At 63.6% G+C, this 56,591-nt stretch carries 53 protein-coding genes, 1 tRNA gene, 1 pseudogene and 1 riboswitch (1 of these 56 running past the window's edge); of the genes and pseudogenes, 23 read left to right on the top strand and 32 right to left on the bottom strand.

The features are described 5' to 3' along the window. Together dnaE and EN818_RS00270 are read right to left on the bottom strand one after the other, a co-directional pair. Positions 1-1,569, bottom strand: partial view of a DNA polymerase III subunit alpha gene (gene dnaE / locus EN818_RS00275; protein ID WP_135904077.1) — the 5' end (the start) only. Its footprint begins 1,914 nt before the window's first position; only the first 1,569 of its 3,483 coding nucleotides appear in the window; the start codon lies at positions 1,567-1,569; its stop codon lies off the left edge, out of view. A 264-nt stretch (positions 1,570-1,833) separates the two neighbouring features. Next, on the bottom strand, positions 1,834-3,846 hold the full coding sequence (locus tag EN818_RS00270) for an acetyl/propionyl/methylcrotonyl-CoA carboxylase subunit alpha (RefSeq protein WP_095807245.1): 2,013 nt from the start codon (positions 3,844-3,846) through the stop codon (positions 1,834-1,836). A gap of 267 nt (positions 3,847-4,113) precedes the next feature. Between EN818_RS00270 and EN818_RS00265 the strand changes: the two genes are divergently transcribed. The 7 genes from EN818_RS00265 (at position 4,114) to EN818_RS00235 (ending at position 9,770) form a co-directional block, all read left to right on the top strand. After that, positions 4,114-5,241: an S-(hydroxymethyl)glutathione dehydrogenase/class III alcohol dehydrogenase gene (locus tag EN818_RS00265; RefSeq protein WP_095807244.1), complete on the top strand. Its 1,128-nt coding sequence runs from the start codon at positions 4,114-4,116 to the stop codon at positions 5,239-5,241. A gap of 61 nt (positions 5,242-5,302) precedes the next feature. Beyond that, on the top strand, positions 5,303-5,872 hold the full coding sequence (gene gfa / locus EN818_RS00260; RefSeq protein WP_095807243.1) for an S-(hydroxymethyl)glutathione synthase: 570 nt from the start codon (positions 5,303-5,305) through the stop codon (positions 5,870-5,872). 63 nt (positions 5,873-5,935) lie between these two features. Further along, positions 5,936-6,403, top strand: a complete 468-nt coding sequence (locus EN818_RS00255; protein ID WP_165350028.1) for a YaiI/YqxD family protein — start codon at positions 5,936-5,938, stop codon at positions 6,401-6,403. A 20-nt stretch (positions 6,404-6,423) separates the two neighbouring features. Continuing rightward, positions 6,424-7,101 (top strand): DUF1345 domain-containing protein, encoded by a 678-nt coding sequence (locus EN818_RS00250; protein ID WP_095807281.1) that lies wholly within the window; start codon positions 6,424-6,426, stop codon positions 7,099-7,101. A 98-nt stretch (positions 7,102-7,199) separates the two neighbouring features. Further along, the gene (locus tag EN818_RS00245; protein WP_095807241.1) at positions 7,200-8,078 is read left to right on the top strand and encodes a cytochrome b/b6 domain-containing protein; all 879 of its coding nucleotides are present in this window, start codon (positions 7,200-7,202) and stop codon (positions 8,076-8,078) included. Between the two features lies 1 nt (position 8,079). Then, positions 8,080-8,889 carry a molybdopterin-binding protein gene (locus EN818_RS00240; RefSeq protein ID WP_135903893.1) on the top strand — a complete coding sequence of 270 codons (810 nt, stop codon included), beginning with the start codon at positions 8,080-8,082 and terminating at the stop codon, positions 8,887-8,889. Positions 8,890-9,143: 254 nt separating this feature from the next. Beyond that, positions 9,144-9,770, top strand: a complete 627-nt coding sequence (locus EN818_RS00235) for a Fic family protein (RefSeq protein ID WP_095807239.1) — start codon at positions 9,144-9,146, stop codon at positions 9,768-9,770. A 36-nt stretch (positions 9,771-9,806) separates the two neighbouring features. On the opposite strand, the gene EN818_RS00230 is transcribed toward EN818_RS00235, so the two are convergent. Continuing rightward, positions 9,807-10,811 carry a hypothetical protein gene (locus EN818_RS00230; RefSeq protein ID WP_095807238.1) on the bottom strand — a complete coding sequence of 335 codons (1,005 nt, stop codon included), beginning with the start codon at positions 10,809-10,811 and terminating at the stop codon, positions 9,807-9,809. 286 nt (positions 10,812-11,097) lie between these two features. Then, positions 11,098-11,184: riboswitch (glycine riboswitch) on the top strand. Between the two features lie 151 nt (positions 11,185-11,335). On the opposite strand from EN818_RS00230, the gene gcvT reads away from it, so the two are divergent. The 3 genes from gcvT to gcvP are packed head-to-tail and all read left to right on the top strand — an operon-like array spanning position 11,336 to position 15,638. Beyond that, the gene (gcvT, locus tag EN818_RS00225; RefSeq protein ID WP_095807237.1) at positions 11,336-12,436 is read left to right on the top strand and encodes a glycine cleavage system aminomethyltransferase GcvT; all 1,101 of its coding nucleotides are present in this window, start codon (positions 11,336-11,338) and stop codon (positions 12,434-12,436) included. A 6-nt stretch (positions 12,437-12,442) separates the two neighbouring features. Next, positions 12,443-12,811, top strand: a complete 369-nt coding sequence (gene gcvH / locus EN818_RS00220; RefSeq protein WP_095807236.1) for a glycine cleavage system protein GcvH — start codon at positions 12,443-12,445, stop codon at positions 12,809-12,811. Positions 12,812-12,827: 16 nt separating this feature from the next. Continuing rightward, a complete protein-coding gene (gene gcvP, locus EN818_RS00215; protein ID WP_095807235.1) occupies positions 12,828-15,638 on the top strand; it encodes an aminomethyl-transferring glycine dehydrogenase in 2,811 nt (936 codons plus the stop codon). 6 nt (positions 15,639-15,644) lie between these two features. On the opposite strand, the gene EN818_RS00210 is transcribed toward gcvP, so the two are convergent. The 9 genes from EN818_RS00210 to cpaB all read right to left on the bottom strand — a co-directional run bounded on the left by EN818_RS00210 (position 15,645) and on the right by cpaB (position 25,006). After that, entirely contained in the window at positions 15,645-16,823 is a 1,179-nt protein-coding gene (locus tag EN818_RS00210; protein WP_095807234.1) for a GGDEF domain-containing protein, read from the bottom strand. Between the two features lie 264 nt (positions 16,824-17,087). Beyond that, entirely contained in the window at positions 17,088-17,561 is a 474-nt protein-coding gene (locus tag EN818_RS00205; RefSeq protein ID WP_095807280.1) for a hypothetical protein, read from the bottom strand. A 171-nt stretch (positions 17,562-17,732) separates the two neighbouring features. Continuing rightward, a complete protein-coding gene (locus tag EN818_RS00200) occupies positions 17,733-18,695 on the bottom strand; it encodes a type II secretion system F family protein (RefSeq protein ID WP_095807279.1) in 963 nt (320 codons plus the stop codon). Between the two features lie 4 nt (positions 18,696-18,699). Then, positions 18,700-19,665, bottom strand: a complete 966-nt coding sequence (locus EN818_RS00195) for a type II secretion system F family protein (RefSeq protein ID WP_095807233.1) — start codon at positions 19,663-19,665, stop codon at positions 18,700-18,702. A 3-nt stretch (positions 19,666-19,668) separates the two neighbouring features. Beyond that, positions 19,669-21,090 (bottom strand): CpaF family protein, encoded by a 1,422-nt coding sequence (locus EN818_RS00190; RefSeq protein WP_095807232.1) that lies wholly within the window; start codon positions 21,088-21,090, stop codon positions 19,669-19,671. Then, positions 21,087-22,301: a response regulator/pilus assembly protein gene (locus EN818_RS00185; protein ID WP_095807231.1), complete on the bottom strand. Its 1,215-nt coding sequence runs from the start codon at positions 22,299-22,301 to the stop codon at positions 21,087-21,089. The genes EN818_RS00190 and EN818_RS00185 overlap by 4 nt, the downstream gene beginning before the upstream one ends. 13 nt (positions 22,302-22,314) lie before the next feature. Continuing rightward, positions 22,315-22,587 carry a hypothetical protein gene (locus EN818_RS00180; protein WP_095807278.1) on the bottom strand — a complete coding sequence of 91 codons (273 nt, stop codon included), beginning with the start codon at positions 22,585-22,587 and terminating at the stop codon, positions 22,315-22,317. A 3-nt stretch (positions 22,588-22,590) separates the two neighbouring features. Beyond that, entirely contained in the window at positions 22,591-23,952 is a 1,362-nt protein-coding gene (locus tag EN818_RS00175) for a type II and III secretion system protein family protein (RefSeq protein ID WP_245454757.1), read from the bottom strand. A gap of 115 nt (positions 23,953-24,067) precedes the next feature. Further along, positions 24,068-25,006 (bottom strand): Flp pilus assembly protein CpaB, encoded by a 939-nt coding sequence (gene cpaB, locus EN818_RS00170; protein ID WP_095807229.1) that lies wholly within the window; start codon positions 25,004-25,006, stop codon positions 24,068-24,070. Positions 25,007-25,261: 255 nt separating this feature from the next. On the opposite strand from cpaB, the gene parE reads away from it, so the two are divergent. Beyond that, the gene (gene parE / locus EN818_RS00165) at positions 25,262-27,316 is read left to right on the top strand and encodes a DNA topoisomerase IV subunit B (RefSeq protein ID WP_095807277.1); all 2,055 of its coding nucleotides are present in this window, start codon (positions 25,262-25,264) and stop codon (positions 27,314-27,316) included. 43 nt (positions 27,317-27,359) lie between these two features. Next, the gene (locus tag EN818_RS00160; protein ID WP_095807228.1) at positions 27,360-29,432 is read left to right on the top strand and encodes an FUSC family protein; all 2,073 of its coding nucleotides are present in this window, start codon (positions 27,360-27,362) and stop codon (positions 29,430-29,432) included. A 78-nt stretch (positions 29,433-29,510) separates the two neighbouring features. On the opposite strand, the gene EN818_RS00155 is transcribed toward EN818_RS00160, so the two are convergent. Continuing rightward, a complete protein-coding gene (locus EN818_RS00155; RefSeq protein WP_095807227.1) occupies positions 29,511-30,632 on the bottom strand; it encodes a DUF2336 domain-containing protein in 1,122 nt (373 codons plus the stop codon). Between the two features lie 150 nt (positions 30,633-30,782). On the opposite strand from EN818_RS00155, the gene EN818_RS00150 reads away from it, so the two are divergent. Both EN818_RS00150 and EN818_RS00145 read left to right on the top strand, forming a co-directional pair. Then, positions 30,783-31,235, top strand: a complete 453-nt coding sequence (locus EN818_RS00150; protein ID WP_095807275.1) for a MaoC family dehydratase — start codon at positions 30,783-30,785, stop codon at positions 31,233-31,235. Then, positions 31,235-32,116 (top strand): CoA ester lyase, encoded by an 882-nt coding sequence (locus EN818_RS00145; protein WP_095807276.1) that lies wholly within the window; start codon positions 31,235-31,237, stop codon positions 32,114-32,116. The genes EN818_RS00150 and EN818_RS00145 overlap by 1 nt, the downstream gene beginning before the upstream one ends. 11 nt (positions 32,117-32,127) lie before the next feature. Here the strand turns inward: EN818_RS00145 and EN818_RS00140 are convergent. The 3 genes and pseudogenes from EN818_RS00140 to EN818_RS00130 all read right to left on the bottom strand — a co-directional run. Next, positions 32,128-32,256 (bottom strand): annotated as a pseudogene (locus EN818_RS00140) (isoprenylcysteine carboxylmethyltransferase family protein); the annotation flags it as partial. Positions 32,257-32,274: 18 nt separating this feature from the next. Further along, a complete protein-coding gene (locus tag EN818_RS00135) occupies positions 32,275-32,883 on the bottom strand; it encodes a flavin reductase family protein (protein ID WP_095807226.1) in 609 nt (202 codons plus the stop codon). After that, positions 32,884-33,468 (bottom strand): nitroreductase, encoded by a 585-nt coding sequence (locus tag EN818_RS00130; RefSeq protein ID WP_095807225.1) that lies wholly within the window; start codon positions 33,466-33,468, stop codon positions 32,884-32,886. A 161-nt stretch (positions 33,469-33,629) separates the two neighbouring features. Between EN818_RS00130 and EN818_RS00125 the strand changes: the two genes are divergently transcribed. Beyond that, the gene (locus EN818_RS00125; RefSeq protein WP_095807224.1) at positions 33,630-34,595 is read left to right on the top strand and encodes a hypothetical protein; all 966 of its coding nucleotides are present in this window, start codon (positions 33,630-33,632) and stop codon (positions 34,593-34,595) included. Between the two features lie 164 nt (positions 34,596-34,759). On the opposite strand, the gene thrS is transcribed toward EN818_RS00125, so the two are convergent. The 4 genes from thrS to EN818_RS00105 form a co-directional block, all read right to left on the bottom strand. Beyond that, positions 34,760-36,733 carry a threonine--tRNA ligase gene (thrS, locus tag EN818_RS00120; protein ID WP_095807223.1) on the bottom strand — a complete coding sequence of 658 codons (1,974 nt, stop codon included), beginning with the start codon at positions 36,731-36,733 and terminating at the stop codon, positions 34,760-34,762. A gap of 144 nt (positions 36,734-36,877) precedes the next feature. Further along, positions 36,878-37,687, bottom strand: coding sequence for a class D beta-lactamase (gene blaOXA / locus EN818_RS00115; RefSeq protein ID WP_135903891.1), 810 nt, complete (start codon positions 37,685-37,687; stop codon positions 36,878-36,880). A gap of 141 nt (positions 37,688-37,828) precedes the next feature. After that, positions 37,829-38,203, bottom strand: coding sequence for a membrane protein insertion efficiency factor YidD (gene yidD / locus EN818_RS00110; protein ID WP_095807221.1), 375 nt, complete (start codon positions 38,201-38,203; stop codon positions 37,829-37,831). A gap of 536 nt (positions 38,204-38,739) precedes the next feature. Further along, complete coding sequence (locus EN818_RS00105) at positions 38,740-39,186, bottom strand: iron-sulfur cluster assembly scaffold protein (protein ID WP_095807220.1); 447 nt, start codon at positions 39,184-39,186, stop codon at positions 38,740-38,742. 240 nt (positions 39,187-39,426) lie between these two features. Here EN818_RS00105 and folE point away from each other — a divergent pair, with 240 nt between their 5' ends. The 3 genes from folE to EN818_RS00090 all read left to right on the top strand — a co-directional run bounded on the left by folE (position 39,427) and on the right by EN818_RS00090 (position 41,733). Beyond that, entirely contained in the window at positions 39,427-40,053 is a 627-nt protein-coding gene (gene folE, locus EN818_RS00100) for a GTP cyclohydrolase I FolE (protein ID WP_095807219.1), read from the top strand. A gap of 168 nt (positions 40,054-40,221) precedes the next feature. Continuing rightward, positions 40,222-40,680: a phosphoribosyl-AMP cyclohydrolase gene (gene hisI, locus EN818_RS00095; protein WP_095807218.1), complete on the top strand. Its 459-nt coding sequence runs from the start codon at positions 40,222-40,224 to the stop codon at positions 40,678-40,680. A gap of 84 nt (positions 40,681-40,764) precedes the next feature. Further along, positions 40,765-41,733 carry a patatin family protein gene (locus EN818_RS00090; protein ID WP_095807274.1) on the top strand — a complete coding sequence of 323 codons (969 nt, stop codon included), beginning with the start codon at positions 40,765-40,767 and terminating at the stop codon, positions 41,731-41,733. A 25-nt stretch (positions 41,734-41,758) separates the two neighbouring features. On the opposite strand, the gene recJ is transcribed toward EN818_RS00090, so the two are convergent. The 5 genes from recJ to EN818_RS00065 form a co-directional block, all read right to left on the bottom strand. Next, entirely contained in the window at positions 41,759-43,543 is a 1,785-nt protein-coding gene (recJ, locus tag EN818_RS00085) for a single-stranded-DNA-specific exonuclease RecJ (protein ID WP_135903889.1), read from the bottom strand. Between the two features lie 143 nt (positions 43,544-43,686). After that, the gene (gene glpX / locus EN818_RS00080; protein ID WP_095807217.1) at positions 43,687-44,670 is read right to left on the bottom strand and encodes a class II fructose-bisphosphatase; all 984 of its coding nucleotides are present in this window, start codon (positions 44,668-44,670) and stop codon (positions 43,687-43,689) included. A 154-nt stretch (positions 44,671-44,824) separates the two neighbouring features. Then, positions 44,825-46,138, bottom strand: a complete 1,314-nt coding sequence (locus tag EN818_RS00075; protein WP_095807216.1) for a homoserine dehydrogenase — start codon at positions 46,136-46,138, stop codon at positions 44,825-44,827. Positions 46,139-46,187: 49 nt separating this feature from the next. Then, positions 46,188-47,405: an LL-diaminopimelate aminotransferase gene (locus EN818_RS00070; protein WP_095807215.1), complete on the bottom strand. Its 1,218-nt coding sequence runs from the start codon at positions 47,403-47,405 to the stop codon at positions 46,188-46,190. A gap of 47 nt (positions 47,406-47,452) precedes the next feature. After that, on the bottom strand, positions 47,453-47,803 hold the full coding sequence (locus EN818_RS00065; RefSeq protein WP_245420405.1) for a hypothetical protein: 351 nt from the start codon (positions 47,801-47,803) through the stop codon (positions 47,453-47,455). 150 nt (positions 47,804-47,953) lie between these two features. Here EN818_RS00065 and phaC point away from each other — a divergent pair, with 150 nt between their 5' ends. The 4 genes from phaC (at position 47,954) to EN818_RS00045 (ending at position 52,173) form a co-directional block, all read left to right on the top strand. Then, positions 47,954-49,789 (top strand): class I poly(R)-hydroxyalkanoic acid synthase, encoded by a 1,836-nt coding sequence (phaC, locus tag EN818_RS00060; RefSeq protein WP_129553928.1) that lies wholly within the window; start codon positions 47,954-47,956, stop codon positions 49,787-49,789. Between the two features lie 222 nt (positions 49,790-50,011). After that, positions 50,012-51,271, top strand: coding sequence for a YcbK family protein (locus EN818_RS00055; protein ID WP_245420404.1), 1,260 nt, complete (start codon positions 50,012-50,014; stop codon positions 51,269-51,271). Between the two features lie 156 nt (positions 51,272-51,427). Then, positions 51,428-51,502, top strand: a tRNA-Glu gene (locus EN818_RS00050). 89 nt (positions 51,503-51,591) lie between these two features. Beyond that, positions 51,592-52,173 (top strand): hypothetical protein, encoded by a 582-nt coding sequence (locus tag EN818_RS00045; RefSeq protein ID WP_129553913.1) that lies wholly within the window; start codon positions 51,592-51,594, stop codon positions 52,171-52,173. A gap of 346 nt (positions 52,174-52,519) precedes the next feature. On the opposite strand, the gene EN818_RS00040 is transcribed toward EN818_RS00045, so the two are convergent. The 7 genes from EN818_RS00040 to EN818_RS00010 all read right to left on the bottom strand — a co-directional run bounded on the left by EN818_RS00040 (position 52,520) and on the right by EN818_RS00010 (position 55,948). Continuing rightward, positions 52,520-52,783, bottom strand: coding sequence for a hypothetical protein (locus tag EN818_RS00040; protein ID WP_129553912.1), 264 nt, complete (start codon positions 52,781-52,783; stop codon positions 52,520-52,522). Next, positions 52,746-53,057 (bottom strand): hypothetical protein, encoded by a 312-nt coding sequence (locus EN818_RS00035; RefSeq protein ID WP_129553911.1) that lies wholly within the window; start codon positions 53,055-53,057, stop codon positions 52,746-52,748. Before EN818_RS00035 ends, EN818_RS00040 begins: the two co-directional genes overlap by 38 nt. Further along, entirely contained in the window at positions 53,054-53,506 is a 453-nt protein-coding gene (locus EN818_RS00030; protein ID WP_135903887.1) for a hypothetical protein, read from the bottom strand. Before EN818_RS00030 ends, EN818_RS00035 begins: the two co-directional genes overlap by 4 nt. Before the next feature lie 363 nt (positions 53,507-53,869). Continuing rightward, the gene (locus tag EN818_RS00025) at positions 53,870-54,661 is read right to left on the bottom strand and encodes an AAA family ATPase (protein WP_135903885.1); all 792 of its coding nucleotides are present in this window, start codon (positions 54,659-54,661) and stop codon (positions 53,870-53,872) included. Then, positions 54,562-54,954: an AAA family ATPase gene (locus tag EN818_RS34255; RefSeq protein WP_135903883.1), complete on the bottom strand. Its 393-nt coding sequence runs from the start codon at positions 54,952-54,954 to the stop codon at positions 54,562-54,564. Before EN818_RS34255 ends, EN818_RS00025 begins: the two co-directional genes overlap by 100 nt. After that, positions 54,954-55,229, bottom strand: coding sequence for a hypothetical protein (locus EN818_RS00015; protein WP_129553908.1), 276 nt, complete (start codon positions 55,227-55,229; stop codon positions 54,954-54,956). The genes EN818_RS34255 and EN818_RS00015 overlap by 1 nt, the downstream gene beginning before the upstream one ends. Positions 55,230-55,756: 527 nt before the next feature. Further along, on the bottom strand, positions 55,757-55,948 hold the full coding sequence (locus EN818_RS00010) for a helix-turn-helix domain-containing protein (protein ID WP_129553907.1): 192 nt from the start codon (positions 55,946-55,948) through the stop codon (positions 55,757-55,759). 285 nt (positions 55,949-56,233) lie between these two features. On the opposite strand from EN818_RS00010, the gene EN818_RS00005 reads away from it, so the two are divergent. Then, positions 56,234-56,591 (top strand): transposase (locus EN818_RS00005; RefSeq protein ID WP_189523758.1); only part of this gene is annotated, 358 nt, incomplete at its 3' end.

Raw genomic sequence — 56,591 nt, 5'->3', positions numbered from 1 at the left:
TTGCGCCGTTTCGAGCAGCGTCTGCACGATCGGCTCTTTCTCGGCCTCCTCGGCGAAGCGAGGCTCGTTGGCGATGGCATCGGCCAGCTTGACGGGATTGGCCGGGTTCTGCGGCACCATTTTGGAAAGCTTGTCGACCTGGCCGTAAGGCATCTGCAGCACGCGGCCGACATCGCGCAGCACGGCGCGAGCCTGCAGCGTACCGAAGGTGATGATCTGGCCGACCTGGTCGCGGCCGTATTTCTGCTGAACGTAGCGGATCACCTCCTCGCGCCGGTCCTGGCAGAAGTCGATGTCGAAGTCGGGCATCGACACGCGGTCGGGGTTGAGGAAGCGCTCGAACAGCAGTGAAAAGCGCAGCGGATCGATATCGGTGATGGTCGTCGAATAGGCGACCAGCGATCCGGCGCCGGAGCCACGGCCCGGCCCGACCGGGATGCCCTGCGATTTCGCCCATTTGATGAAGTCGGCAACGATCAGGAAGTAACCCGGGAACTTCATCTTCTCGATGATGCCGAGCTCGAACTCGAGCCGCTCGCGATATTGCTCCACCGTGTAGCCCGGGGTTGGCCCATGCGCCGCAAGCCGTGCCTCCAGCCCTTCGCGAGCCTGGCGGGCGAGTTCAGCCGCCTCGGCCTTTTCCGCCGCGTCCTTGTCCGCGGCATCGGCGCCGGTGAAGCGCGGCAGGATCGGGCTGCGGTTCTTCGGATAATAGGAGCAGCGCATCGCGATCTCGACCGTGTTGTCGATCGCCTCCGGCAGGTCCGAGAAAAGCCGCGCCATCTCGGCCTGCTCGCGCAGGAAATTGTCCGGCGAAAGCCGCCGGCGGTTGTCGGCGGCGACCACCGAGCCCTCGGCGATGGCGATCAGCGCGTCATGCGCCTCATAGTCCTCGCGCTTGGAGAAGAAGGCTTCGTTGGTCGCGACCAGCGGCAGCTCATGGCTGTAGGCGAGGTCGACCGTCGACTTCTCGACGGCACGGTCGTAGCCCTGAACGCGCTCGAGCTCGACATAGAGCCGGTCGCCGAAAAGCGCCTTGAGGGCAAGGAGCCGCTGCTCGGCGAGATCGCGGCGATCCGCCTTCAGCGCGCTGCCGATCGGGCCGCGCGGACCGCCGGTCAGGCAGATCAAGCCGTCGCACAAGCCTTCCAGCATCGCGCTGGTCAGATGCACCGGCTCGCCGGGGGGCGTCTCCAGATAGACCCGGCTGATCAGCCGGACAAGATTGGCATAGCCGGCTTCGGTCGCGGCGATCAGCACGATCGGCGACATCTCGGGACCGTGACGGCGGCGATCGCGCTGCGCCTCGACAGCCTCGCCGGAAAAGGCGAGATCGATCTGGCAGCCGATGATCGGCTGGATGCCGTCCTTGACCGCCTTCTGCGCGAATTCCAGCGCACCGAACAGATTGTTGGTGTCGGTGACCGCGATCGCCGGCGCTTCGTTCTTGACCGCGTGGCCGACGATGGCGCCGAGCTGCAGCGCGCCTTCCAGCAGCGAATAGGCCGAATGCACCCGCAAATGGATGAAGGTGCGCGCCGGCAGCTCCGGTCGGCTCGCCCTTTCCATGGCTTCCTGCTTCAGCGGATCGCGTGTCGTTCCTGCGTCTGCCAATCGACTTAGGCCCTTGCTTGTCTTCGAGAATCTCGGCTCGGCCCTAATCTAGTCGCCCGGCGGCCCATGTGCCAGCGAAACAGGCCCGTCTTCCCCCGAAACCCGTCGCTACCGCATTGTGAAGCGCTTCATGGTCGCCGCGCAGTGAGTCCGGCATGTTGAGTGAAGGTGGCGCCGGAGCGAGGGTGGGGGCTGGGTGGGGAACCTGCCCTCGCAGCATCAGGCGAACTCCATGATCACGGCGTCCACCGCCAGGCTGTCACCGGGCTTGGCGTTGAGCTTTGAGACGGTGAGATCGCGCTCGGCGCGCAGCACGTTTTCCATTTTCATCGCCTCGACCACGGCCAGCGTCTCGCCCGCCTTGACCTCCTGTCCTTCGGCAACGGCGATCGACACGACGAGGCCGGGCATCGGGCAGAGCAGCATTTTCGAGGTATCGGGCGCCAGCTTCTCGGGCATCAGCTGTTCGAGTTCTGCAATGCGCGGCAGCATGGCGCGCGCCGTCACCGACATGCCCTTCCAGGCGATGCGAAGGCCGTTCGGCACCGGCCGGATCTGCGCCGCGAGTCTGTTGCCGCCGACGCTGCCCTGCCAGATCGCGTCACCTGGGCGCCAGTCCGAGGCGACGGTGATGGGCTTGCCGCCGTCGATCGACAAATCGACCTCCATGGGTATCGAGATCATGCCGTCGACGACGCAGGCCCGAAGATAGTCGGCGCCGAGCTTCACCACCCAGTCGCGCTTGAGGTGGCCGGAATGCGGCGCCAGCCGTCCGCCGAGACGATCGAGCCGGTCGCGCCGCAGCAGCTCGATCGCGGTGGCGATCGCGGCAAACACCCCCCTTTCCTCGCCATCCGGTGCGACCTGGGTGAAACCGTGCGGATACTCCTCGGCGATGAAGCCGGTCGAGAGCCGCCCTTCCCGCCAGCGCCGGTGCTGCATCAGCGCCGCCAGGAAGGGAATATTGTGCTCGATGCCGTCGACGATGAAGCTGTCCAGCGCCTCCGACATGGCGTCGATCGCCTCGAGCCTCGTCGGCGCCCAGGTGCACAGCTTGGCCACCATGGGGTCATAGAACATCGAGATTTCCGAGCCTTCGGTGACGCCGGTGTCGTTGCGGATCACGACATTGCCGAACGTCCCCTCTTGCGGCGGGCGGTAACGCGTCAGCCGGCCGATCGAGGGCAGGAAATTGCGATATGGATCCTCGGCATAGAGACGACTCTCGACGGCCCAGCCGTTGAGCGTGACGTCGTTTTGCTTGATCCCAAGCTTCTCGCCGGCGGCAACGCGGATCATCTGCTCGACCAGGTCGATGCCGGTGACGAGCTCCGTCACCGGATGCTCGACCTGCAATCGCGTATTCATCTCGAGGAAATAGAAGTTCTTGTCCTTGTCGACGATGAACTCGACCGTGCCGGCGCTCTGGTAGTCGACGGCCTTGGCCAGCGCCACGGCCTGCTCGCCCATCGCCTTGCGCGTCCTGGGGTCGAGAAATGACGACGGCGCCTCCTCGACCACCTTCTGGTTGCGCCGCTGGATCGAACATTCGCGCTCGCCGAGATAGAGCGCATTGCCATGCGCGTCTGCCAGCACCTGGATCTCGATGTGGCGCGGGTCGACGACGAACTTCTCCAGGAAGACCCGGTCGTCGCCGAACGAGCTTTTTGCCTCCGACCGCGCCCGCTCGAAGCCGTCGCGCACTTCCGCCTTGCTCCAGGCGATGCGCATGCCCTTGCCGCCGCCGCCGGCCGAGGCCTTGATCATGACGGGATAGCCGATCTCGCCGGCGATCTTCTCGGCATGGTCCGCATTTTCGATGACTCCCAGCCAGCCGGGCACGGTCGACACCTTGGCCTGGCTGGCGAATTTCTTCGATTCGATCTTGTCGCCCATGGCACGAATGGCCTTGGGCTTCGGACCGATGAAGACGATGCCCTGGTCTTCCAGCGCTTCGCAAAAGGAGGCGCGCTCGGAGAGAAATCCGTAGCCGGGATGCACCGCCTGAGCGCCGGTTTCCTTGCAGGCGGCAATGATCTTCTCAGGCAGGAGATAGCTCTGCGCGGCAGGCGATGAGCCAATATGCACGGCCTCGTCGGCCATCTCGACATGAACGGCGTCGCGATCGGCGTCCGAAAAGACCGCGACGGTGGCAATCCCCATCTTGCGCGCCGTCTTGATCACGCGACAAGCGATCTCGCCGCGATTGGCGATCAGGATCTTCTTGAACATTCGGATGTCGTCCTCCGGCGAAGTCTTCCAAGTTCTATGGGCTATTCCGGGGCGTCTCAAGGGTCTGGAGATTTTGCCCTTTGCGGTTGAAGCCGCAGGATTGCAGAAGCGCCGAAAAACGTCGCAAGAAACATTGCCCTTACCCCCGAACCCGCTAATGTGGTAGCGGGCGTATGATTGACGGCAGGCTGTTACTCGCTTCGCCGGGCGGGCTTGGCAGCCTGTCGTAACCTGAAACTTTAAGATTGCCTTGGGAGGAAAAGCCTCATGAAAACGCGTGCTGCAGTAGCTGTCGCCGCCGGAAAGCCGCTGGAGATCATGGAGGTCGACCTCGAAGGTCCGCGCGAGGGCGAGGTGCTGGTAGAGGTCAAGGCGACCGGCATCTGCCACACCGACGAGTTCACGCTGTCGGGTGCCGACCCGGAAGGCCTGTTTCCGGCGATCCTGGGCCATGAAGGCGCCGGCATCGTCGTCGACGTCGGCAAGGGCGTCACCTCGCTCAAGAAGGGCGACCACGTCATTCCGCTCTACACGCCGGAATGCCGGCAGTGCCCGTCCTGCCTGTCGCGCAAGACCAACCTGTGCACGGCGATCCGCGCCACGCAGGGACAGGGCTTGATGCCGGACGGCACCTCGCGCTTCTCGGTCGGCGGCGAAAAACTGTTCCACTACATGGGCTGCTCGACCTTCTCCAACTTCACCGTGCTGCCAGAGATCGCGCTGGCCAAGGTCAATGCGGACGCCCCCTTCGACAAGATCTGCTACATCGGCTGCGGCGTCACCACCGGCATCGGCGCGGTGATCAACACCGCCAAGGTCGAGCAGGGCGCTACCGCGGTGGTGTTCGGGCTTGGCGGCATCGGCCTCAACGTCATCCAGGGCCTCAAGCTTGCCGGCGCCGACATGATCATCGGCGTCGACGTCAACAACGACAAGAAGCCCTGGGGCGAGAAATTCGGCATGACGCATTTCGTCAACCCTAAGGAGATCGACGGCGACATCGTCCCTTACCTGGTCAACATGACCAAGCGCGGCGCCGACCAGATCGGCGGCGCCGACTACACCTTCGACTGCACCGGCAACACCAAGGTGATGCGCCAGGCGCTCGAAGCCTCGCATCGCGGTTGGGGCAAGTCGATCATCATCGGCGTCGCCGGCGCCGGCCAGGAGATTTCGACGCGGCCGTTCCAGTTGGTGACCGGCCGCAGTTGGATGGGCACCGCCTTCGGCGGCGCGCGCGGCCGCACCGACGTGCCGAAGATCGTCGACTGGTACATGGAAGGCAAGATCCAGATCGACCCGATGATCACCCATACGCTGAAGCTCGAAGACATCAACAAGGGCTTCGACCTCATGCATGAGGGCAAGTCGATCCGGAGTGTCGTGGTTTACTGAGGAAAGCCAGCGGCCGCCGGCGACCACGCCCGCGGCCTGGCAAACATGGGAGGAAATACGAATGGCGGAAAAACTGCATCCGAAAATCGACAATGGCCTGCCGAAGGAAAGCGCGAGCTTTGCCGGCGGCACGTTGGTCTGCGCCTGCACCAGCAATCCGGTGAAGGTGAAGGTCAAGGGCCAGATCGCCCACAACCACGCCTGCGGCTGCACCAAATGCTGGAAGCCTGAGGGTGCTGTGTTCTCGGTCGTGGCCGTTGCCGGCACCGGCGACGTCACCGTCACCGAGAATGGCGACAAGCTGAAGGTGGTCGACCCGGCAGCGCTCATCCAGCGCCACGCCTGCACCAATTGCGGCGTTCACATGTACGGACCGGTAGAGCGCGACCATCCGTTCAAGGGGCTGTCCTTCATTCATCCCGAGCGTTTCGAGGAGGATGGCTGGTCGCCACCGGGCTTTGCCGCCTTCGTGTCGTCGATCATCGAATCCGGCGTCGACCCGAGCCGGATGGACAGCATTCGCTCCCAGCTGAAGTCGATCGGGTTGGAACCCTATGACTGCCTCAATCCCGGCCTGATGGATTATATCGCCACCTGGACCGCGAAGAAGTCCGGCGCCCTGGCGGGCTGACAATTCCAGGGTTTCATGCAAGGGGCCGGCTATTGCTGGCCCCTTGTTGCGTTGGAGAGACGATTGCCTGCACCCTCCATCTACGTCGACGCCGATGCCTGTCCGGTCAAGGCCGAGGTCGAGAAGGTGGCGGAGCGCCATGGCGTCCTGGTCACCTACGTTTCCAATGGCGGCCTGCGCCCTTCCCGCGATCCGATGATCCGCAATGTCGTCGTCTCAAAGGGCGCGGATGCCGCGGACGACTGGATTGTGGAAAATACCAAGTCCAACGACATCGTCGTGACGGCCGATATCCCGCTTGCGGCACGCACGGTTGCGCTCGGCGCGCATGTGCTGGGACCCACCGGCCGTCTCTTCACGCCCGAAACCATTGGAATGGCGGTGGCCATGCGCGATCTCAAGCAGCATCTGCGCGAGACCGGCGAGAGCCGCGGCTTCAACGCCGCCTTCACGCCGCAGGACCGCTCGCGCTTTCTTGGCGAGCTTGACCGCATCTTGCGGTGGGCCCTGAAATCCGCCACACCGGGCTGAACGCTTTCGCAAGGCTGGCCATGGTTGACGACACCTCCGTCAAACCACCGCTGTACCGGCACATGCAGTTCGCCGTCGCCGCGATCGTCGGAGCCGTGGCGCTAGCGACTGCGCTGCTGCTGCGTGCGCCGCTCGCCTACTCGATCGGCGCCAACGCCTTCTTCGTCGCCTATATCGGCCTCGTGCTCGCCCTGATGCCGAGGCTTACCGGCCGCTACCTCAGCAAGAACGCGCGCGCCACCGACCTTCCGGTGTTGCTGATTTTTGCGGTCACCCTGTTCGTCGTAGGCATCGCCCTTGGCTCCCTGTTTCAGCTTATCAACCAGAAGGGCAGCGCGCATCCGGTCGAACTGACGTTCGCGCTGCTGTCGATCCCGCTTGGCTGGTTCACCATCCACGCCATGGCGGCGCTGCATTACGCGCATGTTTATTGGATGAACGGCGATGACGTCGACGGGAAAGGCAAGAAGAAGGATCCGGTCGGCGGCCTCGATTTTCCGGGCGGCAAACGGCCGGAAGGGTCCGACTTCCTCTATTTCGCGACTGTCATCGGCATGACCGCGCAAACCGCCGATACGGGTATCACGACTTCGCATATGCGCCGTGTCGTGCTTGTCCACTCGATCCTGTCGTTCTTCTTCAACACGGTGATCGTCGCCGCCGCGGTCAACCTCGCCGTCACTCTCGGCTCACCGTAATAAATCCGTGATGGCGTGAAACATCACCTTGTCCCGCAACGTATTGGGGGAAGACAATGAGTTGATGCCGCGACGGAGCACGCGGCCGGAGGACAATGATGGGATCGGTTGCCAGGAGCCAACCCACCGCGGAAGCGGAAGCCTCGCCGAAACAGGCGACGCTGATCTACCGGCAGTCGCGCTGGACGCGGCTCACCCACTGGCTGTGGGCTTTCTCGCTGTTTTTCATGCTGCTTTCCGGCCTGCAGATCTTCAACGCCCGCCCGCAGCTCTATGTCGGCAAGGAATCGGGCTTCGAGTACAACAACACGATCCTCAAGATCGGCGCCGAGAACACCGACAGCGGACCGCGCGGCTTCACCGAGATCCTCGGCCATCGCTTCGATACGACCGGGGTGCTTGGCTGGTCGGGGCCTCCCGGCCAGGAGACGCCGCGCGCCTTCCCCGCTTGGGCGACGATCCCCTCCTACTACGACCTCGGCACCGCCCGCGTCGTGCATTTCTTCTTCGCCTGGCTGCTCTCCGCCACTTTGCTCGTCTGGCTGGTCGCCGGCCTGGTCAACGGCCATATCCGGCGCGATCTCGCGCCGCGCCTGGAGGATCTGCGCAGGCTGCCGCGCGACATCGTCGACCACGCGAAGCTGAAGTTCCATCACACGCGCGAATACAACACGCTGCAGAAAATGGCTTATGGCGGTGTGCTCTTCGTGCTTTTGCCGCTGATGATCATCACCGGTCTTGCCATGTCGCCGAGCATGAATTCGGTTCTGCCGTGGCTCAATGAAGTTCTGGGCGGCAGACAGACGGCGCGCACCATCCATTTCACCGTCATGGTACTGCTCGTCCTCTTCTTCATCATCCACATGCTGATGATCCTCGCCGCCGGTCCGATCAACGAGCTGCGCTCGATCATCACCGGCTGGTACCGAACCGATCCGCCCGCCGAGCACGGCGAAGCGTCCGAGAGGAGCGCCTGACATGGCGAAATTCCAGATCGACCCCAAGTTCCAGATGAGCCGGAGGAAGTTCCTGACCTCTGCCAGCCTCGGCTTGTCGGGAATCGCGCTATCCGGCTGCGATGCCTTCGACAGCGGACTTGGCGTAGGTGGCGGCCTGCGCAGCTTCCTCGAAAACGCCAACGGCCTGACCTGGCGCGCGCAGCGGCTGCTTGCCGGCCGTGATGCGCTGGCACCGGAATTCACCGAGGCCGACATCCGCCAGCCGCAGCGTCCGAACGGCATTACCGCACCCGACGACGACGCCTACAAGAACCTGCTCACGAAGAATTTCTCCGACTGGCGTCTGGAGGTTACCGGCCTTGTCGAGAAACCGCTGTCGCTCACCCGCGAGCAGTTGCAGAACATGCCGAGCCGCACTCAGATCACGCGCCACGATTGCGTCGAAGGCTGGAGCTGCATCGCCAAATGGACCGGCACGCCGCTGTCGCTCGTGCTCGACCAGGCCATCGTGAAGCCTCAGGCACGCTACGTCATGTTCCACTGCCTGGACACGATTGACCGCAGCCTCTTCGGCGACATCAAATACTACGGCTCCATCGACCTGGTCGACGCCCGCCATCCGCAAACGATTCTGGCCTATGGCCTCAACGGCAAGCCGCTGCCGGTCGAGAACGGCGCGCCGCTGCGCGTGCGGGTCGAGCGCCAGCTCGGCTACAAGATGCCGAAATACCTCTACAAGATCGAATTGATCGACGGCTTTGCCAACATCGGCGGCGGCCGCGGCGGCTATTGGGAAGACAATGGCTACGACTGGTATGGTGGGATTTGAATCGACAGAAAATGCGAACGACGGCCAAACTCGAACCAAAAGTCTTCCCACCAAACAATGGGTTCGCGTTTGATCAGCATGTGGTATCGTAGAGTCGATGAAAAAGCCCTCCCGACCAAATCGCTCCGCAAAAAGCGGACAGTATGTCCTTACGAGTGACCGAGGCGCCAAAATCAGCGCTGTCGAAGGTATGAAACTGAGCTCTCGGATGGGGCATATCCTTGAGCAAAGCGCGCGGCGGGGGCTGAGCGGGGATGAGCGACGCAAGCTTATCAAGGAACAGGCGCACAAGAAGTAAGCGCGTTGTGATTTATGCCGCTGAGGACGACCCTCTATGCTACCCCGGGACAACAGTCCTGCGGAACATCCTCGATATTCACGACCAAGCCAAGCTTGATGAATTCGAGCTCGCGCTTTTCCTAACCCGCGCCGACGAAGCATTTCCATCTGGAGATCTGGATTATTCGCATTATCGGGCTCTGCATCGCCACCTGTTTCAAGATGTCTATGCGTGGGCCGGCGAGCCGCGCACCATTCGCATCGGCAAGGACGGTAACTGGTTTTGCTACCCCGAGTATATCGAGACCGAAATGCGGCGTGTTTTCGCGGAACTCTCGGCGGCCAGCCACTATGTTGGTGCGAAGCCGGAGATTTTTGCTGCCGGCGTGGCGCACGTTCTTGCCGAGATCAACGCAATCCATCCGTTCCGGGAGGGTAACGGTCGTACTCAATTGGCGTTTCTAGCAATACTAACTGACAACGCCGGATATGAGTTCGACGACGATAAGCTGGAGCGTGACCGAGTCATGAAAGCGATGATCGATAGTTTTTCCGGCGACGAAGCCCCTCTGACTCAATTGATCCAAGATATCATCGCTTGAAGGACTCCGATCGACGTCTCATTGGCGGTCAAGACCCTAGGCGACTTTGTCGAGCAGCGGCTTCAAAGCCGGATGGATTTCCGGCGAAGCATGCTTGATCAACGTCAGCAGCGCGCGTTCGTTCTCCCGCAGCGGCCGCTTGTCGCCGCCGACGCGGTCGGCGAGCCATTTGGCCTCGCCGGCGTCGATCGTTTCGGCGCGGCGCGCGAGCGCCTCCGCAGCCCTGTTCTTGGCTTCCCAGTCCGCCTCGACGTCAGCGGGCGAATGGTAGGCCTCCATGATGCCGGCGAGCCCGCCCGACACCATGCGGCTGAAGAAGCTGCCGATCTCCGGTTCCGCGTGCTGGAGAAAGCTCTCGTGGCGCAGAGCCGCCTCGCGCGTCGGCGGCTCGTAGCCGGCCGAACACATCACATAGTTGGCGATCGCCTTGACGAAGAGAGCGTTCCAGGACGGGTCGTTGTTGGCCGCCGCGGTCTTGTCGTTGATTTTGAACAGGATCTCGGCTTCGGCCCTGGTGATGGCGATGTTGCCGTCGCCGCCATAGGCATAAAGGATGCGGCGCAGCAGGTCGACCTCTGCCTTGGCGATCAGCCCCGGAACCAACTGGCCGCCCAACATCAGCGGCCCCTTGCCGTCGATCACGGCATGGGCGACCTGCTCCAGCGCATAGGCCGCCAGCAGGCTGGGCGAGGTTTTGGCTTCCTCCAGCACATGCACCAGAAGTTCGAGTTCGGTGCGGCTGTCGACCATGCCGTCGCGCGAGATGGTGCGAACCAGCCAGTCGGCATTTTCCTGCGAGATATAGCCCTCCGGCTTTTCCTGGCGGACGATGTAGTCGGTCACCGCCTCAACGAAGAAGGGCGCCCATTCCGGACATTTGTCGCGCGCCGTCTGTTCGAGCGCGAACAATGCCTCGGCCTCGCCCCGCGTAACAACGCCGTCGGCGAATACTTCGCGCCGCAGCATCGTCACGTCCTCGGCCGTGATTCGGTTCTTGGAGATCAGCCCCGCCACAGGAGCGCTCATGATCAATTCGCCCATTTGTCGTCCCTGCCCATCGCCGCCGTCGGCAGACCCAAAGCGTTATTGCATCCTGCTCTATCAGAAGTGTCTTGAGAAACCGGCAAACGGCGTGGTTAGCGAAGACTTGTCGGCCAATGCACCTCGCCCGAGAGCACCCTTCGGGGCTCGACCAGCGGTCTGCAGCAGTTTTGCGGGAACGAGATGCGTCAGACGAAGGTCGATGTGCAATGGATGTCGCAGGGAGGTGACAAGGTGTCGTTGACGGGCTATGGATGGCGCGTCGGGGGCTCGGAACTCTGAGTCCCACCTGTTTGCGGGAGAGAACAGCGAAAGCTGTCGCCGAAGGGGAAATCGCCCGAAATCTCTCAGGCAAAAGAACCGTGGACGGGAAAAACACTCTGGAAAGTCGGGGCTCGCGCCCCGCGCCGAAGGTGTAAGCGCTGCCGACAGAGTTACGGGGCGCGAGTCTCTCAGGCTTCAGACAGAGGGGCACGGACTAGGCCGCCATTTGGCGGTCGATTGCGTGTGACTCTGGAGAAGACATGACGGTCGACGACACCAAACACCTGCCGCTTGAGGATTTGCACAGCGCCGCCGGCGCGCGTTTCGGTGCGTTTGCCGGCTGGTCTATGCCGCTCACCTACCCGGCCGGCGTGATGAAGGAACACCTGCACACGCGCGAGCATGCCGGCTTGTTCGACATCTCGCACATGAAGCTGTTCGAGGTCAGCGGTCCGGGCGCCGCGGCGCTCCTCGAGCGCGCCTACCCGCTCGATGCCGGCGCGCTGGACATCTCCCAATCCAAATACACCTTCTTTCTCAACGAGGCCGCCGGCATCATCGACGACCTCATCGTCACCCGGCTCGGCGACGATCGCTTCATGATCGTCGCCAACGCCGGCAACGCGGTCGAGGACGAGAAACACCTGCGCGAGCTCGCCGCGGATTTCGACGCCAGGGTCGAACCGCTCGACCGTGTCTTCCTCGCGATCCAGGGGCCCGATGCGTGGGCAGCCCTTTCGCGGGCCGGCATCGAGACGGGCTCCCTGCTTTTCATGCATGGCGTCGAGCCGCGGCCGAACTGGTTCATGAGCCGCTCCGGCTACACGGGCGAGGACGGTTTCGAGATCGGCCTGCCGGAAGCGGATGCCCGCGACCTCGTCGCCAAATTGCTGCAGGACGAGCGCGTGCAATGGATCGGCCTCGCCGCCCGCGACAGCCTGCGGCTCGAGGCCGGGCTCTGCCTGCATGGGCAGGACCTTACCCCCGAGATCGACCCGGCCAGCGCCGGATTGATGTGGGCGATCCCCAGGGAAGTGCGTGCTGCAGGCTCCTTCATTGGCGCCGACGCGCTACGGTCGATTCTCGAGCGCGGCGCGGCGCAAAAACGCGTCGGCCTCAAGCCGGACGGCCGCCAGCCGGTGCGGGCTGGCGCGGCGCTTGTCGACGCCGACGGCAATCGGGCCGGCCATGTCACCTCGGGCGGCTTTGGCCCCTCGACCGGCCATCCGGTCGCCATGGGCTACGTCGAAACATCACTCGCAAAGCCCGGCACAAAGCTCTTCGCCGACGTCCGCGGGACCAAGATCCCGATCGACGTCACGTCCCTGCCCTTCACGCCACATCGCTACCGCAAAGGATAAGTCCCGATGGCAAAGACCTATTTCACTGAAGATCACGAATGGCTGCGCGTCGAAGCCGGCGTCGCCACCGTCGGCATCACCGATTACGCGCAGGAGCAGCTCGGCGACCTCGTCTTCGTCGAACTGCCGGAAATCGGTCGCAAGCTCGCCAAGGGCGACACCGCGGTCGTCGTCGAATCCGTCAAGGCCGCCTCGGATGTCTATGCCCCGGCCGATGGCGAGATCACCGAGGCCAACACCTCGCTGTCGGCCGATCCTTCGCTGGTCAATTCCGCGGCGACGGGCGACGGCTGGCTCTGGAAGATGAAGCTTTCGAACGAGAGCCAACTTGACGGCCTCATGGACGAAGCCGCCTACAAAGCCCATATCGGCTGATATCAGGACAGTTACGATGACCGCAGCACCAATCCCCTTCTCGGCCCGCCATATCGGCCCCGGCCTCAACGATGTCCGGGCGATGCTCGCCTCCCTCGGCGTTCCCTCCGTCGAGACGCTGATCAGCCAGGCCGTGCCGAGATCGATTCGCCTCGATGAGCCGTTGGATCTGCCCGCCCCCGCCAGCGAGGCGGAAGCGCTGGCCGAATTGTCGGCGATCATGGCGAAGAACACGGTGCTGAAAAGCTTCATCGGCGCCGGCTATCACGGCGTGCACGTGCCGCCCGTCATCCAACGCAACTTGTTCGAGAATCCGGCCTGGTACACGGCCTATACGCCCTACCAGGCCGAGATCAGCCAGGGCCGGCTGGAAATGCTGTTCAATTTCCAGACCTTGGTCGCAGAACTCACCGGCCTGCCGGTGGCGTCCGCCTCGCTGCTCGACGAGGCGACCGCGGTCGCCGAGGCCGTCGGCATCGCGCTGCGCCATCACCGCGACAAGCGCACCAAGGTTGCGCTCGCCGGCACCCCGCATCCGCAGACGCTGGATGTCGTTCGCACCCGCGCCGAGCCGCTCGGCACCGAGGTGGACGGCGAGAGCATCGACGACAACACCGCCGCCCTGCTCGTTTCCTGGCCGGACACGTTCGGTGTCTATGGCGACCACAAGACGGCGATCGAGAAGGCCCGCGCCACCGGCGCGCTGGTCATCTTCATCGCCGATCCGCTTGCGCTCACCCTGACAGACGCGCCGGCGAAGCTCGGTGCCGACATCGCCGTCGGCCCGATGCAGCGCTTCGGCGTGCCGATGGGTTTTGGCGGTCCGCACGCCGCCTATTGCGCCGTCTCCGACAGGTTGACCCGCCTGATGCCCGGCCGCCTCGTTGGCCAGTCGACCGACAGCGAGGGACGTCCAGGGTATCGGCTAGCGCTGCAGACGCGCGAGCAGCACATCCGCCGCGACAAGGCGACCTCCAACATCTGCACGGCACAGGCGCTGCTCGCCAACATGGCCACCGCCTATGCGATCTGGCACGGCCCCGCGGGCCTGCAGGCGATTGCCGAGCGCGTCCACGGGCTCGCCAGCCGCCTCGCGGCCGGCCTGAGGGCTGCGGGCGTTTCGGTGCTTGGCGCAAACCGCTTCGACACGGTGACGGTCGAAGTCAAGGGAAAGGCCGGCTCGATCGCCGCCGCCGCCGAAAAGGGCGGCCGCCTGCTGCGTCTCATCGACACCGACCACGTCGGGATCAGCTTTGACGAGACCTCGACCGAGGCAGACCTCGAGGCGATCGCCGCCCTGTTTGGCGCCAATGCAGCGGACGCTGCCGATGGCACCATGCCCGGAAAGCCGCGCGGCAGCGAGTTCCTGACGCAGCCCGTCTTCCACGAAAACCGCTCCGAAACCGAGATGATGCGTTTCCTGCGCCGGCTCGCCGACAAGGATCTGGCGCTCGACCGCGCCATGATCCCGCTCGGCTCCTGCACGATGAAGCTCAACGCCGCGGCCGAGATGATGCCGGTGAGTTGGCCAAGCGTCGCCAACTTGCATCCCTTCGCGCCGGCCAGCCATTCGGCGGGGTACCGCGCCATGGCCGCCGAACTGGAAGGCTGGCTGTCGGAGATCACCGGTTTCGACGCGGTCAGCCTGCAGCCCAATGCCGGCAGCCAGGGCGAATATGCCGGGCTGCTTGCCATCCGCGCCTATCACCGCTCGCGCGGCCAAGGCCATCGCACAGTCTGCCTGATTCCGTCTTCCGCGCACGGCACCAATCCGGCGAGCGCGGCGATGGCCGGAATGAGCGTCGTCGTCGTGCGCTGCACGGACGACGGCAACATCGACATGGACGACATGAGAGCCAAGGCCAACGAGCATTCGAAGAACCTCGCGGCGCTGATGTTCACTTATCCCTCGACGCACGGCGTCTACGAGGAAGGCGCGCGCCACCTGTGCGCCCTCATCCACGAGCATGGTGGCCAGGTCTATTTCGACGGCGCCAACCTCAATGCCTTGGTCGGCCTCGCGCGTCCTGCCGACATCGGCGCCGACGTCTGCCACATGAACCTGCACAAGACCTTCTGCATCCCGCATGGCGGCGGCGGCCCTGGCGTCGGCCCGATCGGCGTCAGGGCACATCTCAAGCCCTATCTGCCGGGCCATGTCACCGAAGGCTCCGCACACGCAGTTGCGGCGGCACCGTTCGGCAGCGCCTCCATCCTGCCGATCACCTGGATGTACATCCGCATGATGGGCGGTTCCGGCCTGAAGCAGGCGACCGAGACGGCGATCGTGTCGGCCAACTACGTGGCGACGCGGCTGGCGCCGCACTTCCCGCTGCTCTACAAGGGCAGGAGCGATCGCATTGCCCATGAGTGCATCCTCGATACCCGCGTGCTGAAGGACAGCGCCGGCATCAGCGTCGACGATATCGCCAAGCGCCTGATCGACTACGGTTTCCACGCACCCACCATGTCGTTCCCGGTGGCCGGCACGCTGATGGTCGAGCCGACCGAATCGGAGCCCAAGCGCGAGCTCGACCGCTTCTGCGAGGCTATGATTGCGATCGCCGGTGAGGCGGCGAAGGTGGCGAAGGGCGAGTGGCCGCTGGCCGACAATCCGCTGGTCAACGCTCCGCACACCGCCGCCGAGGCGCTCGCCGCCACCTGGACCCATCCCTATTCGCGCCTGGAAGCCGCCTATCCCGCCGGCGACGCCGACCTGGCCGCGAAATACTGGCCTCCGGTGTCGCGCATCGACAATGTCGCCGGCGATCGCAACCTCGTTTGTTCCTGCCCGCCATTGTCGGAATATCTCGGCGCGGCCGAGTAAGCGCGTTCAGGCCGAACGCAGGGCCGGCCCGGTATCGGGCTGGCCCGGCTCAGCCTCGGTGGCGATGACGACGCGGTTGCGCCCGCCGCGCTTGGCGGCATAGAGCGCGGCGTCGGCCTCGGCCAGCACCTCGTCCAGCGGCCGACCAGCCACCGCGCCAAAACCCATGCCGCCGCTGACGCTGCTGCGCAGCGGACCGCGATGTGTGGCGACGACCTCCGTGCCGAAGGCGACGCCGATCCGGCTTGCCATGTCGTGGGCCTTTTCAGGGGTCATGCGCGACATCACCACTGCGAATTCCTCACCGCCCAGACGGAAGGCGTCGACGCCCGTTCTGCCGTATTTCCTGATCACAGCCGCGAAGCGACACAGAACCTGGTCGCCGACTGGATGGCCGTAGACGTCGTTCGTGGTCTTGAAATGATCGAGGTCGAACATGGCGATGGCCATGAAGGGACCGAAGCTCCGCTCGCCGTAGAGCTCGTTCAGCGCGCGCCGGTTCATCAGGCCGGTCAACGGATCGGTCAGCGTCTCGGCCTTGAGCTCGATCTGCGCCTGCAGGTGATGCAACGAAAGCGTCAGCGCTCCGAGGCCGGTCATGCACGCGACCGCGACGACGGAGTTCAATTGCTCCGCCCAGTTGTCGGGCGCGGCGCCAAGGACCCATTGTCCTTGGACGAGCAACACCAGCCCGCAAAGCGCGAAGGAAATGCCGCAGACCCCGCTCAGGAAGGAGACGACCAGCAGGATCCGGCGGTCCTGGTCGCCTCTCGACCAGAACATGATTCCGATCGCCGCGAGCAACGCCGTCACCGCCGCATAGGTGATCTGGAAGCCGACGCCGTCGAAGCCGAAAAACGTGACGATCGCACAGGCGCCCATCGCCACGAGCGCCGGGATGACGGCGCGACGAAAGCCACGATAGCCGAGATACTGCATGGCCGACAGGCAGAGGATCAGGAACCCCAGCGTGAGCAGCGCGAGCACGGCCTGGCAGAGCCATGGGCCGGCATCCCTGGTATAGCGCCAGAACAGGACGACATGGACAACCAGGATGAGCATGCCGCACGCGACTGTCAGAACGAAACGCGCCCGCGGCGTGGTGAACCAGATCGCAAGCATGGTAACGCTGAGGCATGTGCCCGACAGCGCCGCCGCGAGCAGAAGCGAACTGAAATCCAACATCGGTGAAGAACTGCCTTTTGCGGGTCGTCGCCCCCTGTATTGTAAGTCGCCAGCGGCGCGCGCAAACCGTTTTCAGCGAGCGCTTCGGCCCCACCTCGATAAAGGGTTTACAAACGGTCGACGTGGTGGCCGAAATTGCCCGCGCGGCTGAACTGTCCTGGGACAATCTCCAGGAAGGCGCATACCGACCCTGCGTCTGGAAGTGACCGCAAAGCAGATTTCTGAGGCGGTCGGTTGCATCGAACACTGAGCCCGCGCGGGTGATCAGCTCTTGTCGAGCAGCGCCAGATTGGCGTTGACGACGGTCTGGTCGGCCATGCCGGCGCGGGCCTCGAGCAGCAGCGCCCTGGCCTTCTTCTTGTTGCCGCGCAGGAGCTGCGAATAGCCCATGTTGTTGACGATCTGCGGCTTGCGCCCGGCAACCCTCAGCAACTGGGCATAGGCGCGGTCGGCGAAATCGAAACGGCCGAGTTCGTCATAGGAGGCTGCGAGGCCCATCCAGGCTTCCGCATTGTCAGCCCTGAGTTCCACCGCCTTGCGGAAATGCTGTTCGGCAAGGCCGAAATTCGCCTCGCGGAACTGCGCCTTGCCCTCAGCGAGATCGGTGGCGCTAACGTCCTTTGCCTTCGGCTGGATGGCGGTGGTTTTGGTGGTATCGACGTTGTTGTCGGTCGTGCAGCCGGTGACCAGGAGAACCGCAGCCAGCGCGGCCGCTGCCGTGGATAGTCTGTGACGCATGCCCTGCCCCATCGCCCGATTTGCCGGGTCGTTCTTCACCAATGACCATAAAGGACAGCGATTAAACTTCGGTGCCGAAATGCGCCTAAAATTCGGTTGCGGGCAAAGGATGCGTTAACCAGCGCCGCCGGGCGCGCCTTGGCTCGGCTCAGGTCGGCTTTAGCTGAATACTCAATGCGCCGCCGTCAGCTTCACGATGATCGGGATGATGGCGACCATCAGCACCACCGGCAGGATGCAGACCGTTACCGGCACCGACATCTTGGCCGGCAGGGCATGCGCCTTCTCCTCGGCGAGCGACATACGCTTGTGACGCATCTCGTCGGAGAAGACGCGCAGCGCGCCCGACAGGCTGGTGCCGAGTTCCTTGGACTGCTGCAGCAGCGTCGCGAAAGATCGGACCTCATCGAGGCTGAGGCGGTCCGCCAGCGCTTTCAGCGCGTCGTCGAGGCTGCGGCCGGCCCTGAGTTCCAGCGACACCAGCTGCAGGTTCTGGCTGAGCGACGGATAGGTCTTGCCGAGCTCTTTCGAAACGCGCTCGATGCCGGCCTCCATGCTCATGCCGGCATCCGAACAGACGATCATCAGGTCCATGAAGTCGGGGAAGCCGTTGCGGTATTCGCGCATCTTCTCCCGCACCTTCTGCGTCAGCACCAGTCCGGGCAGGAAATAGCCGCCCGCGCCCGACAGGATGACGAGGGTCCAGCGGCTGGTCATGCTGGACTCGGCGCTGGCCGCCCAGTGGTTGACCACGAACGCACCAAGTGCCGCGCCGACCAGGGCGGCAAAACGGATCAGGAAGAACATGCCGACGGCGCGCGGATCCATGTAGCCGGCTTGGATGAGCTTCAGCCGCAGCCGGGCGACGTTCTCCGGATCGCTCTTGGCATAGAACTCCTGCGCCCGCTTCACCGCCTTCTCGCGCACGGCGCTGGAATTCTTCCTGGTCGTCGGCTCGACCTCGACCGGCTGGCTCGCCTCGACCTTCAGCCGTCGCTTGACTTCGCCCCGGTCGCCCTTGGCAACGACGAGCGGCCAGGCCATCGCGCCGCCGCCCAGGACCAGCAAGAGCACCGCCACCGGCATCAGCGATGTCGGCGCGAGCGAAGCCAGGAAGCGGATCGCGTCTTCCATCATCTCAGAACCGGAAATTCGACATCTTGAACATGGCCGCGTTACCCAGCATCAGCCAGAACACCGAACCGCCCAGCATGTACCAGGTCTTCGGCACACCCCAGACATCCCGGTAGAATTGCGGCATCAGCACCATGATGGCGGTGAACAGCAGCGCCGGCACGGCGGTCAGGATGTAGGCCGACATGCGGCCCTCGGTCGAAATGGCGCGCACCTTGCGGCGCAGCTTGCCGCGCTCGCGGATTGTCGACGACAGCCCGTCGAGGATTTCGCGCAGGTTGCCGCCCGAACTGTTCTGGATGGATACGGCGGTGACGAACAGCGGCAGGTCCTCATGGCCGACCCGGTCGAACAGATTGTTGAGCGCCGAAACCAGGTCGGAGCCATAGGTGACCTCGTCGGCGACGACGCCGAACTCGGTGCCGATCGGATCGCCCATTTCGCGCGCCACCATGGCAATCGCCACCGGCACCGGATGGCCGGCTTTCAGGCCGCGCGTGATCAGTTCCAGCGCCTCCGGCAACTGCATGCCGAACCTCTTGTGACGGCGCTTGCGCAGCGTTCGCATCGCCATCACCGGCAACACGGGCACTAGCACCAGGAGCAGGACAAGTCCGAACAGCAGGGGCAAGCCCTTCCAGACGGCGAGGAGCGCGAGCGCGAACGCTATTCCCGAGGTGATCGTAAGGAATTTGGGCAGCGGCATGATCATGCCGGACTGCATGCGCAAGGCGCGAAACCGATCGACGGAAAGCACGAAGCTGCCGCCTTCGACGCCTCGTTCCTTGCGCAACTGGATCAGCACCTGTTCCTGGCTGATCTTGTTTTCCTGCAGCTTCATGCGGCGGTTGATGGCCTTGCGCTTGTCGCTGCGGCCGGCATAGAGCAGGTAGCAGCCTTCGGCGATCATGATGCCGGTAAGGGCCGCCGCGGCGTAGACGACATAGACCGGGCTGAATCCGTCGAACACCGGCTACTCCTGTGGCCGGCCGGGCTCGAAATATCTGCCCGGGAATTCGATGCCCATGTTGCGCAGGTCCTCGAGGAAGCGCGGGCGGATGCCTGTCGCTTCGAAATGGCCGATGATCTTGCCGTCGGCCTCCATGCCGGTGCGCACGAAGCGGAAGATCTCCTGCATCTGGATCACGTCGCCTTCCATGCCCGTCACCTCTGCGACGCTGGTCACCTTGCGCTTGCCGTCGGAGAGGCGCGTCAGCTGGACGATGATGTCGAGGGCGCTGGCGATCTGGCTGCGGATCGACTGCACCGTCATCGGCATGCCGGTCATGCCGAGCATCTGCTCCAGTCGCGAGATCGCATCGCGCGGCGTGTTGGCGTGGATCGTCGCCATCGAGCCTTCATGGCCGGTGTTCATCGCCTGCAGCATGTCGAATGCTTCCTCGCCGCGGCATTCGCCGAGGATGACCCTGTCGGGGCGCATGCGCAGCGCGTTCTTGACCAGGTCGCGCTGCTTCAGCTCGCCGTGGCCTTCGATATTGGCGGGTCGTGTCTCCATGCGCGCGACATGCGGCTGCTGCAATTGCAGCTCGGCGGCGTCCTCGATGGTGATCAGGCGCTCGTCCTCGGGAATGAACGCCGACAGCGCATTGAGCATCGTCGTCTTGCCGGTGCCGGTGCCGCCGGAGATGATGGTCGTCTTGCGGGCATGCACGGCCGCCGCCAGCACCTCGGCCATGTTCTGGGTGATGGCGCCGAATTCGACCAGCTTGTGCAGGCCGAGCTTGTTCTTGGAGAATTTGCGGATCGACACCAAAGGTCCGTCGACGCCCACGGGTCGGATAGCCGCGTTGAAGCGCGAGCCGTCGAGCATGCGCGCGTCGACCATCGGCTGCGATTCATCGACTCGCCGGCCGACCGCCGCAACGATTTTGTTTATGATTCGAAGCAGATGCGCCTCGTCCTTGAACGGGATATTCACCTGCTGCAGCTTGCCGCGCCGCTCGACGAAACAGTTCTGGTGGCCGTTGATCAGGATATCGTTGATCTCGGGGTCCTTGAGCAGCGGCTCCAGCGGACCGAGGCCGACCATTTCGTCGACGATGTCGTCGACCAGTGCTTCGAGCTCGGCGGTGTTGATCGCCATCCGCTCCTGGCGCGTCTTTTCGGAGACGAAATCGTGCACCTGGCGGCGCATCTCCTCTTTCGGCAGCCGCTCCAGCGCGACGAGGTTGATCTCCTCGAGCAGCATGCGGTGGATGCGCACGCGCGCGTCGAGCACCTTGTTGGCGCTTTTTGCCGGGGCTGCTTCCGGTTTTGGCGCCGCAGGCTTGCGGGTCGTCGGAATGACCACGGCGTGATGCGTGACGGGCATCGGTTCCGGCGGCCGCTGCGGGCGCGCGTCACGGTTCTGCAGGGTGGAAAAGCGGCTGCTCATCCTGCCTTCCTCTTCAGCAGGCCCCTGCCGAGATCGAACAGCGATTTCGACCTGGTGGTCGTCGCGACGGCCTCTTCGGGCAGGATGATCTTCTTCAAGTCGTTGACGACATTGGCATTGGGATCGATGTCGTGCAGCGGCACGCCACGGTCGACAGCCTCGCGCACCAGCCGGTAGTTGTTGGAGATGCCGCCGACGAAATGCTCGCCCAGGATCTCCTCGACGTCCGCCTGCTTGATGCCGCTGTCGAACATCTTCTGCTCGAAGCGGTTGACGATGACATTGGGCTTCACTTCCTTGCCGGCGGTCTCGTAGATCGCCTGGATGAGGCGCTGCGTGTGGCGCAGGCACGGCACGGTCATCTCGGCAACGATGTAGAGCTTGTTCGAACCGAGCAGCACCGTCTCCGTCCACGGGAACCAGGTGCGCGGCATGTCGATGACGACATTGTCGAAATACGCCGAGACCAGGTCGAGCATGCGCACCACGACATCGGTCTTGAACGAGCGCATTTCAGAGGGGCGCGTGGGTGCTGCCAGCACGCAAAGCCCGCTCGCGTGCTTGGAGAGCATCACGTCGAGCAGCTGCCGGTCGAGGCGCTCCGGCTGGTTCTCGATTTCGGTGATGTCGAAGCGCGGCTCCAGATCGAGATATTCCGCGCAGGCGCCCTGCTGGAAGTTGAGGTCGACCACGCAGGTCGAGGCGCCGCGCGTTACCGAATGGTGCAGCTGGAACGCCGTCTGCAGGGCCAGCGTCGTGGTGCCGACGCCGCCGGCGGCAGGCATGAAGGTATAGATCTGCGACTCGGTGTTTTCCTCCCGACCCGGCCCCTGCAGCGCCCGGATGACCGAGCGCACCAGATCGGCCGTGGTGATCGGCTTGACGAGGAAATCGGCGACCTTGAGCTGCACCAGGATGCGCACCGCGGCCGCGTTGAACTCCTGGGTGACGACCACCACCGGGACCCGGCCTTCGAGCCGCCGCATGATGCGCTGCAGCGACTCGATCTCCTCGAGCTTGGCCGCATCCATGTCGACGATGACGGCGCCGAAATCGGTCTCCTGGACCTCGCCGCGAAGCTCGTTGACGCTCTTGTCCACCGTGAGAAGCTCGATGACTTCTGAGGCAGCGAAGGCCGTGCGCGTGTCCTGCAGGAACGCCCTGTCGGTCGACGCGAGTAGGATCTTCTTGGTCTTGGTGCCCGATGCCATGGTCGTCAGCCCATCAATTGGATGTCGTCGATGCCGACGCCTGAGCGCTCTGTGCGCCGGCCGCCTGGGCGGCGGAACTCGTCGTGGAACTGCTGCGCTGCGCCGGCACCAGTAGCCTGGTGTTCTGAACGCCGTTCTGCCAGGGATCCACCATCTGCAAGACGGTGTTGGACGCCTGCGCGTTGCCGGCCGCCGGCGTCACCCCCTCGGTTCGCACATAGTCGTCGCTGGTGCAGCCGACGAGAAGGCCGATGGACAGGAGCGCAATGGAAACGAGCGGGCGCATCAATCAATCCTTCGGCAGGTCGAGGAAATGACCGGACGTGGTGGCCGCCACCGGGCGCGCAGCACTGCCGTCGGCGAATGCCATCGGCTTGTTGGCGTCCGAAGCCTTCACCTCTTCGGTGTTGTTGAGGAAATAGTCGGCGTTGCTGGGAGGCTGGGTGCCGTCGGTCGGCTCGACCATCTTCTTCGAGGGGTCGACCGGCTTTACCAGATAAGGCGTGACGATGATCACCAGGTCGGTCTCGCGCCGCTGGTAGGATTTGGAGGAGAACAGCGGACCCAGGACCGGCAGCTTGCCGAGGCCCGGCAGGCGTGAGGTGGTGATGTCGTTTTGCGACTGCAGCAGACCCGCGATCATGAAGCTCTGGCCGTTCTTCAGGTCGATCGAGGTCTTGGCGCGGCGCACGATGAAGGCCGGAATGGAAATGCCGCTGCTGACCTCGATGGAGGCGGAGGGATCGATCGAGGACACTTCCGGTGCGATGTCCAGGCTGACCAGCCCGTCCTTCAGAACGGTCGGCGTGAAGTCCAGGCCGACGCCGTATTTCTTGTAGGTGACGCTGATCTTGCCGTTGTCCTCGGAGACCGGGATCGGGAATTCGCCGCCGGCAAGGAAGCTCGCGGTCTGGCCGGAGCGGGCGATCAGGTTCGGCTCGGCCAGCCGTCGGGCCAGGCCGCGCTCCTCAAGCGCCTTGATGGCGATGTCGATCGACACGCCGTTGGACAGCAGCCGGCCGATGATCTCGCCGGTGCCGGCCGTCGGCACAGTGCCGGGATCGATGACGACATCGCGGCCGCCGAGGCCGACGGCGAAGTTGGCGCCGTATTTGGCGCCCAGATCCTGCCCGGCCTGGCGATTGATCTCGACGAAGCGGACATTGAGCTGCACCTGCTGCGAAGACGAGATGTTGACCGAGTTGATCACCTCTTCATTGCCGGAGAAGCGCGAGGCGATCTTGCTGGCCTTGTCGGCCGCGACCGCATCTTCGGCCTGCCCCGACAGCACCACCCGTCCATTGGCGGACCCGACCTTGATGTTGGCGTCAGGCACGCTGGCGCGGATCGTGTTGGCCAACTGCTCGGTATCCAGCGTCACCTCGATGTCGATGGTGCCGACGAGCTGCTTGTTCTGGTCGAATAGCGCGATGCCAGTGGTGCCGAGATTGTTGCCCAGCACATAGAAGGACTTGTCGGTCAGCGGGTTGACGTTGGCGATCTCCGGATCGCCGATGACGATCTGGTAGAAGGCCGCGCTGGTCATGATCGTCTTCGGCTTGCCCTTGGCCACCTTGATGGAGGCGTTCTTGGTCGCCGAGACGTAGACGACGTCGTTGTTTGCCTCGGCCGGCGCGCCGAATGCAAGCATTCCGGCGGCCGCCAGGAAGGCCCCCGCTGTCATTGCGCGCAGAAGGCGCAGCCCTCTCGTCGTCCGCTTTCCATTCAACACAGGCATTGTCCCGTCCCCGGCCGGTCCCCACCGGCTATTGTTCTTGTTCCTTGGAAGGAACCTCGTATTCCTCGGCTTGCCTGGCAGGAACCTTGTATTCCTCGGCCTTCGTGCCGCGCGTGACGATGATCGTGCGGAACGTCGGCTTCTCCGGCTCCTTCACCACGGCATCGATCACGGAACCGGCCGCAGTCTGCGCCTTGGCCGCCACCGAGCCGCCGAAGGAGGAGATGGTGGTGATCTCGCTGTTGCTGGCGCTCGCGTCGGCGGCGGATCGCAAGGACAGCGACAATGAGCCGACGGTGCGCGCCAGCGCCACCTTTTGCGCCCCTTCATTGGTCACTTCGATGGTCACCGAATTGGCGACCTTCGGCTCGGTCTTGCGCTCGTCAGCGCCCTGCCCGACCGAAAGCACCTTGGCGTCGGAGACGACGATCTCGGAGGTGACCGTGGATCCGGCCGCCCCCTGTGCATTCTTGGCCACTTCCTGGATTTCCCCGGCATCGCGGGTCAGCACGACATCGACCCGGTCGCCAGGCGTGATGAAGCCGCCGACGCCTGCGATTTCGTCCGTGCGGATGGTGACGGCCCGCATCCCTGGCGAGAGCATGTTGGAAAGCGTCGCGCGCCCATTCGGCCCTGACAGTTTGGCGAGCAGCACCGGCTCGTTGACTTCCATCGGCGACAGAACCACGCGGCTGCCATCGGCTAGCAGCTTGTCGATGGTGGGAAAGGCGCCCTGCGGCAGGGAATCCTGCGGCCACGGGATCTCGGTGAGCTGGGATCGGCCGAGTTCCATGCCGTAGCGCAGCGGCGCGCTCGCCACCACGATGGTCTTGAATTCGACCTTGGGTTCCTGTGGCGATGGCACGGAGACCACCCTGACCTCGGACTGGGCTTTTGCCTGGCTTTTGACCCAGAAGTCCGCGGCAAAGATCGAGATCGCGCCGAACACGGCGGCGATACCGATCATGGTTATGGCCCTGCCCCTCACAATGAAACCCCTGACGCCCCGTGGTCTTTTGCTTGTTGCACTTCACGTTAGGCATCATTGTTAAAGAATCAGGAATCCGACGGTGTGCGGAGCGCCCTATTTCCGGCGGCTTGGTTATCGAATGGTTTTAGAATAAGAGAGACTTTGAACCCTGAACGGAACAGGAACTCGTTCGCCCGCCAAAAGCGTGGCAGTATCGAGCAGTGATTCGCAGTACCGGACTTAATGGCCAGCATGGACGACACCAGCGATCTTTTCGGCAATCGTGAGAAGCAGCCGCAGCAGGTGCGGGCGCCGTCGCGCCCGGCCGATCCGCTGGTGCAGGCCGCCAAGCGTTCGAGCGCCGCCCGCGACAGCAGCGACAGCTACAGCGCCGCCGATATCGAGGTGCTGGAGGGCTTGGAGCCCGTCCGCCGGCGGCCCGGCATGTATATCGGCGGCACTGACGACAAGGCGATGCACCACCTGTTCGCCGAAGTCATTGACAATTCGATGGACGAGGCGGTTGCCGGCCACGCCACCTTCATCGACGTCGAGCTGTCGGCCGACGGCTTCCTGACAGTCACCGACAATGGCCGCGGCATCCCGGTCGATCCGCACCCGAAATTCAAGAAGCCGGCGCTCGAAGTCATCATGACGACGCTGCATTCGGGCGGCAAGTTCGACTCCAAGGTCTATGAGACCTCCGGCGGCCTGCACGGCGTCGGCGTCTCCGTGGTCAACGCGCTGTCGGATCACCTCGAGGTTGAGGTCGCGCGCGGCCGTCAGCTCTATCGCCAGCGCTTCTCGCGCGGCATTCCGGTGAGCGGGCTGGAGCAGCTCGGCGAGGTGCACAACCGGCGCGGCACCAGGATCCGCTTCCATCCCGACGAGCAGATCTTCGGCAGGGGCGCCGCCTTCGAGCCGGCGCGCCTTTACCGCATGACGCGCTCGAAAGCCTATCTGTTCGGCGGCGTCGAGATCCGCTGGACCTGCGACCCGTCGCTGATCAAGGAAAAGGATCAGACGCCGGCCAAGGCAGAGTTCCATTTTCCCGGCGGCCTGAAGGACTATCTCAAGGCGACGCTGGGCGACGAGTTCCAGGTCACGCGTGAGGTTTTCGCCGGAAAAAGCGACAAGCAGGGCGGCCACGGCTCGCTGGAATGGGCGGTGACCTGGTTCGGCGGCGACGGCTTCCTCAACTCATACTGCAACACCATCCCGACCGCCGAAGGCGGCACGCACGAGGCCGGCTTCCGCAATGTGCTGACGCGCGGCCTGCGCGCCTATGCCGACCTCATCGGCAACAAGCGCGCCTCGATCATCACGTCGGAAGACGTCATGATCTCGGCGGCCGGCATGCTGTCGGTGTTCATCCGCGAGCCGGAGTTCGTCGGCCAGACCAAGGACAGGCTGGCGACGATCGAAGCGATGCGCATCGTCGAGACCGCGATCCGCGACCCGTTCGACCATTGGCTGGCCGACAATCCGCAGGAAGGCTCCAAGCTTCTGGAGTGGGTGATCGCTCGCGCCGACGAGCGCGTGCGCCGTCGCCAGGAAAAGGAAGTTTCGCGCAAGACCGCTGTGCGCAAGCTGCGCCTGCCGGGCAAGCTCGCCGACTGCACCCAGAATGCCGCCGCCGGTGCCGAACTGTTCATCGTCGAAGGCGACTCGGCCGGCGGTTCCGCCAAGCAGGCACGCGACCGCGCCAGCCAGGCAGTGCTGCCGCTGCGCGGCAAGATCCTCAATGTCGCCAGCGCCGGCAACGACAAGCTTGCCGCCAACCAGCAGATCTCGGATCTGATCCAGGCGCTCGGCTGCGGCACGCGTTCGAAGTATCGCGACGAAGACCTGCGCTACGACCGCGTCATCATCATGACCGACGCCGACGTCGACGGCGCGCACATAGCCTCGCTCCTGATCACCTTCTTCTTTCAGGAAATGCCGAATCTCGTTCGCGGCGGCCATCTCTACATGGCGGTGCCGCCGCTCTATTCGATCCGGCAGGGCGGCAAGGTCGCCTATGCGCGCGACGATGCGCACAAGGACGAACTGCTGCGCAGCGAATTTACCGGGCGCGGCAAGGTGGAGATCGGCCGCTTCAAGGGCCTGGGCGAGATGATGGCCTCGCAGCTCAAGGAAACAACCATGGACCCGAGAAAGCGCACGCTGCTCAGGGTCGATGTGATCGATGCCGAGGACGCGACCAAGGACGCCGTCGACGCGCTGATGGGCACCAAGCCCGAGGCGCGCTTCCGCTTCATCCAGGAACGCGCCGAGTTCGCCGAGACGGACGTGCTGGATATCTGAGCGCCGACCGGTCCATAACAGGCTCCGCGACGGAGACTTGGACGTGACCTGGACGCGGCTGAAAGAGCTTGCCAAGACACCGCTCAACGGACTGACGCAGCCCACGCGCTCGGACTGGATCTTTGCCCTGCGCACGGTTTCGGCAGGGCTGATCGCGCTGCTTGCCGCCTACGCCCTCAAGCTCGACCATCCGCAATGGGCGATGATGACGGTGTTCATCGTCGCGCAGCCCGTAGCCGGCATGGTGCTGGCGAAAGGCTTCTATAGGCTGCTCGGCACGCTGGCCGGCGGCCTTGCCGCCGTCGGCATCACGTTGCTGTTCGGCACCAATCCCTGGCTGCTGGTGACGATGCTGGCGCTTTGGATCGGCGTCTGCACGCTCGTCTCGTCCCTGCTGCGCAATCCGGAGGCCTATGGCGCCGCCCTTGCCGGCTATACGGCCATGATCATCAGCTTGCCGGCCTTTGGGCAGCCGCATCTCGTCGTCGATCTCGCCGTCGCCCGCTGCGCCGAAATCGTGCTGGGCATCGTCTGCGCCGGCGTCACCAGCCGTCTGATTCTGCCGAAGCTGGCGGCCGACGCCATCATATCCAGGCTGAAGCGCAGCATCCTCGATCTTGCCGAGTATGCGGGAGGCGCGTTTTCGGGCGGCGTTCCAGCAACCCTCGCCGCCCTGCAGCGCAAGCTGATCACCGATGCCCAGACGCTCGCCGAGATGCGCACCTATGCGCGGCTGGAGGCGCCAAGCTTCGCCACGCGCGCCCATCCGGTGCGGCGCACCATCGGCCAGCTTCTGTGGGCACTCTCCGCGGCCCGCGCGCTGCATACACATGCCGCGCCGAAGAACGCCGCGCTCATCCCTGTGCGCAGCGAGTTGAAGGCCTTGGTCGGCGAACTGGCGGCGACGGACGCGCTCGACGACACCGCCCGTTGGGTGGCGCGGCTCGATGCGATCGCGGCCAAGGCGCTGGAGACGCCCACCACGCCTGCCGATCCCGGCGAAGACAGGGTCGGCACCATCACCCGCCTCACCATCGCCGCCGATTTCGCCCAGGCGCTAAGCCAGGTGATGCGTGGGCTGGACGCGCTTCGCTCTCCCGTCGCCAAGCCTTCCCGCGGGCGGCGGCAGCCGGCGCTGGTGGTGCACCGTGACTATCACGCCGCCTGGCGCAATGCCGTGCGCGCCGCCCTCGCCACGCTTCTGGTGACTGCCTTTTGGCTGACGACCAAATGGTCGGAAGCCGCCGGCACCGTCATTCTCGTTGCCGTCGTCTCGAGCCTGTTCGCGTCGCGTCCCGATCCGGTCCAGTCGGCCTGGGGCTTCTTCACCGGAACGGTGCTGGCGTTGCCCTTTGCCTTTCTCGTCGGTCAGATCGCCCTGCCGGCGCTGCCCGGCTTTGGTTGGTTCGCGCTCTTCGTGGTGCCGATCATGGTGCCGGCCGCGCTCGGCATGGCCACTCCGCGCCATGTCGGCGTCGCCACCGCCTTCGCCATCAACTTCCTCGCCTTCCTCAGCCCACATCAGTCGATGACGTACAACCCCGGCCCGTTCCTCGCCGGATCGGCCTCGATCCTGGTCGGCATCCTGATTGCCATCGGCGTCTTCATCGCCGTGCTGCCGGCCGACCCTTGGGGCACCGTGGAGCGCATCTTGCAGGCGATGCGCGAGGACCTGGCGCGCCTTTGCCTGCATGAGCGCATTCCCCGGCGTTCGGCCTTCGAAAGCCTTGCCTACGATCGGATCAACCAGTTGATGCCACAACTGCAGCGAACCGGCCGAAAAGGCGATCCGATTTTGGGCGGCAGCATCGCAGCCGTCACCATCGGGCTGGAAGTGCTGCGGCTGCGCCAAGCGCAAGCGAACGCCGCGGTGCCGCACGAAACGGTCGAATCCATCGGCACCTTCCTGCGCGGTCTGGCGCGCGAACTGCTGTTCAGGCGGCAAGGCGAGCCGCAGACTGCGATCATAGCCGTGGCAAGGCAGTACGCGGCCGGCATCGCCGATCGCAGCGACCGGCCCGAAATGCTGCAGGCCGCGGCCTCGCTGCGCATTATCGCCGCGGCGATGGAGGACTATCCGGACTTCTTCGCCAAACCAATCCCGGGAAAAACGTGAAACGGTTAGCCTCGGCGCCTTCGGCGTAGCCCCCCGTCCTGAATTGCGTCAACAAAGTGACAGGGCCGAGCCTGACGGCTACGCCGCCGCTATGGCGAGGGCATGGCCGCGCGCGTTCTCGCGCAGCGCGTCGAGGTGGATCGACTTCACCAACCCGACCAGATCGCCCTCGGCCGATTGCCCGCCGAGTTCCTTCAGCATCAGCCAACTCACTTCCTGCACACCGGCGACGCGCTTGCCATTGGCGACCTCGCGCCAGACCTTCAGCGCGCGCAGGATGATGCCATGCGTGGCGGCGGCGAGGCCGGCGCTGCGGAACAGCGCTTGCAGCGCCACGTCATGCCCACCCGCCAGCAGCGCTCTCACCCGCTGCTCGGATTGCTGGGCCAGCGCCACCAGCGCCGAGCCGAAGAAATCCACCTTGCCATGGGCGATGGTGCGGATGATGAAGCTTGCGGTGAGATCGCCGCGCAGCCGCAGATGCTCGATGAGCGCGCCATGTTCCTCCGCGCGCGTACCCTCGATCAGGGTCACGGATGCCTTCACGCAAGCGTCGCGCGTCACCCGGTCGGCGCGCGCCGCGCCCATCAACGCCAGAACCAGCGGCGAACCCTTGAGCGTCTCGCCGAGCTTGACCAGCAGCATGTGCCGGCAGTCGGCGGGGAGCCGCGCATCGGCAATCATCGCCTCGCGCACCAGCGGCAGGTGGCCATGCCGTTCGGCCATGCGGCGAAAGCTCAGCGAGGCGATGTCGGCACCGCTGTTGGCGATCAGCGCGGCGCAGGCCTCCGGCTCGCCGATCTCGGCGATCGCGGCAGCGAGCGGCATCGAGACGACCGGGCGGTTGGCGATCAGCTTCTGCGTCGCCTTCCGGCCGCAGGCGACGCGATCGATGAGGTCGGCATCTGTAAGCAAGGGCGAGCGGGCAAGGACGAGCGCGGCCACTTCCGGCTGGTCGGAAGCCAGCGCGCTGATCACCTGCAGCGGCGCATGATGGCTCATCGACAAGGCTTCGGCGAGGGCCTGGCGAACCTTCGACGAGGCATCGTCGAGCAGCAGCGTCAGCGCCGCCTCGGCCGCACACCGGTCCTCGAACGGCAGGTCGGAATTGATGTAGGCGCGGGCTAGCGCGCTTGCGGCGGCAGCGCGCTCCGAGACCCTAGCCGTATCGATCCACCTCAGAAAATGCGAAACAACCATGCGGTCTTCTTGCGCCCCTTGCCGGAAGTCCCCGACCCCAATGGAAACGGTATGCCGGAAATGGTTTACGAACCGTTCACGATGTTTATTAACTGGCTTGCGGGGGCGACGGGCAGCGCTTATCCAACGCTGACCAGCGGAGGAAACGACATGGCCGGGCTTTACCTCGAGGAGTTCGTCGTCGGTCACACGTTCCGGCACACCCTGCGCAAGACCGTCACCGAGAGCGACAATATGCTGTTTTCGGTGATGACGCTGAACCCGCAGCCGCTGCACATCGATTTCGACTTTGCCGCGAAAAGCGAATGGGGCAAACCCCTGGTCAATTCGCTGTTCACGCTCGGCCTCATGATCGGCATTTCGGTGAACGACATCACTGTCGGCACCACGGTTGCCAATCTCGGCATGAAGGAAACGGTGTTTCCGCACCCTGTCTTCCATGGCGACACCATCCGCGTCGAGACCACGGTTGTCTCGACGCGCGAATCCAAATCGAAGCCGGACCGCGGCATCGTCGAATTCGAGCACCGCGCCTATAACCAGGATGATGTTCTCGTCGCCAAATGCACAAGGCAAGCGATGATGCTGAAGAAGGCCGCCTGATGCGCTCGCTGCTTTTCGTGCCTGGGGATTCGGAACGCAAGCTGGAAAAAGCATTCGGATCCGCCGCCGACGTGGTCATCGTCGACCTCGAGGATTCCGTCGCCTTCGCCAACAAGACAGCGGCCCGCGCGGTTGCAGCAAGTTTCATCTCCGGCCAAAGACGGCAGACAAGCTCAGCCATTTATGTGCGGGTCAACGACCTGTCGACCGGCCTGACCGACGACGATCTTTCGGAGCTGGTTCCGGTGAGGCCCGACGGCATCATGCTGCCGAAGTCGAACAGTGGTCAGGATGTCCAGCAGCTCGCGGCAAAGCTCAGGGTGCATGAAGCCGAACACGGTCTGCCCGACGGAGGGATAAGAATCCTGCCGATCATCACCGAAAGCGCCGCCGGTGTGCTTGCGGCGGCGAGCTATGCCGGAGCAAGCGCGCGCCTGTCCGGGCTGACCTGGGGCGCCGAGGACCTGTCGGCGGCAATTGGCGCACGCGCGGCACGCGACGAGAACGGGCACTACACTGACGTTTTCCGGCTGGCGCGCGCCATGACCATCCTGGCGGCGGGAGCGGCGGAAATCGTCGCTGTCGACACGATCTTTCCCGATTTCCGTGACATGGCTGCGTTGGAGGCCGAATGCCGCGAGGCCGAACGCGACGGCTTTACCGGCAAGATGGCGATCCACCCCGCGCAAGTGCCGGTCATCAATGCCGTCTTCACCCCCTCGGCCGAGGCGATCGAGCGTTCGCGGGCGATCGTCGACGCCTTTGCGGCGGCCGGGAATCCCGGTGTGATCGGCATCGACGGCAAGATGTATGATCGGCCGCATCTTCGTTTGGCCGAACGGCTGCTGGCTCGCGCCAGGGCCGCGGGCATGTCTGCGTGAATCCAACTCCGCTACCAGCTCATCGGGATCACCCGGTAGCGAACATTCGCCGCGTAGTCGTCGTAGCCGCGCAGGCCGGTGCGCAGCGTCTTTTCTTCGATCGGGATGCGAATTGCGAGCAGCGCAATGAAGACAAGCATCGTGCCGTGCCCGGGCGGCTAATCCTTTCCCCAGCGCGGCCGGCGCATCGAAAATATCTCGTTGACGCTGGCATAGTCCATATAGCCGAGGCGGGCGACATTGCCGGCCCTGACGATGTCGAACTGGCCGTCTTTGAGATAGGCATCGTCGATGTGAACGCCAATGACCTCGCCGGCAACGACGATGGCGCTGGTCTGCGAACCGTCCAGCGCCTTTGGCCGCAGGATTTCCGTCACCCGGCATTCCAACGCGGCCGGCGCCTCCGCCACGCGCGGCGGCGCAACCAGGCGCGATGGCGCCATGGCGAGATCGGCGTAGCCGAACTCGCTGACGCCGCGCGGCGCATCGACCGCCGTGCGGTTCATCTTTTGCGCCAGCTCGCGGCTGACGAGATTGGCGACGAACTCGCCCGTCTCTTCGGCGAAAGTGGCGCTGTCCTTCGCGCCTTCCGATGAGAACCATACGATGAAGGGGCGTGTCGAAAAGGCATTGAAGAAGGAATAGGGCGCGAGATTGATCTCACCCGCCCTATTCAACGTCGAGATCCATCCGATGGGGCGCGGCGCGACGATCGCCTTCGACGGATCGTGCGGCAGGCCATGCCCCTTCGAAGGCTCGTAGAACATCTATCCGACCCAGGGCCCGCAATAGTCGGCGTAGAGCCTCGCCGGATCTGGCCGGGGCCGTTCCGGCGCGGGGCCCTGGTAGGAGCCGATATGAACGAAACCGACGACGCGCTCCTGCGGCGACAAACCGAGGATCGCCCTGCCCTCGGCAACGTCGGAATACCAGTTGCTGATCATGTTGGTGCCATAGCCTAGCGCATTGGCCGCGATCATCAGATTCATAGCCGCCATTCCGCCCGACAGGAACATCTCCCATTGCGGGATCTTAGGATTCTCCCGCGGCACCGAGACCACGCCGATCACCAGCGGCGCGCGCGAGAAACGCGCCAGTTCCTGATTGCGGCGGCCTTCGGTCAGTGGCCCTTCCCGCTGCTCGGCAAGTGTCGCGAGCTTCCTGCCGATCTCGTTCCGCGCCTCGCCGCGATAGAGGATGAAGCGCCAGGGCTCGAGCCTGCCATGGTCCGGCACCCGCGAAGCGGCGGCGATCATTGTAGCGATCTCCGCATCGCTCGGCGCCGGCTCCTTGAGGTCCGGTATCGGCGCGGAATTGCGGCTCAGCAGGAAGTCGATGATGGGCGACGCCATGGGCGGAAGTCTCCTGAATTCAATTTTGAGCTGAAGCGCGCCATCGGGAGGTCGGGCGGCTCGGGCATTGACGCAGTATGCGCCGGACAAAAGAGCCGTTGGTGGGAGCCCCGAACTCTTAAGCCTTGAAATTGCCACCGCCTTAAGCTTCAACGCAAGGCATGTTTGAGGGGACTCTGCGCCTTTTCGTGATCGGGCTCATCGCCGCGCTGTTCGCGGTGCCGTTTTCCTTCGCGCTGGCACAGAACGCCAATGAAGTCGACAAGCTCAAACTGCCGGGAATTTCGAGCTATGCGACGCCGAAGAGCGAGGGATCGCTGGCCCGCGGCAGCGGCGGTGCCATCACCCTCTCTGCCCAGTTGACCGACAAGGGCGCCGATATCGGCCGCGGCGTGGTCTGGCGGGTGTTCAGGCCCGAAGCTGCCGGCGACGGCAAGCTGCCGATGGTGGCATCCGCCCATGGCGGCACGGCGGTGTTCCAGCTCGACCCCGGCAGCTATCTGGTGCATGCCTCCTACGGGCGTGCCGGCGCCACCAAGCGCATCACGGTCGGCAAGGAGCCCAAGCGTGAGAACGTCGTGCTCGACGCCGGCGGCCTCGAGCTCGACGCCGTGACCTCAGGCGGCGCGCATATCGCACCGAAGAAGCTGCGCTTTGCGATCTATGAAGGTCAGGCCAAGCCCAATGGCGACCGAGCGCTGATCATTCCCGATGTCGAGCCGAACACGGTGGTGCGGCTGAACGCCGGCACTTACCACGTCGTCTCTACCTATGGCGCGGTGAACGCCGTGATCCGCTCGGACATCCGCGTCGAGGCCGGCAAGCTGACGCAAGCCACCGTCGAGCACCGCGCGGCTGAAATGACGATGAAGCTGGTGCGCGAGGCCGGCGGCGAAGCGATTGCCGATACGTCCTGGTCGCTGCTCAACGAATCCGGCGACCCGATCAAGGAAGCCGTCGGCGCCTTCGCCTCGATGGTGCTGGCCGAGGGCCAATACACCATCATCGCCAAGAACCGCGACCGCATCTACCAGAAGGATTTTGCCGTCGTGGCCGGCCAGAACCAGGAAATCGAGGTTTTGGCCAATGAATCCTCCGCCATCGATCCGGAGGAAGGCGCGGACTAGAGCAATCCCAGGAAAAGTGTGAAACGGTTTTCCGTCCGGAATTGCGTCAGAACAAGGCCACCGAGCGGTCTGCCGTTTCCCTGAAACGGTGAACCGCTCCAGCCCCGCCGGGCGCAAATGGCGGTGGCGCATGCCACCGCCATCCGAGCAGAAGTCTTGGGAATTCAGGCGGCGCGGCGCCTGCGGTCCGGAGAGATCGCCTCGTCTGCCAGCGATTTCACTGCGTCAGCGAGCTTGAGCGATTCCTGGTCGCGGGAGCCGAGCCGGCGCATGTTGACCGTCTCTTCTTCCGCCTCGCGCTTGCCGCAGACGAGGATGACCGGAACCTTGGCCAGGCTGTGCTCGCGCACCTTGTAGTTGATCTTCTCGTTTCGCAAGTCGACCTCGGCCAACAGGCCTGCGGCCTTCAGCCGGTCGACGACCTTCCTCGCATAATCGTCGGCATCGGAGGTGATTGTCGCCACCACCACCTGCAGCGGTGCGAACCAGAGCGGGAAATGGCCGGAGTAGTTCTCGATCAGGATGCCGAGGAATCGCTCCATCGAGCCGCACACCGCGCGATGCACCATCACCGGCTGCTTCTTCTCCGAATCCGAGCCGATGTAGAAGGCGCCGAAACGCTCCGGCAGGTTGAAGTCGACCTGCGTCGTGCCGCACTGCCATTCGCGGCCGATGGCGTCCTTCAGCACATATTCGAATTTCGGGCCGTAGAAGGCGCCCTCGCCCGGGTTGATCGAGGTCTTGATGCGGTTGCCGGAGCGCGTGCGGATCGTCTCCAGCACGTTGCTCATGATCGCCTCGGCATGGTCCCAGGCCTCATCGGTGCCGACGCGCTTGTCCGGCCGCGTCGACAGCTTCACGCTGACTTCGTCGAAGCCGAAATCGGCATAGGTCGACAAGATCAGGTCGTTGATGCGCAGGCACTCCGCCGCAAGCTGCTCCTCGGTGCAGAAGATATGCGCGTCGTCCTGGGTGAAGCCGCGCACGCGCATCAACCCATGCAACGCACCCGACGGTTCGTACCGGTGTACATTGCCGAACTCGGCAAGCTTTACGGGCAGTTCGCGATAAGACTTCAACCCATGCTTGAAGATCTGCACATGGCCGGGGCAGTTCATCGGCTTCAGCGCGAAGACGCGGTCGTCGTCAGTGTCGTCGCCGGCGACGGTGACCTTGAACATCGCGTCGCGATACCAGCCCCAGTGGCCTGAGGTTTCCCACAGGCTCTTGTCCAGCACCTGCGGCGCATTCACCTCCTCATAGCCGTGCTCGTCGAGGCGGCGGCGCATGTAGTTGACCAGGTTCTGGAATATCCTCCAGCCCTTGGCGTGCCAGAAGACGACGCCCGGTCCCTCTTCCTGGAAATGAAACAGGTCCATCTCGCGGCCAAGCTTCCGGTGATCGCGCTTTTCGGCCTCCTCGAGCAGCGTCTGGTAGGCATCGAGCTGCGCCTGGTCGGCAAAGGCCGTGCCATAGATGCGCGTCAGCATCGGATTGTTGGAATCGCCGCGCCAGTACGCTCCCGCCACCTTCATCAGCTTGAAGGCGTTGCCGATCTGTCCGGTCGAGGCCATGTGCGGTCCGCGACACAGGTCGAACCAGTCGCCCTGCGCGTAAATCTTCAGGTCCTGGTCTTCCGGGATGGCGTCGATCAGCTCGATCTTGTAGCGCTCGCCCTTGTCGGCGAAGACCTTCTTCGCCTTCTCGCGCGACCAGACCTCCTTGGTGAAGGGTTTGTTGCGCTGGATGATCTCGCGCATCTTTTTCTCGATCGCCGGGAAATCGTCCGGCGTGAACGGCTCGTTGCGCGCGAAATCGTAGTAGAATCCATTCTCGATGACCGGTCCGATGGTCACCTGCGTTCCCGGCCACAATTCCTGCACGGCCTCGGCCAGCACATGGGCTGCGTCGTGGCGGATGAGTTCCAGCGCACGGGGATCGTCGCGGGTGATGATCTCGACCTTGCCGGACTTGCCGAGCGGATCGGAAAGATCGCGAAGCGTGCCGTCGATGGCATAGGCCACGGCCTTCTTGGCCAGCGACTTGGAGATCGACTCGGCGAGACCGGCGCCGGTCATCGCCGCGTCATACTCACGCATGGAACCATCGGGAAATGTCAGGGAAACGGAATTCAGCATCAGAGTTCTCCTATCCAGTCCCGCAAACGAGCGCGGGTGGTGAATTGCATGTCGCGCGAATGTGCTGAGCCATGCAGGGCCGGAGGTTCCGGCGGCGCAGTCTTTTATGGGCAGATTCCGGCGCCGTAAAGTCGCGAGCCGGCTCTATTTGATGAGAGCGGGCAAATCCTTCAGGAAAGCGGCCCGGGTAGCGGGGCCCTTCGGCATATTGCCGCGCGTGGCATCGGCGACCAGCCGGGCGAAGACGATCCGGCGGCCGTCCTTCTCGGCCCAACCGATGAACCAGCCGAGCGACCGCTTGCTGCTGCCAATCCTCGTGGTGCCGGTTTTGCCCTGGACGGTCCAGTCGCCGGCGTTGAAGCTTGGGATGATCGCCCTGGCCAACTCTTGGGCCTTGGCGGACGCCGGCATCTTGCCGGCGAGCAGGCTGCGCAGAAACGCCGCCTGCTCCACCGGCGAAATTTCGAGCGAGGAATCCACCCAGGAATTGGTCAGGCCGTCATTCTTGCCGGCGCTGCCGGAGACATCCGCATTGCCGTAGCCGAACTTCGACACATAGCCGGCGAAGCGATCGGCGCCGAGCCGGCGCGTGATCTCGCGGGAGTACCAGATGATGGAATCGCGTTCCCAGATGATCGGGTCGACCGTTTTCTGGTCCCGTTTCACGGCGTTGAACTCGGCCTTGTAGTCCCAGCTCGGCGTATGCTCGTCGCTGAGGATTCCGGAATCGTAGCCCATCAAGGCCAGAGGCACCTTGAAGGTGGACGCCGGGCTGGCGCGCTGGTCGCAGATCCCGTCCTGGTACAGCGTCGCCCCGCTTTCAGCATCCTGGATCAGCGTGCAGTGAATGTCCGCACGAGGTGCGGACTGCGCCCGCATCGGCAGACCCAGCATCCAGGCCAACAGGAAGAGAACGACAGCAAAAATAAAGGGATAGCGGTCCATCTGGCGCATGCGAATCTCACTCCTGGCTGGGATTACCCAGCGCGGCTTAGCGAGGCGCCTTGTCTCGATTTTGTCTCAAATTCGCAGTGTTTGTGCAGATCGATGTTAAGCCTAACAGAGCGTAAAAACGCCCCAGCGAAAGGTCCCCAGCTAAGCGTCCCTTTCGCCGCGCTTCTTGCCGATCTGCCAGTAGCGCCATGGCATGAACCAGACATAGCGTTGGGCAAGCGTCTCCGGCACCCGGTCGATGCCATGGGATCCGAATGGTCCGCAGCGCGAGACCCGAAATAGGGCCATCCAGCCGCCGGCCCATAGACCATGGCGGGCGATCGCCTCATGCGCGTATTCGGAACAGGTCGGCAGATGCCGGCAGCTGTTGCCGACAAAACCGGAGAGCGTCAGCTGGTAAAGGCGCACGAGCGACGTGCCGAGGACGCGGCCCGGCGTCTTGCGCCAGGGCCCCGGCCAGTTGCGTCCGCGCTGGATGGGCCGGGCGCCATGCGCATGTCCATGGTGGTCAGCCAACCGCTTTGCTCCGCAGCGCGTTTCGCTGCGCGATAGATGTGGGCTTCGGGCCGGGAACGCAAAGCTCTTTTGCCCTTATGGCCTGGAGCTGCCGATCGACTCCTACTTTGGCTGCGCGCTGGACAACGTATCTCGGGAATCGAACGTGACGACCATTTCGCGCCAGACTTCATAGCTATCGGCATAAACCGCCAATCCGGTGAAGGGTGCGCATCGGACAATTGATCGAACCGCGCTATCATTGAATCTCTTGTCCTGCAGGGCTTTCGCAGGATTGAGTACTCTGGCGATCCCGCTAGCGAACCATCCCGATTCAAACTGATTTGGACACGCGTGACCACAGGCCCGCCGTCGGCCGGGAGAGCCCAGCAGCCAGCCAGCTTGTTAGAAAGGTAGACGCCAGCTTTCTGCATCGCAGCGCTCTCTGCACTTATCGCAGAGCTGTTCAGTACTACCGAAACAGTAAGGCCCAAGGCTGCCATCAACCAACGCAAGCGCTTTCTCCGTGATGGTTAGCTCAAAAGCCGAGTGAAATATCAAGCCGCCTGTCCGGCGCGCTTCTTCTCGATCTGGCCGATCGCGTCGACCACCGCGTCGAAGGTCAGCATGGTCGAGGCGTGGCGCGCTTTGTAGTCGCGCACCGGCTCCAGATATTTCAAGTCGGCGAAACGGCCTTCCGGCGGCGCGCCGTTCTCCTTCAGCATCTTCAACATCGTCTCGCGCACCGCGCGCAGCTCATCGGCGTTAGCGCCGACAACGTTGCGGGCCATGATCGAGGACGAAGCCTGGCCGAGCGCGCAAGCTTTCACGTCATGAGCGAAGTCGGTCACGACATCGCCATCCATTTTCAAGTCGACGGTGACGGTCGAGCCGCACAATTTGGAGTGCGCCCTCGCGGTCGCATCGGGGTGGTCGAGCCGGCCGATGCGCGCGATATTTCCAGCAAAACCAAGAATTTTCGTGTTGTAGACTTCGTCGATCATATTTTTCCGGTCCGTCGCCGCCGAGCGAACAGGCTTTGCCGTTCTTGCGTCTTCCTTTCGCTGGGCACGACCATATATAATGCTGGCAGCCGGGCATCGACAAGGCAACCATAGGCCGCCGTCCTTGCTCACTCTGTTCACGCCGCTTACGGGCTGGAAACGGGCGAGTTTCTAACACCCGAAAGGTCGTGGTCCGTTCAACTCGTTCCTCCTGAGAGGGGAACTACGGGAGACGCCTTTATGGATGCCGTCATCAAGAAACTCATGCCTGCTTCGTCCTACATGGAAAAGCCGGTCACCGATCGCCCAAGCGAGGCCGAGGTCGAGGTCGCTGTGCGCACGTTGCTGCGCTGGACCGGCGACAATCCGGACCGCGAAGGCCTGGTCGATACCCCTAAGCGCGTCACCAAGGCGTTTCGTGAGATGTTCAACGGCTACGACATGTGCCCGGCCGAGGAACTCGGCCGCACTTTCGAGGAGGTGGCCGGCTATGACGATCTCGTCATCGTCAGGGATATAAAGTTCCACTCGCACTGCGAGCACCACATGGTGCCGATCATCGGCAAGGCGCATGTCGGCTATCTCCCGGATGGCAAGGTCGTCGGCCTCTCCAAGATCGCGCGCGTCGTCGACATCTTCGCCCATCGCCTGCAGACCCAGGAAGCAATGACGGCGCAGATCGCCGGCGTCATCCAGGACGTGCTCAACCCGCGCGGCGTCGCCGTGATGATCGAGGCCGAGCATATGTGCATGGCCATGCGCGGCATCCGCAAGCAGGATTCCACAACGCTGACCTCGACGTTCACGGGTGTCTTCAAGGATACGCCCGAAGAGCAGGTCCGCTTCGTGACCATGGTGCGCAATTAGGCGCGCCTGCGCTCACCTGCAAAAGGCGTAGCCTCGATCGAAAATGGTGGTTTGCGGCCTTCGGAGCAGAGCGTATTTGTAGTACGCGAGCACCGGAAGCGCAGGACGCCGCCATTTCGCAGGCCTCGCCGGATATCAGCACGCCTTCAAATCAGACAAGGACCGGCGATGTCGGCACTGCAGTTTTCCGAAGCTCCAAAGGACAAGAAAGCGCTGGAGGAAGGTACCGCACTTTCTCCGCGCTTCGACGCCGCCGGCCTCGTCACCGTGGTCGTCACCGATGCCGGCGACGGCATGCTATTGATGGTCGCCCACATGAACGCGCAGGCGCTGTCTCTGACACTTGAAACGGGCATCGCCCATTACTGGTCGCGCTCGCGCAACGCTCTGTGGAAGAAGGGCGAAACCTCGGGCAATTTCCAGCACGTTGTCGAGATGCGCACGGATTGTGACCAAGACGCGATATGGTTGCGCGTGAAAGTGTTGGGCCACGACGCAACTTGTCACACGGGAAGACGTTCCTGCTTTTATCGGACGGTGGGGCTCAACGACGGCAAGGCGGTGCTTGCCGACGATGGCAGCAAGCCGCTGTTCGATACTGAACAGACGTATCGGAAGCCGGTGTGAACCATTCAATATTCACCAACCACTCATATTCACTATTCTCAAACAACCTTCCTGTAGAAGGGATGTGGGACAAGGGAGATCATGATGCTCGAATGGGCGTCATTGCGCAGCAGACCTGACGTTCAGGAGGCCAACGGCCCTGCATCGTCCGGCGGCGTGCCCGACCCGAAGTCGGCGAAGAGGATGGGCATTTCCCTGGCGCTCGGCGGCGGCTGCGCCCGCGGCTGGGCCCATATCGGCGTGCTGCGCGCCTTGGACGAAGCCGGCATCGAAGTGTCGATGATAGCCGGCACCTCGATCGGGGCGCTTGTCGGCGGCTGCTATCTTGCCGGCAAGCTCGACGAGCTGGAAGAGTTCGCCAGGAGCCTGACCAAGCGCCGCATCTTCGGCCTCCTCGATTTCAATCTGCGCGGCAGCGGCCTGTTCGGCGGCATGAAGCTCGACGCGCGTTTGCGCGAGCATCTGACGGGCACCCGCTTCGAGGATCTGTCGAGGCCGTTCGTCGCCGTCACCTCTGAAATCCGCACCGGGCACGAGATCTGGCTGTCGAGCGGCTCGCTGATCACAGCGATGCGCGCATCCTACGCGCTACCCGGCGTATTCGAGCCGGTGACTTGCAACGGCCGCGTGCTGGTCGACGGCGCGCTGGTCAATCCGGTGCCGGTATCGGTCTGCCGCGCCTATGAACAGCCGCTGGTGGTGGCGGTTAATCTCCACTACGACCTGTTCGGTCGCGCCGCGGTCATCAAGCACAGCGCCGGCGAACTCGTCATCGAAAACGACGCGCCGAGCAGCGCGGGCCTGTCCGAGCACCAGGCGCATCACACACGTCTCGGCATCACCGGCGTCATGGTCGAGGCCTTCAACATTATTCAGGATCGGATCTCGCGGGCCAGAATGGCCGGCGATCCGCCCGACATGTCGTTGCAGCCGAAGCTCAGCCACATCGGCCTCACCGAGTTCCATCGCGCCGACGAGGCCATCCGTCTCGGCTACCAGGCGACGATGGCGCAGATCAGCGAGCTGACCCGCCTGCAGTCGGTCCTGGCCTGATCGCAACCCCGCCCGAGCATTGTTGTCAGGCGAGCACCGCATCGGTGATGCGGAACTGCACTGTGCGGTTCCCGTTCCAGTGGTTCGCCGAAAGAGATCCGGCAACATGCACCGTCTTGCCCCTGTTCCTGAACAGGAATTCGCCAAGCAAAGTATCGACGGCGCGAAAGGCCATCGCCTGGATACGGCCGCCACTTTGCGAGATCAGTTCGGCGCGGATGTGATTGGTGCCGACCGGCCGCGCATCGGCCAGCCTGTGCCGCGGCAGCGCGAAAACCGGCGCTGCGTGCCCGGCCCCGAAAGGTCCGGCCCTTTCCAGCTCATCGATCAGATCGAGCGTTGCGCCTTCGGCGGCGAGCGCGCCGTCGATGGCCAGGCTCTCCTCATTCTGCAGCCGGAAGACATCCGCGGCCGCATGCTCCTCGAAAAATCCCCTCAGCGCACCGAGCTTTGCCCGCTCGACCGTGATGCCCGCCGCCATGCCGTGGCCGCCGCCCTTGACGATCAGCCCGGCCTCGGCGGCCGCGCGCACCAGCCGGCCGAGATCGAAGCCGGACACCGAGCGGCCCGAACCGGTTCCCACGCCGGTGGAATTGAAGGCAACGGCGAATGCCGGCCGGCGCGAGTGCTCCTTCAGCCGGGAAGCGAGCAGTCCGACGATGCCGGGATGCCAGCTGTTGCTGGCGGTGACGACGATGGCCGGGCCGCTGCCGCCGGCAAGCTCGGCGTCGGCTTCGGCGCGGGCTTCGGCCAGCATCTCCAGTTCCATCTGCTGCCGTTCCTGGTTGAGGCGATCGAGCGTCTCTGCAATGCTTGCCGCCTCGACGGGATCGTCGGTCGCCAGCAGCCGGCTGCCCAGCGCCGCATCCCCAATACGCCCGCCGGCATTGATCCGCGGCCCGATCAGATAGGCGAGATGGAAGGTGTTGATCGGCTCGCCGATACGCGAGACCCGCGCAAGCGCTGCCAGCCCTTCGCTCTTCTGCTGGCGCGCCACCTGAAGCCCCTTGACCACGAAGGCGCGATTGACGCCGGTGAGCGGGACGACGTCGCACACCGTCGCCAGCGCGGCGAGGTCGAGCAGTGAGAGCAGATCGGGAGGCGTTCTGTCCGGCAATCTCTCGCGCAGGACCTTCGCCGTCTGCACCAGGCAAAGGAAGACGACACCCGCGGCGCAGAGATGCCCCTGCCCGGACAGATCGTCTTCGCGATTGGGGTTGACCACGGCATCCGCAGCCGGCAGCGGCCCGCCGACCTGATGATGGTCGAGCACCACCACATCGGCACCCGCCTGCTTCGCCGCATCGATTGATGCGGCGCTGTTGGTGCCGCAATCGACGGTGACGATCAGCTTCGCGCCGCGCGAGATGAGCTCTCTTATGGCCTCCGGGTTGGGGCCATAGCCTTCGAAGATCCGGTCTGGGATGTAGATCTCGGACGGCACCGAAAAATGCGTAAGAAAGCGCTTGAGCAACGCCGACGAGGCCGCGCCGTCTACGTCGTAGTCGCCGAAGATGGCCACCTTCTCATGGGCCACGATTGCGTCAGCCAGCCGCGCGGCCGCCTTTTCCATGTCCGTCAATGAGGCTGGGTTAGGCAACAACTCGCGGATGGTCGGATCGAGAAAGCGCTCGGTCTGTTCCACGGCGACGTTGCGCCCGGCCAGAACGCGCGCCACGATGTCGGGCACGCCAAAGCCCTGCGCGATGGCAAGCGCCGTCATGTCCTGCCGCTCAGTCAGCCGATGTTCCCAGCAAACACCGTTGGCCGACTGCCTGACATCGAGGAAGAAACGCCTTTCGCCCGTCATTCGGCGCGCCGTCTGCATAGTGTCATGCATGCGATATCAATATGCGACGACCGGAGCAATTCCGCGAATGGGGCAACTCCAGGAAAACTGTGAATCGATAGCCCCGCCCGCAACAGCGCCAAAGGGCCCCCGGCCGGACGAAATCAAAACTTCTCCAGATCCTGGTGGCGTGCCTTGATCTCGCGCACGGTGCGCGAGGACGAGCGCAGCACGATGGTATGGGTGGTGATGAAGGTGCGGCCGAACCTGACGCCATCGAGCAGATTGCCGTCGGTGACGCCCGTCGCCGCAAACAGCACATCGCCGCGCGCCATATCCTGGACGCGATAGATCCGCGTCGGATCGGCAATGCCCATCTTTTGCGCCCGCTCGACCTTCTCCGGCGTATCGAGCAGCAGCCGGCCCTGCATCTGGCCGCCTGTGCAGCGCAACGCGGCCGCCGCCAGAACGCCTTCCGGCGCCCCGCCGGTGCCGAGATAGATGTCGATCCCGGTCTCCTCCGGATCCGTCGTGTGGATGACGCCGGCGACGTCGCCGTCGCCGATCAGCCGGATCGCGGCACCCGTGGCGCGCACGGCCTCGATAAGCCTGGCATGACGCGGCCGGTCGAGGATGCAGGCGGTGATCTCGGACACCGCCACGCCCTTGGCCCTGGCAAGATTGGCGATGTTTTCGGCCGGTTCCGCGTCGATGTCGATGACACCCTCGGCATAACCCGGCCCGATGGCGATCTTGTCCATATAGACGTCCGGCGCAAACAGCAGACTGCCCTTCTCCGCGATGGCGATGACGGCGAGCGCATTGGGCAGGTTCTTGGCGCAGATCGTCGTGCCCTCGAGCGGATCGAGCGCGATGTCGACAGCCGGACCGTTGCCCATGCCGACCTCTTCGCCGATATAGAGCATCGGCGCCTCGTCGCGCTCGCCCTCACCGATCACCACCGTGCCCTTGATGGCGAGTCGGTTGAGCTCCTGGCGCATCGCATCGACCGCCACCTGATCGGCCGCCTTTTCGTCACCACGGCCGCGCAGCCGAGCTGCGGCGACCGCGGCCCGCTCGGTAACGCGCACCACCTCCATGGTGAGGATTCGGTCGAGTCCGGCTGCGAAGTTCTGGGCCATGTTCATGAACGGGTATTCCTCGTTGACTGTTCGCTTCGAGCAATTCCGGACGGAAAGCCGCTAAACACTTTTCCTGGAATTGCTCGCACCTCCCGCCAGGGGCGCGCTTCTTCTGTCAAAGCTCTGTGACAACGGCAAGACTTGCCGGATCAGAGGCAGATCATTCCGCTCGCTCGATGCGGATCACCTGCGGCTTGTCGGTCAGATGGCCGTCCTTGGTGACACCCTCGACGGCCTTGCGGACGGCGGCTTCCGTCGTCTCGTGGGTGACGAGTATGACCGTCTTCTGCGCCTCGGTTTCCGGCCCGGCGGCCTGCTGGACGATCGATTCCAGCGAAATGTCGTTATCGGCCATGCGTTTGGCGATCGCCGCGAAGACGCCGATCCGGTCATGCACGGTGAGGCGGATGAAATAGCCGCCGGCATGGCTGCGCATCTGGGCTTTCTTGTATGGCTTCAGCTCCTTCGCCGGCCAGCCGAAGACAGGCCCGTGCTGGAAGCCCGGCCGGCTCTTGGCGATGTCGGCAATGTCGCCGACCACCGCCGAGGCGGTGGCATTGCCGCCGGCGCCGGGACCCGAAAGCAGCAGCTCACCGAGAATGTCGGTCTCGATCGCCACCGCGTTGGTGACGCCATGCACCTGCGCGATGACCGACGCCGTCGGCACCATGGTCGGGTGCACGCGTTGCTCGATCCCGCTCTCGGTGCGCTGCGCGACGCCAAGCAGCTTGATCCGGTAGCCGAGATCGGCCGCCGCGCGGATGTCGGCCTGGGTGATGTTGGAGATGCCTTCCAAATAGATGTCATTGGCGGCGATCTTCGTGCCGAAGGCAAGGCTGGTCAGGATCGACAGCTTGTGCGCCGTGTCATGCCCCTCGATGTCGAAGGTCGGATCGGCCTCGGCATAGCCGAGCCGCTGCGCATCCTTCAGCACGGCGTCGAAGGAGATACCTTCGGCCTCCATGCGGGTCAGGATATAGTTGCAGGTGCCATTGAGGATGCCGAAGACGCGCGTCACCGCATTGCCGGCCATCGCCTCGCGCATCGTCTTGATCACCGGGATGCCGCCGGCCACCGCCGCTTCGTAGTTGAGCAGCACGCCCTTCTTCTCGGCCGTCTCGGCTAGTTGCACACCGTGCTTGGCGAGCAGCGCCTTGTTGGCGGTCACGACGTGCCGGCCGGCATCGAGCGCCGCCTTGACCGAGGATCGCGCCGCCCCCTCGTCCCCGCCGATCAGCTCGACGAAGACGTCGATCTCGGCCCTTTCCGCCATCTTGACGGCATCGTCGAACCATTCCGCGGTGCTGAGATCGACGCCGCGGTCGCGCTTCGGATCGCGGGCCGACACAGCGGCGACGACGATGTCGCGTCCGCACTGACGGGTGAGCTCGGCCGCCTTGTCGCGCAGCACACGCGCCACCGACGCGCCAACCGTGCCGAGACCGGCGATTCCAACACGCAGCGCTTCAGCCATGTCCGGCGACGTCCCTCAAAAATAAACTGGTCGTGAATATCAGCCGAACTCACCGGTGAGCGGCAAGCGGCACCACATTGTTGGGCTGCTTGGCGGTCGATGCCAGGAAGCGCTTGATGTTACGCGCCGCCTGGCGGATCCGGTGCTCGTTCTCCACCAGCGCCAGGCGCACGAAGTCGTCGCCGTGCTCGCCAAAACCGATGCCGGGCGCCACCGCCACATCCGCATGCTCGATGAGCAGCTTGGAGAACTCGAGCGAGCCGAGCTGGCGAAACTGCTCCGGGATCGGCGCCCAGGCGAACATCGATGCCGCCGGCGCCGGAATGGTCCAGCCGGCGCGGCCGAAGGAATCGACCATCACGTCGCGGCGCTTGTGATAGACCTCGCGCACCTCGGCAATATCGGCACCGTCGCCGTTGAGCGCATGCGCCGCCGCCACCTGGATCGGCGTGAAGGCGCCGTAATCGAGATAGGATTTGACCCGCGTCAATGCCGCGATCAGGCGTTCGTTGCCGACCGCGAAGCCCATGCGCCAGCCCGGCATGGAGAAGGTCTTCGACATCGAGGTGAACTCGACGCAGACGTCGATCGCGCCCGGCACCTGCAGCACCGACGGCGGCGGGTTGCCGTCGAAATAAATCTCCGAATAGGCAAGGTCGGACAGGATGATGATGTCGTTCTTCTTGGCGAAGGCGACCACGTCCTTGTAGAAATCGAGCGAGGCGACCAGCGCCGTCGGGTTCGACGGATAGTTGAGGATCAGCGCCAGCGGCTTGGGGATCGAATGGCGGATGCCGCGCTCGAGCGCCGGGATGAAGCCGTCATCCGGCTCGACTTGCAGTGAGCGGATGACGCCGCCCGACATGATGAAGCCGAAGGCGTGGATCGGATAGGTTGGATTGGGGCACAGCACGACGTCGCCCGGCGCGGTGATCGCCTGCGCCATGTTGGCGAAGCCTTCCTTCGAGCCAAGCGTCGCCACCACCTGCGTGTCTGGGTTGAGCTTCACGCCGAAGCGGCGCTGATAATAGTTGGCCTGGGCGCGGCGCAGACCCGGAATGCCGCGTGAGGAAGAATAGCGATGCGTGCGCGGATCGCGCACCACTTCGCACAATTTGTCGACGATGGCCTTCGGCGTCGGCAGGTCCGGATTGCCCATGCCGAGGTCGATGATGTCGGCGCCGCGCGAGCGGGCGCTGGCCTTCAGCCGGTTGACCTGCTCGAACACGTAAGGCGGAAGCCGGCGGACCTTGTGAAATTCTTCCATGGGAGTTCCAGACGATCAAAGAGGCGCTTTCGGCGCGCGATATAAACCTAATTGCAGTTAGGGTCGAGGGCGGGATCGCATTTGCCTTCGATCTGTTTCAGGGCGTCGTCGCCGTGGGTCTTGGCCAGCGTGTTCAGATCTGTCTGGTTCGCGGGCTTCGCCCGACCCCCCTTGGAAAGCTGCGCCTGCTGGTCGGCCTTCAGCTGCGCGAGGTTCGCAGCGGTTTCTTCCTTGGTCAGTTGCTTGGCAGCCGCCCGTGGCGGGATGTTGAGGTTCGGATAGGTGCCGGTGTCCTTCGGTCCTTCCACGCCGGCGACCGCCGCCTGACGGCTGCCGCTGTCGCTGGTGCAGCCGCCGGCCGGCATCAGCGCGCACAAAAGCGCAGCCGTCATGGCCATGCGGCACAACGAACCGCTAGCGAGAAAAAGATACCGGCCGTTATTAATCGTCATATTGTTTTCCTGGCAGCCGGGCTAGAGCATGTTGGACCCGGTCAGATCTCGCATGATAATATGTCAGCAAAACGCTCCGGGAGGAACCCGCGAACCATGGCCAAGGCACCCGATTCGGGCAAAGCGGAAGATGACGGACCTTCGACCGTCGAGCAATATCTGGTGAAAGACCCCGAACGCTTTGCATTGAACATGGCGCGCATGGTCGAGCAGGCAGGCAAGGCCGCTTCCGCCTGGGCCGAGCCGCGCGAAAAGGGTGAGGTGCGCGACCACGTCGCCGAGCCCGTGGTCGACATGGTCAAGACGTTCTCCAGGCTGAGCGAATATTGGCTCGCCGACCCGCAGCGCGCGCTGGAGGCGCAGACGCGGCTCTTCGCCGGCTACATGACGGTCTGGGCAAATGCCATCCAGAAGGTCAGTCCGAATGCGGAGCCTACCGAGGATGCGGTCAAGCCGGAGCGCGGCGACAAGCGCTTCCAGGATCCGGAGTGGGGCCGCAACGCCTTCTTCGATTTCCTGAAACAGGCCTATCTCGTCACCTCGCGCTGGGCGGCCGACCTTGTCGACCATGCGGAGGGACTCGACGAGCACACCCGGCACAAGGCCAGCTTCTATGTCAAGCAGGTGTCCAACGCGATCGCACCGTCGAACTTCATTCTGACCAATCCGGAATTGTTCCGCGAGACGGTGGCCTCAAACGGTGAGAACCTGGTGCGCGGCATGAAGATGCTTGCCGAGGACATTGCGGCCGGCAAGGGCGACCTGAAGCTGCGGCAGGCGGATTACTCGTCCTTCGAAATCGGCAAGAACCTGGCGATGACACCCGGCAAGGTGGTCGGCCGCAGCGATGTCGCCGAGATCATCCAGTACGACCCGGCGACCGAGACCGTGCTGAAGCGGCCGCTGCTGATCTGCCCGCCCTGGATCAACAAATACTACATCCTCGACCTCAACCCGCAGAAATCCTTCATCCGTTGGGCAATCGAGCAGGGCCACACCGTTTTCGTCATCTCCTGGATCAACCCCGACGAGCGCCACGGCGCCAAGGGCTGGGAAGCCTATATCCGCGAGGGGCTGCAATATGGCCTCGACATCGTCGAGAAAGCCACCGGCGAGACCGGCGTCAACGCCATCGGCTACTGCGTCGGCGGCACTCTGCTGGCGGCAGCACTTGCCCTTTTGGCGCAGGAGGGCGACGACCGCATCAAGTCGGCCACCTTCTTCACCACGCAGGTCGACTTCACCCACGCTGGCGATTTGAAGGTGTTCGTCGACGAGGAGCAGGTCGCTGCGGTCGAACGGTCGATGAGCGAAAAGGGCTACCTCGAAGGCACCAAGATGGCGACCGCCTTCAACATGCTGCGCTCGGGCGACCTGATCTGGCCCTATGTCATCAACAACTACATGCGCGGCAAGGACCCCCTGCCCTTCGACCTGCTCTACTGGAATGCCGATTCGACCCGTATGGCCGCTGCCAATCATTCCTTCTACCTGCGCAACTGCTATCTCGAGAACAATCTCACGCGCGGCACCATGGAGCTTGCCGGCCGCACCGTCTCGCTCGCCGACGTCAAGATCCCCATCTACAATCTGGCCACGAAAGAGGATCATATCGCTCCGGCGCTATCGGTGTTCCTCGGCTCGCGCTATTTCGGCGGTGACGTCGAGTATGTGATGGCTGGCTCGGGCCATATCGCCGGCGTGGTCAATCCGCCCGCGGCCAAGAAGTACCAGTACTGGACCGGCGGCAAGCCGGTGGGCGACTTCGGCCAGTGGTTCGCCGCGGCGGTGGAGCATCCGGGCTCCTGGTGGACGCACTGGCAGCACTGGATCGAAACCCAGGAGGACGCCCGGGTGCCAGCCCGCAAACCCGGCAAGCGGATGAAAACCCTGGGTGATGCGCCGGGCACCTATGTGAAGGTGCGTGTGTAACGAATTGTAACGTCTGGTGAGTTGACGGCCTGCCAAAACAGGGCGAAATGGTGGCGTTAATCGTTTTCGCAGCCTCAATTCGCCTCCAGACGCAGAACAAATCCGAGGCTTGCAGATTCGATGCAGATCCCGTTTCCGGTTCGGGAACAGGACGTCATTGCCGCAGGTGCAGGGGTGCCGCGGCGATGATGAGCGGACCGGATACCGAGGGGGATTTTTATTTTGAAATCAGTAGGTTGGCGTCTCGCACGAAGGGAAAGCCGCAGCATCGCGGCCGCACTCTTCTCCGTGCTTCTGGCCTCCTGCACCTCGACTACCGACCCCACCCTGTCGGTCGTCACGCCGGGCTATAATACAACTGCCGGCGAGATGAGCGCAGCTTCCAGCGCCAAGACGGCGACCACCACCGATTCGTCGCTGCAGGTGACGTCCGCCTCCTCGGAAGCGACATCGACCGTGATGAGCGAAGGCGACACGCCTTTGCCGGAAAAGGTGGCCTATGTGCCCGTGACCAACCCCCAGGCCACATTCCCGATCGCGGTGCCCGCCGGCGCAAGCACAGTCGCCGGAAACACGCCGGAACCGCTGGTTCCATCGGCGCAGACGGCCGACGAGACGAAGGCCGTCGCCCAGCAGGTTGCCGCCGGCGATGCCGCTGCGATTGCTTCGCAGGCGCAGGCAACCACGCAAGCAATGAGCAATGGCGTCTATGTGACCGCGGGCGATGCCCCGCAGGCGCAGATCGCCGCGCCGAAGAAGGGCCTCTTTGCCTCGCTGTTCAGCACCACGCCGGCGGCCGCGGCGCCCGCGCCCCTGGTCAACACGCGTGCCGGCGACCAGCCCTCGGCTCAGGCCAAGACCACGCCGCCGCCGGCAAAGCCGATCATCAACCTCGCTTCGGCGACACCGGCCGAAAAGCCGGTGCAACTCGCCTCGCTCGGCGATGAAAGCGGCCACATCACTGGCGCCGACGCCTTGCCCGGCGTTCGCCGGACCGCGCTGTTCGAGATCAAGCGCAAATCCGGCATCGACGACGAGAGCGACGTTGACCTCAACGAGGATGAAGGCGGTGCTTACCAGGTTGCTTCTGCCGCCGGCATGGCCAGGCTTGCACCCAACGGCCTGCTCAAGCAGAACGAGAGCGTCGACGTCGCCTGCCTCAAGCCGTCGCTGGTGCGCGTGCTGAAGACGATCGAGGGCCATTTCGGCCGCAAGATGATCGTCACCTCCGGCTATCGCGACCCGGCCCGCAACCGCCGCGCCAACGGCGCCAAGAACTCGCTGCACATGTATTGCGCCGCCGCCGACATCCAGGTGCCCGGCGTCTCCAAGTGGGAACTGGCAAGCTACGTCCGCACCATGCCCGGCCGCGGCGGCGTCGGCACCTACTGCCACACCGAATCCGTCCATGTCGACGTCGGCCCCGAGCGCGACTGGAACTGGCGCTGCCGCCGGCGTGCCAGCGGTGGCGACGACGGGTAGTCTTTCGGTGCCACTGCCCGCAGTTTGCCTGCATCGAAAACAGTGCGCATCGCTGAAACAAAGGCGTTCCAACCGGTTTGGAAAAAAGTTGTCGCATCTGACGGCAGATGGGTTGCCGGTTGCGAACAACGCAATTATAAGCCGCTTCGTCTGAGCGCGCCCATCGTCTAGCGGTTAGGACACCGCCCTTTCACGGCGGTAACAGGGGTTCGATTCCCCTTGGGCGTACCAGTCTTTTCAAGCACTTAGCTCCAAATCTCGTTTCTCTGTCCAGTTTCTGGCCAATATCCAATGAGTCCAAGTGACACGGCGGGGGTGCAATGGATCAGCTTGTGAGTCTCCTGCAGTCTGTTCTGGGCCTAAATCCCAGGCAGGGTTGGACCTGGGTCATTGCCGGTACGGCCGTGCTCGGCCTGCATTATTTTGGGGTTGGTCCGTTTGCGAGCCTCGACACCGGCTGGGTCGCCGTCGCTGGCATTGCTGCGGTTTTCGGGGCTGCCATCCTCATTGTATCCTTGGGGGCTTATTTCGTTAACAAGGCGGCTTCTCGCTCAGAGACGCGTCGGGCTATTAAGGACACGCAACAGCAGTGGGACTTCCTAAACCAGGAGGCTCTCAGGAATGTGGAGATCTTGAGCCAGTCTGAACAAGCGGCACTGGCATGGATAGTTCGGAACGGGCAGAAGCGATTTCGGACTGAGTTCTTTCAGCACATGGATGGAAATCTCGTCGCTAAGAGAATCGTCCTTGGACCGGTCGGCAACACCAACGACGTTTACGAGGTGATCGACAGCATCTGGGCAATGCGGGATCAGTTGAAGGAGCGCTATGAGCAGATTCAGCTCAATGTGGAGCCTCCCTGGTCGCCGTATGGGCAAGTCGGAAGATACCTGCCTCGATAGAAACCAGCCTCCCGCAACGTTGCCAGTGTCACGCGCTGCGAGTGCGGGAGGTGTCAACCCGGGTTGACAAAAGAAGGCCCGGAAGTGCGAGCCGCCGGGCCGATGGGTACTTTGACCCACAAGGAGTTGAACGCCGCCAGCTTACTCCCAACTCGTCGACCCCACAAATCAAAAGCCGGCCACTGCGCAGACAAAGAAAGGGCCCGGAAGCCAAGGAGGAGCCGCCGGGCCGAAATAGCTGAGAAGATCTCAACCTATGGGACGTTCATCATACGCCCGATCCTATGAAGCACAAGGCCCGGCCACCTCACAGCAGCCGGGCCTTTGCAACCGCGTGGTTGCCTGTCTAGCTCATGCGTTCGAGGTCGGCGATGATGCTTTTGAATATGATCATCTCGCTATCCTCGTCTTCGAGGTTCCAGTGCCGCCGCAGCTTCGCCTTGGCAGTTAGGCCTTTGAGGCTCGTCGCCCGCGCCTTCCACACGCGATACCAAGCGCGGTCTGCCTTGGCCGACAGCTTCTCCTCTCTGGCTTCGGCCTTGCGCAGGCGCGGTAGGTCGGGCTTGGGCTTCTCACCGATCTTGAACGTCTTGTCCGATGCCCTTTGCATGCGCTCGTCTGCGGCGTAGAACTCCGCTAGGCGCCTTCACATCCTTGCCGGAGCGGCGGCCACAGACGAACCAGCCCTCGGTTACTGGTGCCGTGGGTGCCTCGTCCCTGCCGGTGAGTTCGGTGAAGACGGCAAGCTCTGCCTCGTCCAGCGGCTCGCCGAACAGGGCCTTGTCGATGACGCGCCATACACCCCAGCTGTCGGCAGCGAACCATGGCCCGAACAGGTCAGGGTCCTGGCAAGCCTCGGCATAGGTGAAGGCGGGAGCGCTCATGCTGCGCTGCTGGCCTTCTGTGCGGCCCTGGAAGCCATGAACGTGGTGATGTCGGGCGTGACGTCGCGCGGCTCGGGTCCGCCTATCTGCTCGGCATCGCGGCGCCGGCTGTTGAGTAGGGTCGCTATCTCGCTGATGCCGATCTGCTCACCCTTGAGCCAGCGAACCTGAGCATCGCGGATCATGGCCGACGTGATGGCGACGTCTTCAATGAACCGAATGCGCATGGCATCGAGAGCGGATTCCCCGCCACGCTCGCCAATCAGCTCATCCCTTAGCTCGACCGCCTGCTGATATGGCTTGGTGCGCTTGTCCAGGTCCTCGAATGAAAGCAGCCTCACCTTGCCGCCTTTCGACGGTGCAACTGGCGGGGAACCTGGCTCTACCTGGCGGTATCTTCGGGCATTTTTGCGCCTCATATCGTCCATCTGTTGGACATAATAGCGCAAGTGAGAAACTAACTCACTGTATTTATTGTTCTATTGCTGTCTAGCTATGTTCAAGTTACCGCTTTGCTCAGGCGTTAACGCCAATTCCGAACGCTCGAGGCAAGGTGCTTCGAAGCAGCGGCAGAAAAAAGTCCGTAGTTGGAGCGAGTATGCCACCAATTCCGAACGCTCGAGGCAAGGTGCTTCGAAGCAGCGGCAGAAAAAAGTCCGTAGTTGGAGCGAGTATGCCACCAGAAATATGAGCCACAATTCCTTTCATATGAAATCAGCGTGACAAGCGTGACAGAGCGTTACATGTCACGGTGCGTCACGGCGCATGCAAGCGTGACGTGACGTGACACCCCCTTATAAGGGTGTCACATGTCACGCTGCTGCCTTGCCGTCGAAGCATCGCCATACGTGATCGTCATAGAACTGGATGTGGCCACCATCCCGAAGGAAGTTCTTGGCTCGATTGAACGCCTGGCGTTTCGTGTCTGGAGCATCCTCGTGAGAGTGCAGGTAGAAGTGATGGCGCCACTGTTCGACCTGGACGACGTTGCATGGTGGCCAGTCCTGCCCGAACTTGCGCACGCCGCTAGCTTGGAGAGCATCATCGAGAGCGATCAGCGCCGCTCGGTTCTTCGGCGACAGCGATTGCTTGCGCGCCGCCGTGATTGTGCTGTCCATCTCAGGAACGAGACTGCCGCCCGATGGTGTCAACCTGAAGCCCCAGGAGCCGGCGCTGTCGGCGTCCTTGTGCCGCTCGACGGTCAAGGTTGCCGTCATGGCGCCTTTGTCGCCCTCGACCTTGAGGCGCGTGTCGAACGAGCCCCAGAAGTGAGAGTGGCCACGAATGCGGCTGTCGTCCTGATATGGCGCGTGGGCAACCACCAGAACTGCCACGCCGGTTTCGCGTAGGATGCGCTGGATACCATGCACCCAGGCCCGCGCGGTCTTATCCTCGATCTCGCTACCGGCCATGCTGCCGCCGAAGATATCGATGACGATCAATTGGAAAGCTGGATAGTACGACATCGGATGCTGCGAAAACTCGGCTTTGTCGACGGCATCAATCAGCGCTGTGACATCATCAGCCACGTCGAGTCGAATTTCTCTTGGGTACAGGAAGGCAGTTCGTTCGGCCTCTCCGGGACATTGTGGTGGTCGTACCATGCCGGAATGCGCTTGCGGCCGACGCCGTTGCCGCCCTCTGTCGCCACGATGAGAACGGTCGGCAAGGCGTGTGAGTTGTCGAAATCGGGCAAGACCTCATGGCTATGCCATGGCCGATGCGAGGCCACGGAAAGGGCGATGTCGATCGCCAGGAAGGACTTGAACGAGTTCGACTTGCCAAACATCAGGGCGGTGGTGTTTTCCTGAATGAGCCCGTCGATAAGCCATGCAGGCTCAGGAAGGTCCTTCATGTCGGCATAGGAGAGGATCTTGAGCGGTTCGGGTTTGCTCATCAGTAGCAACTCCTACGCATGCGCCGATATTCCTTGGCCGCTTCCGCGATGTGAGAGGATTCCGGCGTCGGCGCCGGGCGCCACGGCCTGCCATTGAACTCGGCCACGATGCCCGCGACGAAGCTGTACGACCGGGCGCTCGGGTCATGTTCGTAGCCCGCATCATCGAAGCGTAGCACCGCGCATTGAAGGTGGTTGCGCGCCGCCGTCAGATGTCGGACGGCTGCATCGATATAGAGTTCCTCGATGCTCGGAAGGTTCGGACGAATGGTCATGCCTCCGCCTCGCACTTCAGCCGGCGATGCTCAGCCTTATGGTGAAGGCGACAAAGCCAGCGAACGGACATTGGCCGCTCGTAATCATCGTGATGAGCTTCGGCGTTCGGGTCGCCACACTCCGCACAACATTCCTGGATGACGAGGCCGCGTCTCACGGCGCTCCTGAGAGCTTGGTGGGCCCATACCTTTATCGGGTTGGCTTGCTTCCAGCGCTCTTGCCGCGGGTTCTTGGAACGGCTAGACTTGCGGTGTGAAATGTTCTCCTTGCCGCCGTTCCCGATTGCCGTCGGGGCGGCGGTTTCTCGTTCAAGAGGTGCGTGCATGAGCGCCTCCCTGCCAATCCTGGCGAAGCAGGGCGAGGCGCATAACCTGGCAAGCCTCAGGTGCGGAGATACCGAACCGGCGGCGCAAGGCTGGCACGATCGGCCGCTCACAGCTCATATAGTTCGCGGCATACCATTCGATGGCGTCGGCAAGGTGCGCGGGCGAAGCATGATCAGTCGTTTCAACAAGGCGCCGATTCATTAGGCGGCCTCGCTGGTTTCGCAGGCCTTGCGCCAGTCGGCGGCGGCTTCCTTGGAAATCAGAACGCGACCGCCAACCTTCATGGTGCGTGGTGCGGTGCCCGCATTGATGAGGTTGTAGAAAGTGGCGCGGCTGATGCGGTGAGCCGCGCAAAACTCAGGAATGCTGTAGGCTTCGAAGGCGTAGTCCATCTGGGTTGCTCCTGTGTTTGGACAGGACCAAGATGGATGCGTTTGGAATTTCGCTCTACGGTTGAAGGGGTCCGCAGTGATGGGGTAAAGGGTTCACCCCTTACGTTTCGGGTTGCCCCCGCCCATCGCTTCTAAGGGCCGAACAGCGGTTGCCATCGCCTCCGCCATTCGGCGAGTAACCTTTTTGCCCCCCGGTAGTGGTTGGCTCAAAAAGAAGTGCTCAAGCGGGGACTGTCAGGAATTCTGTGCGCGAGGCCATGATGATGGAAAGGAGAGAATCATCACATGGCTATCGAGAAAGAACTTCTGGACCAGTTGCTTGCCGGGCGCGACCCGAATGAGGTGTTCGCCCGGGACGGGTTGCTCAACGACCTGAAGAAGGCGCTGTCGGAGCGGATACTGAACGCCGAACTCGACGAGCACCTCGATGAGGAACGCACCGAGGGCGGTGCCAATCGCCGCAACGGCCATTCGAAGAAGACAGTTTTGACGGGCACGTCGAAGATGACGCTGTCGATCCCGCGCGACCGTGCGGGAAGCTTCGATCCGAAGCTGATCGCCAGGTACCAGCGCCGCTTTCCCGACTTCGACGCCAAGATCGTCTCGATGTATGCGCGCGGCATGAGCGTGCGCGAGATCCGCG

This window comes from Mesorhizobium sp. M3A.F.Ca.ET.175.01.1.1 (assembly GCF_004791945.1).
In the GTDB taxonomy this organism is placed as follows: Bacteria; Pseudomonadota; Alphaproteobacteria; order Rhizobiales; family Rhizobiaceae; genus Mesorhizobium.
This window is presented reverse-complemented; position numbering and strand designations above follow the sequence as displayed.

What these genes read in the sequence shown, in the direction of transcription:
- EN818_RS00185 (WP_095807231.1), bottom strand. Translation starts at nt 22,301, where the DNA reads ATGGCATCGGGCACCAAGACCAAGAAGATCCTACTCGCGTCGACCGAC.
- gcvP (WP_095807235.1), top strand. Translation starts at nt 12,828, where the DNA reads ATGACCGCAGCACCAATCCCCTTCTCGGCCCGCCATATCGGCCCCGGC.
- EN818_RS00045 (WP_129553913.1), top strand. Translation starts at nt 51,592, where the DNA reads ATGGATCAGCTTGTGAGTCTCCTGCAGTCTGTTCTGGGCCTAAATCCC.
- cpaB (WP_095807229.1), bottom strand. Translation starts at nt 25,006, where the DNA reads ATGATCGGTATCGCCGCCGTGTTCGGCGCGATCTCGATCTTTGCCGCG.
- phaC (WP_129553928.1), top strand. Translation starts at nt 47,954, where the DNA reads ATGGCCAAGGCACCCGATTCGGGCAAAGCGGAAGATGACGGACCTTCG.
- EN818_RS00035 (WP_129553911.1), bottom strand. Translation starts at nt 53,057, where the DNA reads ATGAGCGCTCCCGCCTTCACCTATGCCGAGGCTTGCCAGGACCCTGAC.
- EN818_RS00010 (WP_129553907.1), bottom strand. Translation starts at nt 55,948, where the DNA reads ATGGACTACGCCTTCGAAGCCTACAGCATTCCTGAGTTTTGCGCGGCT.
- EN818_RS00190 (WP_095807232.1), bottom strand. Translation starts at nt 21,090, where the DNA reads ATGAGCAGCCGCTTTTCCACCCTGCAGAACCGTGACGCGCGCCCGCAG.
- EN818_RS00205 (WP_095807280.1), bottom strand. Translation starts at nt 17,561, where the DNA reads ATGCGTCACAGACTATCCACGGCAGCGGCCGCGCTGGCTGCGGTTCTC.
- EN818_RS00150 (WP_095807275.1), top strand. Translation starts at nt 30,783, where the DNA reads ATGGCCGGGCTTTACCTCGAGGAGTTCGTCGTCGGTCACACGTTCCGG.
- EN818_RS34255 (WP_135903883.1), bottom strand. Translation starts at nt 54,954, where the DNA reads ATGAGCAAACCCGAACCGCTCAAGATCCTCTCCTATGCCGACATGAAG.
- EN818_RS00180 (WP_095807278.1), bottom strand. Translation starts at nt 22,587, where the DNA reads ATGCGCCCGCTCGTTTCCATTGCGCTCCTGTCCATCGGCCTTCTCGTC.
- EN818_RS00230 (WP_095807238.1), bottom strand. Translation starts at nt 10,811, where the DNA reads ATGGGCGAATTGATCATGAGCGCTCCTGTGGCGGGGCTGATCTCCAAG.
- recJ (WP_135903889.1), bottom strand. Translation starts at nt 43,543, where the DNA reads ATGACGGGCGAAAGGCGTTTCTTCCTCGATGTCAGGCAGTCGGCCAAC.
- EN818_RS00130 (WP_095807225.1), bottom strand. Translation starts at nt 33,468, where the DNA reads ATGGCGTCGCCCATCATCGACTTCCTGCTGAGCCGCAATTCCGCGCCG.
- EN818_RS00105 (WP_095807220.1), bottom strand. Translation starts at nt 39,186, where the DNA reads ATGATCGACGAAGTCTACAACACGAAAATTCTTGGTTTTGCTGGAAAT.
- hisI (WP_095807218.1), top strand. Translation starts at nt 40,222, where the DNA reads ATGTCGGCACTGCAGTTTTCCGAAGCTCCAAAGGACAAGAAAGCGCTG.
- EN818_RS00065 (WP_245420405.1), bottom strand. Translation starts at nt 47,803, where the DNA reads ATGGCCATGACGGCTGCGCTTTTGTGCGCGCTGATGCCGGCCGGCGGC.
- EN818_RS00240 (WP_135903893.1), top strand. Translation starts at nt 8,080, where the DNA reads ATGGCGAAATTCCAGATCGACCCCAAGTTCCAGATGAGCCGGAGGAAG.
- gcvH (WP_095807236.1), top strand. Translation starts at nt 12,443, where the DNA reads ATGGCAAAGACCTATTTCACTGAAGATCACGAATGGCTGCGCGTCGAA.
- EN818_RS00075 (WP_095807216.1), bottom strand. Translation starts at nt 46,138, where the DNA reads ATGGCTGAAGCGCTGCGTGTTGGAATCGCCGGTCTCGGCACGGTTGGC.
- EN818_RS00235 (WP_095807239.1), top strand. Translation starts at nt 9,144, where the DNA reads ATGAGCGACGCAAGCTTATCAAGGAACAGGCGCACAAGAAGTAAGCGC.
- gcvT (WP_095807237.1), top strand. Translation starts at nt 11,336, where the DNA reads ATGACGGTCGACGACACCAAACACCTGCCGCTTGAGGATTTGCACAGC.
- EN818_RS00270 (WP_095807245.1), bottom strand. Translation starts at nt 3,846, where the DNA reads ATGTTCAAGAAGATCCTGATCGCCAATCGCGGCGAGATCGCTTGTCGC.
- EN818_RS00040 (WP_129553912.1), bottom strand. Translation starts at nt 52,783, where the DNA reads ATGCAAAGGGCATCGGACAAGACGTTCAAGATCGGTGAGAAGCCCAAG.
- thrS (WP_095807223.1), bottom strand. Translation starts at nt 36,733, where the DNA reads ATGCTGAATTCCGTTTCCCTGACATTTCCCGATGGTTCCATGCGTGAG.
- EN818_RS00135 (WP_095807226.1), bottom strand. Translation starts at nt 32,883, where the DNA reads ATGTTCTACGAGCCTTCGAAGGGGCATGGCCTGCCGCACGATCCGTCG.
- EN818_RS00025 (WP_135903885.1), bottom strand. Translation starts at nt 54,661, where the DNA reads ATGGTACGACCACCACAATGTCCCGGAGAGGCCGAACGAACTGCCTTC.
- blaOXA (WP_135903891.1), bottom strand. Translation starts at nt 37,687, where the DNA reads ATGCGCCAGATGGACCGCTATCCCTTTATTTTTGCTGTCGTTCTCTTC.
- EN818_RS00145 (WP_095807276.1), top strand. Translation starts at nt 31,235, where the DNA reads ATGCGCTCGCTGCTTTTCGTGCCTGGGGATTCGGAACGCAAGCTGGAA.
- EN818_RS00175 (WP_245454757.1), bottom strand. Translation starts at nt 23,952, where the DNA reads ATGCTTGCATTCGGCGCGCCGGCCGAGGCAAACAACGACGTCGTCTAC.
- EN818_RS00210 (WP_095807234.1), bottom strand. Translation starts at nt 16,823, where the DNA reads ATGTTGGATTTCAGTTCGCTTCTGCTCGCGGCGGCGCTGTCGGGCACA.
- EN818_RS00090 (WP_095807274.1), top strand. Translation starts at nt 40,765, where the DNA reads ATGCTCGAATGGGCGTCATTGCGCAGCAGACCTGACGTTCAGGAGGCC.
- folE (WP_095807219.1), top strand. Translation starts at nt 39,427, where the DNA reads ATGGATGCCGTCATCAAGAAACTCATGCCTGCTTCGTCCTACATGGAA.
- EN818_RS00245 (WP_095807241.1), top strand. Translation starts at nt 7,200, where the DNA reads ATGGGATCGGTTGCCAGGAGCCAACCCACCGCGGAAGCGGAAGCCTCG.
- EN818_RS00015 (WP_129553908.1), bottom strand. Translation starts at nt 55,229, where the DNA reads ATGACCATTCGTCCGAACCTTCCGAGCATCGAGGAACTCTATATCGAT.
- gfa (WP_095807243.1), top strand. Translation starts at nt 5,303, where the DNA reads ATGGCGGAAAAACTGCATCCGAAAATCGACAATGGCCTGCCGAAGGAA.
- EN818_RS00250 (WP_095807281.1), top strand. Translation starts at nt 6,424, where the DNA reads ATGGTTGACGACACCTCCGTCAAACCACCGCTGTACCGGCACATGCAG.
- EN818_RS00265 (WP_095807244.1), top strand. Translation starts at nt 4,114, where the DNA reads ATGAAAACGCGTGCTGCAGTAGCTGTCGCCGCCGGAAAGCCGCTGGAG.
- EN818_RS00155 (WP_095807227.1), bottom strand. Translation starts at nt 30,632, where the DNA reads ATGGTTGTTTCGCATTTTCTGAGGTGGATCGATACGGCTAGGGTCTCG.
- parE (WP_095807277.1), top strand. Translation starts at nt 25,262, where the DNA reads ATGGACGACACCAGCGATCTTTTCGGCAATCGTGAGAAGCAGCCGCAG.
- glpX (WP_095807217.1), bottom strand. Translation starts at nt 44,670, where the DNA reads ATGAACATGGCCCAGAACTTCGCAGCCGGACTCGACCGAATCCTCACC.
- EN818_RS00125 (WP_095807224.1), top strand. Translation starts at nt 33,630, where the DNA reads ATGTTTGAGGGGACTCTGCGCCTTTTCGTGATCGGGCTCATCGCCGCG.
- EN818_RS00200 (WP_095807279.1), bottom strand. Translation starts at nt 18,695, where the DNA reads ATGGAAGACGCGATCCGCTTCCTGGCTTCGCTCGCGCCGACATCGCTG.
- EN818_RS00070 (WP_095807215.1), bottom strand. Translation starts at nt 47,405, where the DNA reads ATGGAAGAATTTCACAAGGTCCGCCGGCTTCCGCCTTACGTGTTCGAG.